This window comes from Vibrio sp. 397 (genome assembly GCF_033339395.1).
Lineage (GTDB): Bacteria > Pseudomonadota > Gammaproteobacteria > Enterobacterales > Vibrionaceae > Vibrio > Vibrio alginolyticus.
The window spans coordinates 1-49,536 of sequence record NZ_JAWOUN010000024.1; the positions used below are offsets into that span (position 1 = coordinate 1).

The 49,536-nt window shown below is 44.2% G+C and carries 46 protein-coding genes; 28 read left to right on the forward strand and 18 right to left on the reverse strand.

The window, feature by feature from the left end:
- Positions 1-66 (reverse strand): hypothetical protein (locus R7P36_RS24835; protein WP_411978668.1); only part of this gene is annotated, 66 nt, incomplete at its 3' end.
- Positions 67-555: 489 nt separating this feature from the next.
- Between R7P36_RS24835 and nagE the strand changes: the two genes are divergently transcribed.
- Positions 556-2,049: an N-acetylglucosamine-specific PTS transporter subunit IIBC gene (gene nagE / locus R7P36_RS22625; RefSeq protein WP_005384985.1), complete on the forward strand. Its 1,494-nt coding sequence runs from the start codon at positions 556-558 to the stop codon at positions 2,047-2,049.
- 276 nt (positions 2,050-2,325) lie between these two features.
- Entirely contained in the window at positions 2,326-3,996 is a 1,671-nt protein-coding gene (gene glnS, locus R7P36_RS22630) for a glutamine--tRNA ligase (RefSeq protein ID WP_005382124.1), read from the forward strand.
- Positions 3,997-4,218: 222 nt separating this feature from the next.
- Here the strand turns inward: glnS and fcrX are convergent, their stop codons facing one another.
- Positions 4,219-4,668: a ferric iron uptake transcriptional regulator FcrX gene (gene fcrX, locus R7P36_RS22635; protein ID WP_005382141.1), complete on the reverse strand. Its 450-nt coding sequence runs from the start codon at positions 4,666-4,668 to the stop codon at positions 4,219-4,221.
- Positions 4,669-4,868: 200 nt separating this feature from the next.
- Between fcrX and R7P36_RS22640 the strand changes: the two genes are divergently transcribed.
- Positions 4,869-5,372 carry a DUF4442 domain-containing protein gene (locus R7P36_RS22640; RefSeq protein WP_005382144.1) on the forward strand — a complete coding sequence of 168 codons (504 nt, stop codon included), beginning with the start codon at positions 4,869-4,871 and terminating at the stop codon, positions 5,370-5,372.
- Positions 5,373-5,424: 52 nt separating this feature from the next.
- Here R7P36_RS22640 and fldA read toward each other — a convergent pair whose 3' ends face one another.
- From fldA to R7P36_RS22655, 3 genes are all read right to left on the reverse strand, one after another.
- Entirely contained in the window at positions 5,425-5,958 is a 534-nt protein-coding gene (gene fldA / locus R7P36_RS22645; RefSeq protein ID WP_152812692.1) for a flavodoxin FldA, read from the reverse strand.
- A 48-nt stretch (positions 5,959-6,006) separates the two neighbouring features.
- Positions 6,007-6,228, reverse strand: a complete 222-nt coding sequence (locus tag R7P36_RS22650) for a DUF2788 domain-containing protein (protein ID WP_005393038.1) — start codon at positions 6,226-6,228, stop codon at positions 6,007-6,009.
- Between the two features lie 112 nt (positions 6,229-6,340).
- Positions 6,341-7,108 carry an alpha/beta fold hydrolase gene (locus R7P36_RS22655; RefSeq protein WP_213899492.1) on the reverse strand — a complete coding sequence of 256 codons (768 nt, stop codon included), beginning with the start codon at positions 7,106-7,108 and terminating at the stop codon, positions 6,341-6,343.
- A gap of 92 nt (positions 7,109-7,200) precedes the next feature.
- On the opposite strand from R7P36_RS22655, the gene seqA reads away from it, so the two are divergent.
- Both seqA and pgm read left to right on the forward strand, forming a co-directional pair.
- The gene (gene seqA / locus R7P36_RS22660) at positions 7,201-7,743 is read left to right on the forward strand and encodes a replication initiation negative regulator SeqA (protein WP_005382149.1); all 543 of its coding nucleotides are present in this window, start codon (positions 7,201-7,203) and stop codon (positions 7,741-7,743) included.
- Between the two features lie 92 nt (positions 7,744-7,835).
- On the forward strand, positions 7,836-9,482 hold the full coding sequence (gene pgm / locus R7P36_RS22665) for a phosphoglucomutase (alpha-D-glucose-1,6-bisphosphate-dependent) (protein WP_213899491.1): 1,647 nt from the start codon (positions 7,836-7,838) through the stop codon (positions 9,480-9,482).
- 61 nt (positions 9,483-9,543) lie between these two features.
- On the opposite strand, the gene R7P36_RS22670 is transcribed toward pgm, so the two are convergent.
- Positions 9,544-10,317 (reverse strand): DUF1853 family protein, encoded by a 774-nt coding sequence (locus tag R7P36_RS22670; RefSeq protein ID WP_213876690.1) that lies wholly within the window; start codon positions 10,315-10,317, stop codon positions 9,544-9,546.
- 232 nt (positions 10,318-10,549) lie between these two features.
- Between R7P36_RS22670 and R7P36_RS22675 the strand changes: the two genes are divergently transcribed.
- Positions 10,550-11,308: a Nif3-like dinuclear metal center hexameric protein gene (locus tag R7P36_RS22675; RefSeq protein ID WP_130546545.1), complete on the forward strand. Its 759-nt coding sequence runs from the start codon at positions 10,550-10,552 to the stop codon at positions 11,306-11,308.
- Positions 11,309-11,400: 92 nt separating this feature from the next.
- Here the strand turns inward: R7P36_RS22675 and R7P36_RS22680 are convergent, their stop codons facing one another.
- Positions 11,401-12,690 carry a citrate synthase gene (locus R7P36_RS22680; RefSeq protein ID WP_005382163.1) on the reverse strand — a complete coding sequence of 430 codons (1,290 nt, stop codon included), beginning with the start codon at positions 12,688-12,690 and terminating at the stop codon, positions 11,401-11,403.
- Between the two features lie 396 nt (positions 12,691-13,086).
- On the opposite strand from R7P36_RS22680, the gene sdhC reads away from it, so the two are divergent.
- The 8 genes from sdhC to sucD all read left to right on the forward strand — a co-directional run bounded on the left by sdhC (position 13,087) and on the right by sucD (position 22,796).
- Positions 13,087-13,479 carry a succinate dehydrogenase cytochrome b556 subunit gene (sdhC, locus tag R7P36_RS22685; protein WP_017634811.1) on the forward strand — a complete coding sequence of 131 codons (393 nt, stop codon included), beginning with the start codon at positions 13,087-13,089 and terminating at the stop codon, positions 13,477-13,479.
- Entirely contained in the window at positions 13,473-13,817 is a 345-nt protein-coding gene (gene sdhD / locus R7P36_RS22690; RefSeq protein WP_005382169.1) for a succinate dehydrogenase, hydrophobic membrane anchor protein, read from the forward strand. The genes sdhC and sdhD overlap by 7 nt, the downstream gene beginning before the upstream one ends.
- Positions 13,818-15,584 carry a succinate dehydrogenase flavoprotein subunit gene (gene sdhA, locus R7P36_RS22695; protein WP_005382172.1) on the forward strand — a complete coding sequence of 589 codons (1,767 nt, stop codon included), beginning with the start codon at positions 13,818-13,820 and terminating at the stop codon, positions 15,582-15,584.
- A 15-nt stretch (positions 15,585-15,599) separates the two neighbouring features.
- Entirely contained in the window at positions 15,600-16,310 is a 711-nt protein-coding gene (locus R7P36_RS22700; protein WP_005382174.1) for a succinate dehydrogenase iron-sulfur subunit, read from the forward strand.
- A gap of 171 nt (positions 16,311-16,481) precedes the next feature.
- Positions 16,482-19,307: a 2-oxoglutarate dehydrogenase E1 component gene (sucA, locus tag R7P36_RS22705; RefSeq protein ID WP_005382176.1), complete on the forward strand. Its 2,826-nt coding sequence runs from the start codon at positions 16,482-16,484 to the stop codon at positions 19,305-19,307.
- 28 nt (positions 19,308-19,335) lie between these two features.
- Positions 19,336-20,544 (forward strand): 2-oxoglutarate dehydrogenase complex dihydrolipoyllysine-residue succinyltransferase, encoded by a 1,209-nt coding sequence (gene odhB / locus R7P36_RS22710; RefSeq protein ID WP_005382177.1) that lies wholly within the window; start codon positions 19,336-19,338, stop codon positions 20,542-20,544.
- A gap of 213 nt (positions 20,545-20,757) precedes the next feature.
- Entirely contained in the window at positions 20,758-21,924 is a 1,167-nt protein-coding gene (gene sucC, locus R7P36_RS22715; protein ID WP_005382179.1) for an ADP-forming succinate--CoA ligase subunit beta, read from the forward strand.
- On the forward strand, positions 21,924-22,796 hold the full coding sequence (sucD, locus tag R7P36_RS22720) for a succinate--CoA ligase subunit alpha (RefSeq protein WP_005382181.1): 873 nt from the start codon (positions 21,924-21,926) through the stop codon (positions 22,794-22,796). Before sucC ends, sucD begins: the two co-directional genes overlap by 1 nt.
- A gap of 119 nt (positions 22,797-22,915) precedes the next feature.
- Here sucD and znuB read toward each other — a convergent pair whose 3' ends face one another.
- Entirely contained in the window at positions 22,916-23,701 is a 786-nt protein-coding gene (gene znuB, locus R7P36_RS22725; protein WP_005382183.1) for a zinc ABC transporter permease subunit ZnuB, read from the reverse strand.
- Positions 23,694-24,482, reverse strand: a complete 789-nt coding sequence (gene znuC / locus R7P36_RS22730; RefSeq protein ID WP_005382185.1) for a zinc ABC transporter ATP-binding protein ZnuC — start codon at positions 24,480-24,482, stop codon at positions 23,694-23,696. Before znuC ends, znuB begins: the two co-directional genes overlap by 8 nt.
- 78 nt (positions 24,483-24,560) lie before the next feature.
- Here znuC and znuA point away from each other — a divergent pair, with 78 nt between their 5' ends.
- The 5 genes from znuA (at position 24,561) to R7P36_RS22755 (ending at position 32,592) form a co-directional block, all read left to right on the forward strand.
- Positions 24,561-25,448, forward strand: coding sequence for a zinc ABC transporter substrate-binding protein ZnuA (gene znuA / locus R7P36_RS22735; protein WP_054576701.1), 888 nt, complete (start codon positions 24,561-24,563; stop codon positions 25,446-25,448).
- Positions 25,449-25,650: 202 nt separating this feature from the next.
- The gene (locus tag R7P36_RS22740) at positions 25,651-29,028 is read left to right on the forward strand and encodes an AraC family transcriptional regulator (RefSeq protein WP_169644127.1); all 3,378 of its coding nucleotides are present in this window, start codon (positions 25,651-25,653) and stop codon (positions 29,026-29,028) included.
- A gap of 833 nt (positions 29,029-29,861) precedes the next feature.
- Complete coding sequence (locus R7P36_RS22745; protein WP_005382190.1) at positions 29,862-30,089, forward strand: FeoA family protein; 228 nt, start codon at positions 29,862-29,864, stop codon at positions 30,087-30,089.
- Positions 30,089-32,365, forward strand: coding sequence for a Fe(2+) transporter permease subunit FeoB (feoB, locus tag R7P36_RS22750; RefSeq protein WP_318122307.1), 2,277 nt, complete (start codon positions 30,089-30,091; stop codon positions 32,363-32,365). Before R7P36_RS22745 ends, feoB begins: the two co-directional genes overlap by 1 nt.
- Positions 32,362-32,592, forward strand: a complete 231-nt coding sequence (locus tag R7P36_RS22755; RefSeq protein WP_005382192.1) for a FeoC-like transcriptional regulator — start codon at positions 32,362-32,364, stop codon at positions 32,590-32,592. The genes feoB and R7P36_RS22755 overlap by 4 nt, the downstream gene beginning before the upstream one ends.
- A 108-nt stretch (positions 32,593-32,700) precedes the next feature.
- Here the strand turns inward: R7P36_RS22755 and R7P36_RS22760 are convergent, their stop codons facing one another.
- From R7P36_RS22760 to argS, 3 genes are all read right to left on the reverse strand, one after another.
- Entirely contained in the window at positions 32,701-33,222 is a 522-nt protein-coding gene (locus R7P36_RS22760) for a YqhA family protein (RefSeq protein ID WP_213899490.1), read from the reverse strand.
- A 150-nt stretch (positions 33,223-33,372) separates the two neighbouring features.
- The gene (locus tag R7P36_RS22765) at positions 33,373-33,801 is read right to left on the reverse strand and encodes an HIT family protein (protein ID WP_005382194.1); all 429 of its coding nucleotides are present in this window, start codon (positions 33,799-33,801) and stop codon (positions 33,373-33,375) included.
- Between the two features lie 125 nt (positions 33,802-33,926).
- On the reverse strand, positions 33,927-35,660 hold the full coding sequence (gene argS / locus R7P36_RS22770; RefSeq protein ID WP_213899489.1) for an arginine--tRNA ligase: 1,734 nt from the start codon (positions 35,658-35,660) through the stop codon (positions 33,927-33,929).
- A 220-nt stretch (positions 35,661-35,880) separates the two neighbouring features.
- Here argS and R7P36_RS22775 point away from each other — a divergent pair, with 220 nt between their 5' ends.
- Positions 35,881-36,477 carry a VOC family protein gene (locus tag R7P36_RS22775; RefSeq protein WP_065274265.1) on the forward strand — a complete coding sequence of 199 codons (597 nt, stop codon included), beginning with the start codon at positions 35,881-35,883 and terminating at the stop codon, positions 36,475-36,477.
- A gap of 72 nt (positions 36,478-36,549) precedes the next feature.
- On the opposite strand, the gene R7P36_RS22780 is transcribed toward R7P36_RS22775, so the two are convergent.
- From R7P36_RS22780 to purU, 3 genes are all read right to left on the reverse strand, one after another.
- The gene (locus R7P36_RS22780) at positions 36,550-36,918 is read right to left on the reverse strand and encodes a hypothetical protein (RefSeq protein ID WP_149191957.1); all 369 of its coding nucleotides are present in this window, start codon (positions 36,916-36,918) and stop codon (positions 36,550-36,552) included.
- Positions 36,919-36,922: 4 nt separating this feature from the next.
- Complete coding sequence (locus R7P36_RS22785; protein ID WP_065274266.1) at positions 36,923-38,542, reverse strand: serine protease; 1,620 nt, start codon at positions 38,540-38,542, stop codon at positions 36,923-36,925.
- A gap of 206 nt (positions 38,543-38,748) precedes the next feature.
- Positions 38,749-39,582, reverse strand: a complete 834-nt coding sequence (purU, locus tag R7P36_RS22790) for a formyltetrahydrofolate deformylase (RefSeq protein ID WP_005382206.1) — start codon at positions 39,580-39,582, stop codon at positions 38,749-38,751.
- Positions 39,583-39,800: 218 nt separating this feature from the next.
- Between purU and R7P36_RS22795 the strand changes: the two genes are divergently transcribed.
- The 7 genes from R7P36_RS22795 (at position 39,801) to rnd (ending at position 47,294) form a co-directional block, all read left to right on the forward strand.
- Positions 39,801-41,741: an ATP-dependent DNA helicase gene (locus R7P36_RS22795; RefSeq protein ID WP_005382210.1), complete on the forward strand. Its 1,941-nt coding sequence runs from the start codon at positions 39,801-39,803 to the stop codon at positions 41,739-41,741.
- 29 nt (positions 41,742-41,770) lie between these two features.
- Positions 41,771-42,472, forward strand: a complete 702-nt coding sequence (tsaB, locus tag R7P36_RS22800; RefSeq protein WP_025766978.1) for a tRNA (adenosine(37)-N6)-threonylcarbamoyltransferase complex dimerization subunit type 1 TsaB — start codon at positions 41,771-41,773, stop codon at positions 42,470-42,472.
- Between the two features lie 60 nt (positions 42,473-42,532).
- Positions 42,533-42,838 carry a hypothetical protein gene (locus tag R7P36_RS22805; RefSeq protein WP_047102883.1) on the forward strand — a complete coding sequence of 102 codons (306 nt, stop codon included), beginning with the start codon at positions 42,533-42,535 and terminating at the stop codon, positions 42,836-42,838.
- 41 nt (positions 42,839-42,879) lie between these two features.
- On the forward strand, positions 42,880-43,437 hold the full coding sequence (locus tag R7P36_RS22810; RefSeq protein WP_005382214.1) for a Slp family lipoprotein: 558 nt from the start codon (positions 42,880-42,882) through the stop codon (positions 43,435-43,437).
- A 6-nt stretch (positions 43,438-43,443) separates the two neighbouring features.
- Positions 43,444-44,298, forward strand: a complete 855-nt coding sequence (locus R7P36_RS22815) for an alpha/beta fold hydrolase (RefSeq protein WP_047102882.1) — start codon at positions 43,444-43,446, stop codon at positions 44,296-44,298.
- 106 nt (positions 44,299-44,404) lie between these two features.
- A complete protein-coding gene (gene fadD, locus R7P36_RS22820; protein WP_318099373.1) occupies positions 44,405-46,096 on the forward strand; it encodes a long-chain-fatty-acid--CoA ligase FadD in 1,692 nt (563 codons plus the stop codon).
- Between the two features lie 79 nt (positions 46,097-46,175).
- Positions 46,176-47,294 (forward strand): ribonuclease D, encoded by a 1,119-nt coding sequence (rnd, locus tag R7P36_RS22825; protein WP_213899502.1) that lies wholly within the window; start codon positions 46,176-46,178, stop codon positions 47,292-47,294.
- Between the two features lie 77 nt (positions 47,295-47,371).
- Here the strand turns inward: rnd and minE are convergent, their stop codons facing one another.
- The 3 genes from minE to minC are packed head-to-tail and all read right to left on the reverse strand — an operon-like array spanning position 47,372 to position 49,130.
- The gene (gene minE, locus R7P36_RS22830; protein WP_005388332.1) at positions 47,372-47,635 is read right to left on the reverse strand and encodes a cell division topological specificity factor MinE; all 264 of its coding nucleotides are present in this window, start codon (positions 47,633-47,635) and stop codon (positions 47,372-47,374) included.
- A 2-nt stretch (positions 47,636-47,637) separates the two neighbouring features.
- On the reverse strand, positions 47,638-48,450 hold the full coding sequence (gene minD, locus R7P36_RS22835) for a septum site-determining protein MinD (protein ID WP_005388331.1): 813 nt from the start codon (positions 48,448-48,450) through the stop codon (positions 47,638-47,640).
- Positions 48,451-48,467: 17 nt separating this feature from the next.
- The gene (minC, locus tag R7P36_RS22840; RefSeq protein WP_182039184.1) at positions 48,468-49,130 is read right to left on the reverse strand and encodes a septum site-determining protein MinC; all 663 of its coding nucleotides are present in this window, start codon (positions 49,128-49,130) and stop codon (positions 48,468-48,470) included.
- A gap of 197 nt (positions 49,131-49,327) precedes the next feature.
- On the opposite strand from minC, the gene R7P36_RS22845 reads away from it, so the two are divergent.
- Positions 49,328-49,536, forward strand: a 209-nt coding sequence (locus R7P36_RS22845) for a YcgL domain-containing protein (protein ID WP_318122308.1), incomplete at its 3' end; no start/stop codon positions are given.

Here is a 49,536-nt window from a genome sequence, read left to right on the forward strand (position 1 = left end):
GATGACCGCATGATCGGTAAGAACATCACTACCGGTATAAATTTTACAGTTACTTAGCGCGTACATAGTCAGCTAGTCCTTATAGATGAGAATTCAATTTCTATATCGTTATCTAAGTAGAGACTGCTTCAGTCATATGGGTACTTAGTTTGTATCACTGAATTAGATAACGAGTCACATACAGCAAGTCGCGTTTTATCGATGTTATTGTCATAGTAACTAACTGAAAAGTAATAATTGTATGGTTTTTTATGATTCTTTTTCAGAGCAAAGTTACAGTGATTTACCCGCCTAGATACCAAAATAACACTGATTCTGCCTTGCATAAAGTGCGAGAATATTATCTTTAAAACGCCATTTTTTCGTATAATAAAATAAGTTTTATGATCTCGCTAGCAAAAACCTTCCGAAAGGGCAAATTGTGGTGATTATGATCACAAACGGTGAGCTTTTAATTTGCGGAGCAAAATTAATATCATAAACTTAGGATGACTAAATTGGACGGCTGAAATAAGTCATTCAACATAACATCTAATCCTATAGGGGGAACTTAAGGTGAACATTCTCGGATACTTCCAGAAGGTGGGTAAGGCGCTTATGGTGCCGGTTGCCACACTTCCTGCAGCAGCAATACTCATGGGTATTGGCTACTGGATCGACCCAAATGGCTGGGGCGCAAACAGTGCACTTGCTGCATTTCTTATTAAAGCTGGTGCAGCGATCATTGACAACATGTCAGTATTGTTCGCTGTTGGTGTTGCTTACGGAATGTCTAAAGACAAAGATGGCGCCGCTGCACTTTCAGGCTTCGTGGGCTTCTTAGTTGTCACAACGCTTTTGGCCCCTGGTGCAGTATCACAAATTCAAGGCATTGACCCAAGTGAAGTACCTGCTGCATTTGGTAAAATCAATAACCAGTTCGTCGGTATCTTGGTTGGTATTGTTTCTGCTGAGTTGTACAACCGTTTTTCTCACGTAGAGCTGCACAAAGCACTGGCGTTTTTCTCTGGTAAGCGTCTTGTACCTATCCTAACGTCTTTTGCTGGTATCGTTATTGCGTTCATCCTGATGTACGTTTGGCCATCAGTTTACGGCGGTCTGGTAAGTTTTGGTGAAAGCATTCAAGGTATGGGTGAAGCAGGTGCAGGTGTTTACGCATTCTTCAACCGTCTTCTAATTCCTGTTGGTCTGCACCATGCACTAAACTCAGTGTTCTGGTTTGATGTTGCTGGTATTAATGACATTCCAAACTTCCTTGGCGGTGCGAAATCATTAGCTGAAGGCACGGCAACGGTAGGTGTTACGGGGATGTACCAAGCGGGCTTCTTCCCAATCATGATGTTTGGTTTACCAGGCGCTGCTCTAGCGATGTACCATACTGCGAAATCAAAGAATAAAGAGAAAGTGGCATCTATCATGATTGCAGCTGCGTTTGCTTCATTCTTTACAGGTGTAACAGAACCACTTGAATTTGCATTCATGTTCCTTGCTCCAGGACTGTACGTTCTTCACGCAGCGCTGACTGGTCTATCAGTTTATATCGCGGCATCAATGCAGTGGATTGCAGGTTTCGGTTTCTCTGCTGGTTTAGTCGACTTAGTATTGTCGACTCGTAACCCGCTAGCGGTAAACTGGTACATGCTCATTGTACAAGGTCTTGGTTTCTTTGCGGTTTACTACTTCGTGTTCCGTACCGTGATTGTTAAGTTTGGCCTTAAAACACCGGGACGTGAAGATGATGAAGAAGCTTCATCTAACGTGGCTGGATCAAGCAATTCTTCAGAGCTTGCTCGTCAGTACTTGAAAGCACTTGGCGGTCATGACAACCTAAGTTCTATCGATGCCTGTATTACTCGTTTGCGCCTTTCTGTGAAAGATATGAGCGTTATCAATGAGAAAACTCTGAAAGATCTTGGAGCTATGGGAGTTGTGAAGCTAGGTACAAACAACCTACAAGTTATTCTTGGTCCACTAGCAGAGATTGTTGCTGGTGAGATGAAGAATGTATCTAAAGATGAAGACTTAAGTGGTGTTCAGCTACCAGCTTAACTGTTTAATAGTGGTGTGATTGTTTGTTATTGGTATTGCAAACAATTGATACTACAACATCGCAAAAGGCCTCCGCAGGAGGCCTTTTTTCGTTTAGGCCCTTTGAATCTGCTTTGCTTTCACGCTAACTCGATAAATATTGTCGTTTTAGAGCGAGTTCTTGTTGTCTAATTGCTTAGAATTGTGGATCATTAGGAACAATGTACTCTGTGAAACCATACTTGGATACAGGGTTCCGTTTTCTCTGACAATACTAATATTTTTGAGGTGCTATAGATGAGTGAAGCTGATGCTCGTCCATCAAACTTTATTCGCCAGATCATTGATAAAGATCTAGCGGATGGTAAACACACTAGCGTGCATACTCGATTCCCGCCGGAGCCAAATGGCTACCTGCATATCGGTCATGCTAAGTCTATCTGTTTGAACTTCGGTATTGCTCAGGACTACCAGGGTCAATGTAATCTGCGTTTCGACGATACAAACCCTGAAAAAGAAGACATCGAATACGTTGAGTCTATCAAGAAAGATGTAAACTGGTTGGGCTTTGAGTGGAGTGGTGAAGTATGTTACTCATCAAACTACTTCGATAAGCTTTACGAATATGCAATTGAATTGATTAACAAAGGCTTAGCGTACGTAGATGAGCTAAGTCCAGAGCAAATTCGTGAATACCGCGGCACACTAAAGGCGCCAGGTAAACCAAGTCCATACCGTGACCGTTCTGTTGAAGAGAACTTGGCGTTGTTTGAAAAAATGCGCGCTGGTGAATTTGAAGAAGGTAAAGCGTGTCTTCGTGCTAAAATCGACATGGGTTCTTCATTCATGGTCATGCGCGATCCAGTTTTATACCGTGTGCGTTTTGCTACGCACCACCAAACTGGTGATAAGTGGTGCATTTACCCAATGTACGACTTTACGCACTGTATTTCTGATGCATTAGAAGGCATTACGCACTCTATTTGTACGCTTGAATTCATGGATAACCGTCGTCTGTACGATTGGGTTCTAGACAACATCACGATCGAAAGCCGTCCACATCAATACGAGTTCAGTCGTTTAAACCTTGAATATACAGTGATGTCTAAGCGTAAGCTTAACCAGCTAGTTACTGAAAAACTGGTTAATGGTTGGGATGATCCACGTATGCCGACTGTCTCAGGTCTGCGTCGTCGTGGCTTCACACCTGCATCTATTCGTGAGTTTTGTAAGCGTATTGGTGTAACGAAGCAAGAAAATATGATCGAGTTTAGTTCATTAGAATCTTGTATTCGTGATGACCTAAACGAGAACGCTCCGCGTGCAATGGCTGTACTGGATCCTGTTAAAGTTGTTATCGAAAACTTTGAAGCAGGCGCAGTAGAAAACTTGACAGTTGCCAACCACCCAAATAAACCAGAGATGGGCGTGCGTGAAGTGCCATTCACGCGTGAATTGTGGATTGAGCGTGAAGACTTCCGTGAAGAAGCGAACAAGAAGTACAAGCGTTTAGTGCTAGGTAAAGAAGTTCGTTTACGTGGTGCTTACGTGATCAAAGCTGAGCGCGTTGAGAAAGATGCCGAAGGCAACATCACAACGATCTTCTGTTCTTACGATGCAGATACGCTAGGTAAAAACCCAGCAGATGGTCGTAAAGTGAAAGGCGTTATTCATTGGGTGTCAGCTGATAAAGCTCTTCCAGCGGAAATTCGCCTGTACGATCGTTTATTTACGGTGCCAAACCCAGGCGCAGCGGAAGATTTTGCTTCTACTATCAATCCTGAATCATTAGTTGTGATCAATGGCTTCGTCGAGCCTAGCCTAGCTTCTGCAGAAGCAGAAAAAGGTTACCAGTTTGAACGTATGGGTTACTTCTGTGCAGACTCGAAAGACTCTTCAGCAGATAATCTAGTATTCAACCGCACGGTTGGTCTACGTGATACCTGGGCAAAAATTGAGAATCAATAATCTCAATTAATGCTGAGAACGATGAAAAAATGCCAGCAAACGCTGGCATTTTTTATACCTAATCCCACAGAGTGCTATATAGATGTGCAAAACTGTGGAGAAAAAAGATGGGTGTTTAGTAGCTTTTGTTCTGTAACCAAAGTACTGACGTCTAAGGTACTGACTTCTAGAAACAAAAAACGCCAGCATGTGCTGACGTTTACTTTTTAAATTAACAAACCCTTATTTTTTCGGTTTGTGTGCATCTGGATTGTCTTTACAACCACCATCGCTACACTTGCCGTACAAGTATAAGCTGTGGTTTGTTAGTGTGACATTGTACTTAGCTGCAATCTCTTTTTGACGTTCTTCAATAAGATCGTCAGAAAATTCAATTACCTCACCACAGTCTAGGCACACTAGGTGGTCGTGGTGATGTTGAGTCGATAATTCGAAGACTGACTTTCCACCTTCAAAGTGGTGACGAGTTACAATACCAGCATCGTCGAACTGGTTTAGAACTCGGTAAACAGTTGCTAGGCCAATTTCTTCACCTAGATCAATCAACTTTTTGTACAAATCTTCAGCACTGATGTGCTGGCAGTCTGGCTGCTGAAGTACTTCTAGAATTTTTAGCCTCGGAAGGGTTACTTTTAAACCCGCATCCTTCAGCGCCTGATTATTATCTGACATATACTTTCCCGTTGGATCATCTGCAGCGATTTAACAGAATTCAATCTTCCTACCATTATAGGATAAGCGTTCGGAACATTAAACCACGAACTTCAAAGGGTTAATAGAATCTTTTTGTAAATTAGAAACAGGTCCATTATATTACAGCTCTGACCAGTTACAATTGTGTAACATTAAGCTTGGAGAGGGCAGGGATAGCGATGAATAGGCGACTAGCGAAGATATACAAACCAGGAATTGTAAAGTTCGCACTCAATATTTGGCCTCCTTTTTGGGGGGCGGGTATTAAAATCTTACATATTTCTCAAGACTTCCGTACTGTAAAGGTACGTTTAAAGCTTCGCTGGTGGAATAAAAATGCCAATCGCACCCAATATGGCGGCAGTATTTTCTCTTTAACTGATCCTATTTACTCGTTGATGCTGATGGGGATTCTACGAGAGGAATATTATGTGTGGGATAAAGAGGCAAGCATTAACTTTATTAAGCCGGGGCAAAGTGATTTGTTTGCAGAATTTGAGGTCACTGAAGGGATGCTGGAAAACATTTATCAAATGACACGGAATGGAGAAAAGTGTTTTCCTGAGTTTATTACTCATGTAAAAGATAAACAGGGGAATGTGGTTTCAGAGGTTCAACGCAAGCTTTATGTAAGAAAGAAACCTCAGTATCGCGAAGAGGAAGTACTTACCGATGCTGTGTGACAATACATACAAAAAGACCTCCAAGTGGAGGTCTTTGCATCATTCAATTTGATTAGCCTTCTAGCTCAGCTAAACACATCTCTTCATAGATCTGTTTAACCCAGCTTTCAACACGCTCGTCAGTCAATTCTGGTTGGCGGTCTTCATCAATACATAGACCTACGAATTGGCTATCGTCACCTTCAACAAGTGCTTTAGACGCTTCAAATTCGTAGCCTTCTGTCGAGGTATGGCCAAGAATTGTGCCGCCTTTAGATTCAACGATATCACGGACTGTGCCCATCGCGTCACAGAAGTATTCTGCGTAGTCTTCTTGGTCGCCACAGCCAAAGATAGCCACTAGCTTAGTAGAGAAGTCGATTTGCTCAAGCTCAGGGAAGAAGTCATCCCAATCACATTGTGCTTCGCCGTAGTACCAAGTTGGGATACCTAGAAGAAGAAGATCGAAGTTATCAATGTCTTCTTTGCTGCTTTTCGCGATGTCTTGAACGTGAACTAGATGTTTACCTAGTTGCTTTTGAATCATCTTTGCAACGGCTTCAGTATTACCTGTGTCGCTACCGAAGAAGATACCTACACTTGCCATAGAGTCTATACCTTTACATTGTTTGTTATTGGCGATGCTACTAAGGGTTTAACCTAACCCTGAGCCTTCCCAAGTTAGCTGAATTACACCTTTTGCAATAAAGCCAGCACAGCCTAGGAAAAGGACTAACCACACAATACGACGACCAAAAACAGGTACATTGCCTTGCTTTAGCACATCTTTTATCGCCATCCCGATGAAAAAAAAGATAGCAGCAAAAAGAAGATCGAGTCCAATAGACTCGAGCATATCCATATAGTCGTAAAGCATTTTAGCCCTTCATGCCGAAAAATCTTGGGCGCACTATACCACTGTTAAACGGTAAAGTTAATGCACTACAAGAAGGGTTATTTCAATAATCTAGTGTTGCTTTTCGAATTTGTTAACTCGAAATGTATTTTCGAATGATTCTCATTACTTCTGTCGGTTTCTCGGCGTGTAACCAGTGACCAGTGCCAGCGATAATGTGTGCTTTAGCATGGTTAAATTGTCGTTTCACTGCCGGCTGATGTTCTGGCATTAAGTAGTCAGAGTCGCCGCCTTTGATAAATAAAGTTGGGATATCTGTTGGTGTGATTTCTTGCCAGCCAATAATTTGGTCATAATTCTCAAAAAGGCTCGGTACGTTAAACCGCCAATCCATCTTATCGCCATTTTTGTACAGTGATTTAGAGAGAAATTGTCTTACACCATCGAGTTCAATATGTTGAGCTAGGATATCCATGGCTTGCTGTCGATTTGCTGGTTTTTCATTAATAACAGCATGTAAGCCGTTAAAAACATTATCGTGACGGTTCGTAGTGTAGGCAACAGGCGCCATGTCGAGAACGACTAACTGCTTGACTACATTTGGAGCAATGTCCACAAGAGCCATCGCGACTTTTCCGCCCATGGAGTGACCAATAACAATAGATGGTTCAACGTTTAAGTGCTGAAGGAGCTGAGCCACATCTTTTGCCATATCGGTATAGTTATGGACTTCGGAGTGGAAAGAGAGGCCGTGATTTCTCAGATCAATACTGATCACCGTGTGATCTTTAATAAGATCGCGGGCGAGTAGACCCAGATTACTTAAACTACCAAACAATCCGTGAATCAAAACAACTGTTTGGCCTTGGCCTTCCTGCTTATAGTTGAGTAATGCTGACATTTTATCTTATTCGTGATGGGTTTAACGTGGAGTATCCGCGTGGATCTCGTTATAATCCCCCAGAGTTTAAACATTGAGAATGTGAAAAGCGAATGAAAACAATTGAGGTTGATGAGGATCTATACCGTTATATAGCTAGTCAAACTAAGCATATCGGTGAAAGCGCCTCGGATATTTTGCGACGCCTTTTAAACCTTGATGGTCAGTTGCAGGAAGCTAAAGCCGCGCCTGTAGTAGAGAAGCCACAAGGGATTGTAGTAAGTAAAGATGCGGGTAAAACGGAATCTGTTGATGTAGTGAAAGAAATGCGCTCGCTGCTTATTTCTGATGAGTTTGCCGGTCTAAAAAAAGCGATTGATCGCTTTATGTTGGTATTATCGACCTTACATAAATTGAATCCAGAAGGTTTCGCCCAGGCTACGAATGTAAAAGGACGCAAACGCGTGTACTTTGCAGATAATGAAGAAACCTTGCTAGCAAACGGTAATACGACCAAGCCAAAAGCCATTCCTGGCACACCGTTTTGGGTTATCACGAATAACAATACAAGTCGTAAAAGACAGATGGTTGAACAAGTGATGGCACACATGGGGTTCCAACCTGACTTAATAGAAAAAGTAACAGGTTCAATCTAAGAAACCTGATAGAAGCCTCATAATGCGTCGCAGTGAGCGGATATTATGAGGCTTTTTTAATTTTATTTATATTGAAAGAAAGGATGTCAAACATGGCTATGCACCCTCGTGCTGGGCAAAAAGCGCAGCAGGAAGATCTTCACAATATCCCAGCACTCGTTGCTAACTACTTCTTACTTCAACCAGACGCGGCAAACGCAGAACACAAAGTTCAATTTGGTACTTCTGGCCACCGCGGTACTGCAGACAAGCACACTTTTAACGAAAACCACATTTTAGCGATCGCTCAAGCGGTAGCAGAAGTTCGTGCTGAGCAAGGCACAATTGGCCCGTTGTTTGTGGGTAAAGACACGCATGCGCTATCTGAGCCTGCTTTTTCAAGTGTGATTGAAGTATTGATTGCAAATGGTGTGAAAGTGATTGTCCAGCAAGACAACGGTTACACGCCAACACCGGGTATTTCACACGCGATTCTGACTTACAACATCAAACACGATGAAAAAGCAGACGGTATCGTTATTACCCCATCACATAACCCACCACAAGACGGCGGTATCAAATACAATCCGACACATGGTGGTCCTGCAGAAGCTGAGTTGACTCAAGCTATCGAAGATCGTGCGAACGAATTGATTGCTGAAGGTTTACAAGGTGTTAAACGCCTACCACTAGCAGAAGCAAAAGCATCGGATCTGTTTGTAGAGATGGACTTGGTGAAGCCATACATTGATGACCTGGTGAACGTTATCGATATGGAAGCAATCCAAAAAGCGAACCTGAAGATTGGTGTAGATCCATTGGGTGGCAGCGGTATCGATTACTGGCGTCAAATTGGTCAGGCATACAACCTAGACCTAACGCTAGTAAGTGAATCGATCGATCCTTCTTTCCAATTCATGTCGCTAGATAAAGACGGCGTTGTGCGTATGGACTGTTCTTCTCCTTACGCAATGGCGGGTCTATTGGCACTGAAAGACGAATACGATTTAGCATTTGGTAACGATCCTGACTACGACCGTCACGGTATCGTTACGCCAAAAGGTTTGATGAACCCGAACCACTTCTTAGCCGTTTGTATTGACTACTTGTACCGTCATCGTGACGCGTGGGGTAAAGATGTCGCTGTTGGTAAAACACTAGTTTCAAGTGCGCTGATTGACCGTGTTGTTGCGGATCTAGGTCGTGAGCTATGTGAAGTGCCTGTTGGTTTCAAATGGTTTGTAGACGGTCTGTACACTGGTAAGTTTGGTTTCGGCGGCGAAGAAAGTGCTGGTGCGTCTTTCCTTCGTAAAGATGGCACGCCTTGGTCAACAGACAAAGATGGCATCTTGCTATGCCTTCTAGCAGCAGAGATCACTGCGGTAACGGGTAAGAACCCACAAGATTACTATGAAGAGCTAGCGGCGAAGCACGGTGAGTCGAAGTACAACCGTATTCAAGCTGTAGCAAATGGCCCACAAAAAGACGTATTGAAGAAGTTGTCACCAGAAATGGTTGCGGCTGAAACTCTAGCAGGTGATGAGATCACTGCTCGTCTAACGCATGCACCAGGCAATGGTGCTGCGATTGGTGGCCTTAAAGTAACGACAGCTAACGGTTGGTTCGCTGCTCGTCCATCAGGTACAGAAGATATCTACAAGATTTACTGTGAAAGCTTCATAGGTGAAGAACATCTGAAACAAATCGAAGCTGAAGCACAAGAAATAGTTAATCAAGTATTTGCAGCCGCTGGTTTGTAAAACATCCAATGGTCAATGTATCTAGCAAAGGGTTGATGTGAAAACATCAACCCTTTCATGTTTAAGTGCCCCGAACCGCTTTATCTCCGGGCCATGAATCTGGTACCACAAACCAGAATTGACCGTCTTCCGTTTGTGCGTGTATGAATCGATCTAAAGGCTTTTCAATAGGTTGAGAGAAATCGTCTGTACCGATCGCCCAGCATGGTTTATGTAAATGATAAAGGGGTTTACCAATTAAATCCCATTGACTTTGATAGCACCAGTAACCACTAATCTGACTTGGATTTAATTCATAACCCAAGCACTCCTTAGGAGTTGGCTCTGGAGTAAACGGATTAATATAGAGTCGTCCTTGCATCATTAGGCGCTCTTCTGGAGAGTCGTTTAAAGGAATTATTTTTTGAAATTCCGGGCGATCGCTCATTTTCAGCTGATGCGTGAGCATTCTATGCAATTTTGCATGTAACTGGTCGTGAGCATTCGGGCCATACCAAATGCCGTTGTAAAGAAGATAAAACTTAATCGCCACTTCCCAATGTTCTATCTGATTTGATTCTGTATTCCTCAACACCAAATCGACAGCACCAATGGTCTTACCTTCCGCGTCGTTTAACTGAATTTCTTCGGCAATAATCTGATATCGTTCTGAATTAGAAAGAGCCGCAGTGCATAGGTGCTGATATAAAAAACCCAGTCTCGGATTACCATTGTATTGTTCTGAGCTATTCAAAGGTTTGACCGAGACATCTTCTAAGGTTGCAAACGGAGGGGTTAACTTGAAAAGCGGAGGTGAAGTGGCGATCCATTGGTAAAAGCGTTGTAGTTGGTTCATCCGTATCCCTAAATTTATGGTGAGGCGACAAGCTTTGTTATTGTAACTAAATTTGCTTTTGAGGGTAGGGTGGCTAGCATCGATATTAGGGTTCGAGATACACTTTAAAGACCTAAATGATATCAAGGTGCCAGATGTCAAAAACGTTGTTGTATCAACTAGGTTGCACTCTTTCGTCTGATTCCATCGAGAGGTTATTTAGGTTTACATGCGCTAGAAATTGGAAGTAATAATGAATAACTTAAAGCTAGAACAGATTCTTAATGACAAACTGTCACCGCAGTTAATTAAAGATTACGCACCAAATGGGTTACAGGTAGAAGGGAAATCGGCGGTAAAGCGTGTTATCACTGGCGTAACCGCCTCTCAAGCCTTAATCGATAAAGCGATTGAGCTTAATGCAGACGCATTGCTTGTTCATCATGGCTATTTTTGGAAAGGTGAGCCTGAGCCAATTCGTGGCATGAAAGGTAAACGAATTCGTAGCCTGATCAAAAATGATATCAACTTATATGGTTATCACCTTCCTCTAGATATTCATCCAGAGCTAGGCAACAACGCTGAATTAGCTCGCTTACTTGAAATCGAAGTAGAAGGTGGGCTTGAAGGGCACCCTCAGTCAGTTGCTATGTTTGGGCGCTTGAAAAAGCCGATGTCTGGTGTTGAATTTGCGAGTAAGATCAACCAAGTTCTTGATAGAGAGCCTCTGCATATCGCTCCAGAGAATACCGATAAGATGATTGAGACAGTCGGCTGGTGCACTGGTGGAGGGCAGGATTTCATTGAACTTGCTGTACAGCACGGGCTGGATGCATTTATCTCTGGAGAAATTTCAGAGCGCACCACTTATACCGCTCGTGAAATGGACATTCATTACTATGCTGCAGGTCATCATGCTACTGAGCGTTATGGTGTTCAGGCTTTAGGCAAATGGCTAGCGGATGAATATGGCCTACATGTGGAGTTTATCGATATTGATAATCCGGTTTAGCGTTCTCCATTAATAACGTTAAACGCAAAAAAGAAAAAAGGGTTGAGACGAAAATCTCAACCCTTTTGTTTTTCTATCTTCGTACTAAAAGATCATTCACGTTCGTGAAGTGGAGAAAACTCACGTTGTGTTTCGCCAGTGTATAGCTGACGAGGACGACCAATGCGGTTCAGTGGATCGCTATGCATTTCGTTCCAGTGAGCAATCCAGCCGATGGTACGAGAAATCGCGAAGATAACCGTAAACATAGAAACTGGAATACCAATCGCTTTAAGAATGATACCTGAGTAGAAGTCTACGTTCGGGTACAGCTTCTTAGACACGAAGTACTCATCAGAAAGCGCAATGCGCTCAAGTTCCATTGCAACGTCTAGCAGAGGGTCTTGAATGTTTAGCTCTTTGAGAACTTCATGACACGTTTCGCGCATTACTGTCGCACGTGGGTCATAGTTCTTGTAAACGCGGTGACCAAAGCCCATTAAGCGGAATGGGTCATCTTTGTCTTTCGCGCGGTCTACATATTCAGGGATGTTATCGACGCTGCCAATCTCTTCTAGCATTCTCAAGCAGGCTTCGTTTGCACCACCGTGAGCAGGTCCCCAAAGGGATGCAATACCAGCGGCAATACATGCAAATGGGTTCGCACCAGAAGAGCCAGCTAGACGAACAGTTGATGTCGACGCATTCTGTTCGTGATCCGCGTGTAGAGTGAAAATCTTATCCATCGCACGGGCAACCACAGGATTTACTTCATACTCTTCGCAAGGGTTTGCGAACATCATATGCAAGAAGTTCTCTGCGTAGCTAAGGTCGTTACGAGGGTAAATAAATGGCTGACCGATAGAGTATTTGTAACACATCGCCGCCAGTGTTGGCATTTTTGACAGCAGACGGTACGCTGCAATTTCGCGGTGTTCGTCGTTGTTAATGTCAAGAGAGTCGTGATAGAAGGCTGCAAGTGCTCCAACTACACCACACATTACCGCCATTGGGTGAGCATCGCGTCGGAAGCCATGGAAAAAGCTTGCGATTTGCTCGTGTACCATTGTGTGACGAGTAACGGTCGTTTTGAATTGCTCGTATTGTTCTCGGGTAGGGGCTTCACCATAAAGAAGGATGTAACATACTTCTAAGTAATCTGCGTTATTGGCTAATTGATCAATCGGGAAACCGCGGTGCAAAAGAATACCTTTGCCGCCATCGATGTACGTGATTGATGATTCACAAGATGCAGTGGCAAGAAAACCTGGGTCAAAAGTAAAGTAACCATTGGCTCCCAGCTTACGAACGTCAATTACAGGTGTACCTAGCGTACCGTCCATAATTGGCAGTTCGATTGGCGCTTGACCTTCAACATGAAGGGTCGCTTTCTTATCCGCCATAACAATCTCCTTTGTTTATTATTTAATCCGTCCAGGATGTTTATGTGCCATTTTTGTACTGTTGTTAAAGCTTAAAGTCAATTTTTCTCCATCTTTGTGTGCACTTGTTATGATTTTTCTCATGAAAATCGTTAAAAATCTGTTCTATGTAGCATAATTTGTTACACCAATTGTATTAGAATGTTGCTCGCCGTATATTGGCAAAGAAAATTTTAGTTAAATCCTTATAAATTCGGGGCTAGAAACAAAGAGTGAGGTTTGTTGCTGGATTCCGTTTGTTAACAAATTGTTTACAATTATCTGGGTGGTTACTCGCGATATTTGTTAAATAGATGTTAACTTTTGTACGTTTGGAAGCTGAAATTGGTTATAACAATAAATGCTCAATGGAGCTGAGTGAGCAAGCCCGTGAAAGAAAGAAAGTCAAGACCTGTTAATTTAGATTTACAGACCATCCACTTTCCTATCACAGCAATCGCATCCATCCTACACCGTGTGTCTGGGGTAATTACGTTTGTTGCGGTGGGTATATTACTGTGGTTACTATCCATTTCTCTGTCATCCCCAATGGGTTTTATGGAAGCCGCTGACATCGTCGATAGCTTCTTCGTAAAATTCATCCTGTGGGGAATTCTTACTGCACTTGCCTACCACATCGCAGGTGGTATCCGTCACTTATTGATGGATCTAGGTCACTTTGAAGAACTAGATTCAGGCACGATGAGCGCTAAAGTCGCGTTTGGTGCAACAGCAGTATTATCATTATTGGCGGGGATCTTGGTATGGTAAAACACGTATCTTCATTTGGTCGTAATGGTGTACACGATTTCCTACTAATTCGTGCAACTGCAATCATTATGACGCTATACACGATTTATCTGATTAGCTTCTGTGCATTTTCAGATATCTCTTACGCATCTTGGACCCAATTCTTTGGTGGTACCTTCACTAAAGTATTCACCATGTTGGCACTTGTCTCGATCCTGATTCACGCATGGGTTGGTTTGTGGCAGGTATTAACTGATTACATTAAGTGCGCGAAACTACGTGGCGCACTACAACTTGGTGTTATTGCCGTGCTATTCGGCTATGTCTTCTCTGGTCTATTTATTCTGTGGGGTGCGTAAGTGTCTATTCCAGTTCGTGAGTTTGATGCCGTAGTAATCGGCGCTGGTGGTGCAGGTATGCGCGCTGCACTACAAATTTCAGAACAAGGCCTATCATGTGCTTTGTTGTCAAAAGTATTTCCAACACGTTCTCATACTGTGTCTGCACAGGGTGGCATTACTGTTGCTCTGGGTAACTCGCACAAAGACGATTGGCAATGGCACATGTACGATACCGTTAAAGGTTCCGACTACATCGGTGACCAGAACGCGATTGAATACATGTGTAAAAATGGTCCTGAGTCAGTTATCGAGCTTGAAAAAATGGGTCTTCCATTCTCTCGTTTTGATAACGGTACCATCTACCAACGTCCATTCGGTGGTCAATCTAAAGAGTTTGGTGGTGAGCAAGCTGCTCGTACAGCCGCAGCTGCAGACCGTACTGGCCACGCACTTCTTCACACGCTTTACCAGCAAAACGTAAAACACAAAACAACCATTTTCTCGGAGTGGTACGCTTTGGATCTTGTGAAAAACCAAGACGGCGCAATCATGGGTTGTACTGCGATTTGTATGGAAACGGGTGAAATCTGTTACTTCAAATCGAAAGCAACCATTCTAGCTACAGGTGGTGCAGGTCGTATTTACGCATCGACCACTAACGCGCACATCAACACGGGTGATGGCGTTGGTATGGCACTTCGCGCAGGCGTTCCAATGCAAGACATGGAAATGTGGCAGTTCCACCCAACAGGTATTGCTGGCGCGGGTGTTCTAGTGACGGAAGGTTGTCGTGGTGAAGGTGGTTACCTTCTAAATAAAGATGGTGAACGCTTCATGGAGCGCTACGCACCAAACGCGAAAGACCTTGCTGGTCGTGACGTGGTTGCTCGTTCAATGATGATTGAAATCCGTGAAGGCCGCGGCTGTGATGGTCCTTGGGGTCCACATATCAAGTTGAAACTTGATCACCTTGGTAAAGAAGTACTTGAATCACGTCTACCAGGTATCTGTGAACTGTCTCGTACATTTGCACACGTTGACCCTGTGAAAGAGCCAATTCCAGTAATTCCAACTTGTCACTACATGATGGGTGGTGTACCTACTCAAGTCTCTGGCCAAGCAATTAAGCAGAAGGCCGACGGTAGCGAGATGGAAGTACAAGGCCTTTACGCATGTGGTGAGATTGCTTCTGTATCGGTACACGGTGCTAACCGTCTGGGCGGCAACTCATTACTAGACTTGGTCGTATTTGGTCGTGCTACTGGCTTGCACCTTGGCGAAACGCTAGCAGCGCAAGCAGAAGCTCGTCCTGCAACAGAATCTGATATTGAAGCGTCTCTAGCGCGTACTATGCGTTGGGAAAACAGCACTGGTGGTGAAGATCCAGTTCAGATTCGTAAAGACCTACAAGCATGCATGCAAAACAGCTTCTCGGTATTCCGTGAAGGCGATGCGATGGCAACCGGTCTAGAAGAGTTGAAAGTGATTCGCGAACGTTTGAAAGATGCGCATCTAGCGGACAAGTCTTCAGAGTTCAACACGCAGCGTATCGAGTGTCTAGAACTTGATAACCTGATGGAAACCGCGTTTTCAACTGCCGTTGCAGCGAACTACCGTACAGAGAGTCGTGGCGCACATGCTCGTTTCGATTTCCCTGAGCGTGATGATGAGAACTGGCTATGCCACTCTATCTACAATCCGGAAACAGAAGCGATGACTAAGCGTGATGTGAACATGACGCCAACGCATCGTGAAGCTTTCCCGCCGAAAGTACGTACATACTAAAGGGAGGATACGACTATGAAATTAAACTTCTCTTTATACCGTTACAATCCGGATGTGGATACCAAGCCTTACATGAAAGAGTATACCCTTGAGGTAGACGAAGGCTCAGACATGATGGTGCTTGATGCATTGATTCTGCTAAAAGAGCAAGATCCAAGCATCGCGTTCCGTCGCTCATGCCGTGAAGGGGTATGTGGTTCTGATGGTTTGAATATGAATGGTAAAAACGGCCTAGCGTGTATCACACCGTTATCTGCTCTACAAGGCGATAAGATAGTTATTCGTCCACTACCAGGGTTACCTGTCGTGCGCGATCTTATCGTTGACATGACGCAGTTCTATGATAACTATGCGAAAGTTAAACCATTCTTGATTGATGATGGTGCATTACCACCATCACGTGAGAACCTACAATCGCCTGATGATCGTGCGCATTTAGATGGATTGTACGAATGTATCATGTGTGCATGTTGTACAACGTCTTGCCCATCATTCTGGTGGAACCCTGATAAATTCATCGGCCCAGCTGGTCTTCTCGCAGCGTACCGTTGGCTAATTGATAGCCGCGATACGGCAACAGATGAACGTTTGTCTGATCTTGATGATGCATTTAGCGTTTTTCGTTGCCATGGCATCATGAATTGTGTAAGTGTTTGTCCTAAGGGATTAAATCCGACGAAAGCCATCGGTCACATTAAGTCGATGTTGGTTAATCGTTCGGTTTAATTTACTCGCTCTTAGGAATGTCGCAGTGTTGCGGATCACCCGATATGACCGCTTCACTGCTTCAGTAATATTCGAGTAAAGAATACAAAAATTGCCGACCGTATTTTTAGTCGGCTCTTATAGCTCGGCAAAGACCGAAGCAAACGTGAAAACTACTGGTTAAGGGAAAATATGCACAACGGCGTGATGAAGGCATGGCTCGAGTCTTCACACTTGGCTGGCGCCAATGCAACGTATGTAGAGGACCTCTACGAACTGTATCTAAGTGATCCCGATCTGGTAAGTGAGGAGTGGAAACGTGTTTTTGAAGGCTTGCCTAAGCCATCAGAAGAAGTGGCAGAACAACCACATTCACGTGTCCGTGACTACTTCCGACGACTCGCTAGAGAAACAAAGCATTACAATGTCCAAGTTAGTGACCCAGATGTCGATGCAAAACAAGTAAAAGTTCTACAGCTAATCAACGCATACCGTTTCCGCGGGCATGAAGCTGCAGAATTAGACCCACTAGGTCTATGGCAACGCCCAACAGTGGCGGAGTTAGACCCTGCTTTTCATAATCTTACCGAAGATGACTTCGAAGAAACTTTCAACGTAGGTTCTTTTGCTGTTGGGCAAGAAACCATGAAGTTGAAAGATATCTATGAAGCCCTCAACAAAACTTATTGCGGTTCCATCGGTGCTGAATACATGCACATGACTGACACAGAGCAAAAGCGTTGGATTCAGCAACGCCTTGAGTCTGTCGTAGGCCAGCCATCATTCAACAAAGATGAGAAGCGCACATTCCTAGAAGAGCTAACAGCCGCTGAAGGTTTGGAGCGTTACCTCGGGGCGAAATTCCCAGGTGCAAAACGTTTCTCTTTAGAAGGTGGTGATGCGCTGATTCCGATGACGAAAGAGTTGATCCGTCATGCGGGTACAAGTGGAATGCGTGAAGTGGTTATCGGTATGGCTCACCGCGGTCGTTTGAACATGCTGGTGAACGTACTTGGTAAGAAACCTCAAGACCTGTTTGATGAGTTCGCAGGTAAACACGACGAAACTTGGGGTACGGGTGATGTGAAATATCACCAAGGTTTCTCTGCTGATTTTGCGACTCCAGGCGGTGATGTTCACTTAGCACTTGCATTTAACCCATCGCACCTAGAAATCGTAAACCCGGTAGTCATGGGCTCAGTTCGAGCACGTCAAGACCGCTTGGGTGATAATCAAGGTAGCAAAGTGCTTCCTATCACCATCCACGGTGATTCAGCAATCGCTGGTCAGGGTGTGGTTGCCGAAACTTTCAACATGTCTCTTGCTCGTGGGTTCCAAGTTGGTGGTACGGTACGTATCGTCATCAACAACCAAGTAGGCTTTACGACGTCTAATCCTCGTGACACGCGTTCTACGATGTACTGTACCGACATCGCGAAGATGGTGCAGGCGCCAATTTTCCATGTAAATGCAGATGACCCTGAAGCAGTTGCTTTTGTTACTCGCATTGCATTGGATTACCGTAACGAGTTCAAGCGCGATGTCGTGATCGATCTTGTATGTTACCGTCGCCACGGTCACAATGAGGCGGATGAGCCAAATGCGACTCAGCCTTTGATGTACCAGAAAATCAAAAAGCATCCTACACCACGCAAATTGTATGCAGATGTTCTGATCGACAAAAATGAGTCAGATATCGAGACAGCGACTCAGTTAGTCAATGAGTATCGCGATGCATTAGATCGCGGTGAAGTGGTTGTTAAAGAATGGCGTCCAATGGCGTTGCACTCTGTAGACTGGTCCCCTTACTTAGGGCACGAATGGGATATGGAGTGGGATTCAAAATACGACAAGACACGCCTTATTGAGCTAGGCAATCGTCTGTGTCAGTACCCAGAAAGCCATAAACTGCAAAGCCGTGTTAATAAGCTATACAACGATCGTCTAGCAATGATGACCGGTGAAAAAGCTATTGACTGGGGTATGGCTGAAACATTGGCATATGCTACATTGGTTGACGATGGCAAGCGTATTCGTCTTTCTGGTCAGGACTCGGGTCGTGGTACTTTCTTCCACCGTCACTCGGTTCTTCATAACCAAACCGATGCAAGCACTTACATTCCATTAGCGAATATTCATGACAACCAAGGGCCATTCCAAGTCTTTGACTCAGTATTGTCAGAAGAAGCTGTGTTGGCGTTTGAATACGGTTACGCAACAGCCGAACCAGGTGGTTTAACTATCTGGGAAGCACAGTTTGGTGATTTTGCCAACGGTGCACAAGTTGTTATCGACCAGTTTATCTCGTCAGGCGAGCAAAAGTGGGCGCGTTTGTGCGGTCTTACTATGCTTCTACCTCATGGTTATGAAGGTCAAGGTCCTGAGCACTCATCTGCACGTTTAGAGCGTTACCTTCAGCTTTGTGCTGAGCAAAATATGCAGGTTGTGGTTCCTTCAACACCGGCTCAGGTGTACCACATGATTCGTCGTCAGGTTGTACGCCCAATGCGTCGACCTCTCATTGTTATGTCACCGAAATCTTTGCTGCGCCACCCTCTATGTACTTCAACGATTGAAGACTTGGCGGATGGTACATTCCAATCTGCAATTCCAGAAGTAGATGATTTAGAACCAAGCAAAGTGAAACGTGTCGTGTTCTGTGCTGGTAAGGTTTACTTTGACCTACTAGAGCAGCGCCGTAACAACGAGCAAGACGATGTTGCTATCGTGCGTATTGAACAGCTTTACCCATTCCCAATGGAAGAAGTACAAGCAGCAATTGCTCAATACACTAACGTTGAAGACTTCGTGTGGTGTCAGGAAGAACCTCAGAACCAAGGTGCTTGGTACTGTAGCCAACATAACTTCCGTGCCGCTATTCCTGCAGGTGCAAATCTTAAATACGCAGGTCGCCCAGCTTCTGCTTCGCCAGCAGTTGGCTACATGTCGGTGCACTTGAAACAACAAAAAGCGTTGGTTGAAGACGCTCTGAACGTGAACTCAAAAACTTCGAATTAAGAACTAGAAGTTAAAGGAAGAAACAGATATGACAATTGAAATTCTGGTTCCAGATTTACCTGAATCAGTTGCTGATGCAACCGTAGCGACATGGCACAAACAACCGGGCGACGCAGTAGAGCGTGACGAGGTTTTGGTTGACATCGAAACAGACAAAGTTGTGCTAGAAGTTCCAGCTCCGGAAGCTGGCGTTTTAGAAGCTATTGTTGAAGCAGAAGGTGCGACAGTACTTTCTAAACAAATCATTGCTAAATTGAAGCCAGGCGCAGTTGCAGGTGAACCAACTGCAGACAAAACAGAAGGTACTGAAGCATCTCCTGATAAGCGTCACAAAGCTGCGCTTAGCGAAGAAAGTAATGACGCACTAAGCCCAGCAGTGCGCCGTTTATTGGCTGAACATGGCTTAGAAGCAAGCCAAGTGAAAGGCACTGGTGTTGGTGGTCGTATTACGCGCGAAGATATTGAAGCGCATCTTGCGAACGCTAAATCTGCGTCAAAAGAAGACTCGCCAGCAGTGGTTGACGTGCCGGCAGCGGCTCGCAGTCAGAAACGTGTTCCAATGACTCGCCTTCGTAAGACAGTTGCTAACCGTTTGCTAGAAGCGAAGAACAACACGGCAATGCTAACGACGTTTAACGAAGTGAACATGAAACCAATCATGGACCTTCGTAAGCAGTACAAAGATCAGTTCGAAGAGCGTCACGGTATTCGTTTGGGCTTCATGTCTTTCTACGTGAAAGCAGTAACAGAAGCGCTTAAGCGTTACCCAGAAGTAAATGCTTCGATTGATGGCGATGACATTGTTTACCACAACTACTTCGACATTAGCATGGCGGTATCAACGCCACGTGGTCTAGTTACACCTGTCCTAAAAGACTGTGACAAGCTTGGTTTCGCTGATGTTGAAAAAGGCATCAAAGAGCTGGCTATCAAAGGTCGTGATGGCAAGCTAACGGTAGACGAGCTAATGGGCGGTAACTTCACTATCACAAACGGTGGTGTGTTTGGTTCACTTATGTCTACACCAATCATCAACCCACCTCAATCAGCGATTCTTGGTATGCATAAGATCCAAGAGCGTCCGATGGCAGTGGATGGCAAAGTTGAAATCTTGCCGATGATGTACCTAGCGTTATCTTACGATCACCGCCTAATTGACGGTCGTGAATCAGTTGGTTTCCTAGTAACGATTAAAGAGTTACTAGAGGACCCAGCACGTCTCCTATTAGACGTTTAATATCGCTAAAACGTCTAGTTATCGTAGGTAGCTAGACGTTAAAAATTTCAATGGCTAGACTAGCTCAACGTTTGGCCTTCATTTGAATCCTTCAGTATGAGAACTCATGATAAAGGATTGATTTGAGAAGACCCTACAGACGTACAAGCAGCCAAGACTGCAGCGTTATGGAAATAATAAATCCCTTAAGGGAAAAACAAACGGAATATCGAAATGAATTTGCATGAATACCAAGCCAAACAGCTGTTTGCAGAATTCGGTTTGCCTGTGCCAGAAGGCTACGCGTGTGATACACCACAAGAAGCTTTTGAAGCCGCAGGCCGTATTAGTACAGCCAAGAAAGTAGTTAAATGTCAGGTTCACGCTGGTGGCCGTGGTAAAGCGGGTGGCGTAGAGCTACACGATACAAAAGAAGGCGTTAAAGAGTTTGCACAGAAGTGGTTAGGTAAAAACCTAGTAACTTACCAAACAGACGCAAATGGTCAGCCAGTAACAAAAATCCTTGTTGAAGAAGCTTCAAATATTGCGAACGAACTATACCTAGGTGCGGTAGTTGACCGTGCTAGCCGTAAGATCGTTTTCATGGCTTCTACCGAAGGTGGTGTGGAAATTGAAAAAGTTGCGGAAGAAACGCCGGAACTCATCCACAAAGCAGCAATTGACCCACTAGTAGGTCCACAAGCTTACCAAGGTCGTGAGCTAGCGTTCAAACTTGGTCTTGAAGGCGACCAAATCAAACAATTCGTTAAGATCTTTATGGGTCTTGGCACTATGTTTTCTCAGTACGATCTTGCTCTGCTAGAGATCAACCCACTTGTGATTACTGGTGAAGGCAACTTGCTATGTCTTGACGGTAAGATCAACATCGACTCAAACGCACTGTACCGTCAGCCTAAGCTTCGTGAAATGCACGATCCTTCACAAGAAGATGAGCGTGAAGCACACGCAGCTCAGTGGGAGCTGAACTACGTAGCACTAGACGGTAACGTTGGCTGTATGGTTAACGGTGCAGGCCTAGCAATGGGTACGATGGATATCGTAAACCTACACGGCGGCAAACCAGCTAACTTCTTAGATGTAGGTGGCGGCGCGACGAAAGAGCGTGTTGCTGAAGCATTCAAGATCATCCTATCTGATGACAATGTGAAAGCGGTACTTGTTAACATCTTCGGTGGTATTGTACGTTGTGACATGATCGCAGAAGGTATTATCGGTGCGGTTAAAGAGGTAGGCGTAAGCGTACCTGTTGTTGTTCGTCTTGAAGGTACTAACGCTGACCTAGGTCGCGAAGTTCTTGCTAATTCTGATGTTGATATCATTGCTGCTGAGTCGCTAACTGATGCTGCTCAGAAAGTTGTTGCTGCTGCGGAGGCTAAATAATGTCTGTATTAATTAACAAAGACACTAAAGTAATCTGTCAGGGGTTCACTGGTGGTCAAGGTACTTTCCACTCAGAGCAAGCTATCGCATACGGTACGCAAATGGTTGGCGGTGTGTCTCCAGGTAAAGGTGGCCAAACTCACCTAGGTCTTCCTGTATTCAACACAGTTCGTGAAGCAGTAGAAGCGACTGGCGCAACAGCGACAGTCATCTACGTACCAGCACCTTTCTGTAAAGATGCAATCCTAGAAGCGATTGACGCGGGTATCGAGCTAATCGTAACGATTACTGAAGGTATCCCTACTACAGATATGATCGACGTAAAAGTGAAGCTAGAAGAAACTGGCGTTCGCATGATTGGTCCTAACTGTCCGGGCGTTATCACTCCTGATGAGTGTAAGATCGGTATCATGCCTGGTCACATCCACAAGAAAGGCAAAGTAGGTATTGTATCTCGTAGCGGTACTCTAACTTACGAAGCAGTTAAACAAACCACTGACGAAGGTTTCGGCCAGTCTACTTGTGTTGGTATCGGTGGTGACCCAATCCCGGGTTCAAACTTCATTGATATCCTAAAACTGTTCCAAGAAGACCCTGAGACAGAAGCGATCGTTATGATCGGTGAGATCGGTGGTACTGCAGAAGAAGAAGCTGCAGCATACATTAAAGAAAATGTAACGAAGCCAGTGGTTTCTTACATTGCTGGTGTAACTGCACCTCCTGGTAAGCGTATGGGCCATGCTGGTGCGATTATCTCTGGTGGTAAAGGTACTGCTGAAGACAAATTTGCTGCACTAGAAGCGGCTGGCGTTAAAACTGTGAAATCTCTAGCAGAGATTGGCCAAGGTCTACGTGAAGTGACGGGTTGGTAATCGACCACACTACTTAATAAGTATTAAAAAGCCTGCGATTTCGCAGGCTTTTCTTTTTCCGTTTCCGTGGATTTATGTTTGTTGTTAGCAAGGTCTTTCGCGTTTAATACTCAATGCGATTATGCTTTGCTTTTAATCAGCTGGCTCAGCATAAATAAGGATGTTGCGCTGATCACTACGGAAGGGCCGGCCGGTGTATCGAAGTGCCATGATAGGCTAAGCCCCATCAGTACTGCCACAGAGCCAATAATGGATGCGAACAATGCCATTTGCTCTGGTGATGAAGAGACTTTACGTGCTGTTGCTGCTGGGATAATTAGGAGCGAAGTCATGATCAACGCGCCAACGAACTTCATACCTACTGCGATTACTACACCCACCATTAGCATTAACACCAATCGAACTAAGTCTGTATTCACGCCCTCAACAGCGGCAAGTTCTTCACTAACAGTGCTAGAAAGCAGTGGGCGCCAGAAGACGTACAAACACGCACTCACCGCAACAACACCTGCGTAAATAAACATCAGATCTTGTGGAGAGACGGCAAGTAAGTCCCCAAATAGGTAGCTCATTAAATCGACGCGCACGTTTTCCAAAAAGCTAACCGATACTAAACCGATAGAGAGTGCACTGTGTGCCAAGATACCTAACAACGTGTCTGTAGCCACAAGTTGTTGCTTTTGCAGAGTGACAAGCAAAACGGCCAGAGCTAAACAGCAGACGAGTAGCGCAAGGTAGAGATTTACGTTGAGCAAGAAGCCCAGCGCTAGGCCCATTAACGATGCATGAGCTAGGGTATCTCCGAAGTAAGCCATTTTACGCCAAACGACAAATGACCCAAGTGGACCGGCAATGATCGCAATACCAATACCAGCAAGAATAGAAGGTAGGAGAAACTCAATCATGATGGTGATGTCCGTGTTTATGGTGGGAGCATGATGTCGCATCACCGCTTACTGGCGTTCCGGATAAATCGTGATGATGGTGCTCATGGTCGTGATGATAAAACGCGAGAGATTCTCTCGCTGCATTGCCAAATAGCGCGATGTAAGAAGGGTGCTGAGTAATAGTGGCAGGTGAACCTGAGCAGCAAACATGGTGATGCAGACAAATAACATCGTCCGTTTTCGCCATCACTAAATGTAAGTCATGCGATACCATAAATACGCCACAATCAAAGCGGTGACGAATGCTCTCAATTAAGTCATAGAGATCGATTTGACCTTGGATATCCACCCCCTGAGCTGGTTCGTCTAATACTAATAGCTGAGGACGCTGAAGCAGAGCGCGCGCCAGTAACACTCGTTGGTTTTCACCACCGGATAAGCGATGCATATTACTATTAAGTAAATGTTCAGCGCCAACAAGCCTTAATGCATCAATGCACTCCTGCTTACTGTATTTTCCTGCTAAATTTAGGAAGCGGGTTACATTCAATGGAAGGGAGTCATTGAGCTTCAACTTTTGAGGAACGTAACCAATTTTCAGTTTTCTTTGTCGGTTCAACTTGCCGCTAGTCGGCTTTTGAAGACCTAAGATAACTTTGACTAACGTTGATTTTCCCGCTCCATTGGGACCAATTAGGGTAGTTATTTTGCCCTTTTCTAATTCCATACTAATGTTATCGAGAACTCTGCGGCCATCGAACTCGACGCATAACTGCTCAAGATGGACTAAGGAAGACATGAATGAAACTCATTTGCAAATCAATAATGTTATAATGTAACATTATCTCACTTTCCACGCCATATCCCAAGTAAAACTATGAAAAGAGCATTAATTCTTGCTGCCTCAGCAATGTTAACACTGCCAGCACAGGCGGTAACGGTACTGACGAGTATCAAACCTATTCAGTTGTTAGTAACAGAGCTTACTCAAGGAGTAACTTCACCAGACGTGCTATTGCAGTCTAACACATCACCCCATGACTATGCTTTGCGTCCATCGGATGTTAAAAAGGTCGCTTCGGCTGATTTGGTTATCTGGTACGGACATGATCTTGAACCGTTTCTAGAGAAAGTTGTTTCGGATAGATCGAATACTTTGACTATTAGTCAAATTCCAAATCTAGAATTGCGTGAATTTGATAGTGAGCACAACCATGACCATGATGGGCACGATCATGGCTCACATGATCCGCACTTTTGGCTAGGTGTAAGCCAAGCACAACAAGTGGCCAAGGCTGTTGTGAATCAACTTGTATCACTTGATCCGGAAAATGCAGCTCAATATCAAGCGAACCTCAAAAAGTTTGAACTCGAGCTAAAAGACACTGACCAACAGATAAAGCAGAAGCTGGCACCAGTAAAAAACAAAGGTTACTTTGTATTCCATGATGCTTACGGTTATTTCGAAGATCGTTATGAACTAAATCAAATGGGGTATTTTACTGTGAGCCCAGAACGCAAGCCAGGAGCGAAGACCTTAATTCAAATTCGTCAAAAGCTAAGTGGTGAAGATGTGGCTTGTGTATTTTCTGAACCTCAGTTTACCCCGGCTGTCGTTCAGAGCGTAATGAGAGGCAGTGATGTCGCTAAAGGCGAGCTTGACCCGTTAGGGAGTACAATTGAAGCAAAACCTGGCAGTTACTTTACTTTTCTCAACAATATGGCGAATAGTTTTGAGCAATGCTTGAACAAAAAGTCAGATTAAGTGCTGTCGTAATGTAGGAGTAGTCTTTTTAACGTGATCCAGTAGTAAGAATTACAACCTTTGGTAAGGCGAGCCTTTTCTCAGAAAGTAATTGAGATATCATTACCAATAATTATCAGCTCAAAATAACCGTATCAATCCATGTTTTACAAACGATGAACGGTCACTTTCAGAGCACAAATTGATACAAAAGGTTTTCGTCTTGCTACGCCAATTAGCCCTTGCTCTGTTGGGCTTTGTCTTATCCTACCAAGCATTTGCGCTTCATAATGCAAATGCAATCTTTTACCCTTTGCCAACTCAGGCAAAGGGTACTTTTATCGCGGCTAAAAAGTTGTTCTTGGGTGAAAAGGGCGGTTTGTGGATTCATGACGTACACGGACGAGTCCTGTTTTACGATGGTCAAACTATATTGCCTAAATCAGGTAGCTTCCTACAAACGTCGGCTAAGCAGTTGGCTTATCATAAAGGTGCTTTTTGGACCTTTATTGAAAATGAGGTCTATCGAACCTATCCAAATCAGGAACGACGTTTAGTCTTTAGTTTAAATCCAGGCTCACAAATAAGAAAAATAGGGTCTTCAAAGAACTATATTTGGGTGAGTGATGGCGCGCATTTCTATACCTACAATATCGACACTAGCGAGTTAAACTCTTTCTCTCTATTGCAGCTCTATCAACATAGTAATAATAGCTACGTTTACATTAATGATGCGGTGCTAGTTGAAACCAAGTGGGCACTAGCAACGACTTCCGGCTTCTATCTTTCTGAAGGTGATAAGTTTGACCATGTCGCTGCCTCAGGTCAAAACTACATTGAGAAAGTCTATTATTCACACACGCGAAGAGAAATTTTGATAGGTACATTGCGTGGCGCTTTAATTTTCAACATTTACCAGCCTGATAAAGAAGTGATTAGAATTGGCGGCTCACATGTTTTGACATTCGCAGAGACAAATCAAGAGTATTGGGTGGGGACCGAGCATGGTCTTTATTTGTACTCATTTTTTTCAGGTGAGGTCACCGAAGTCGCGCCTGCAAGTTTTCTTGAGTTAGAGTTAGATAACACGAAGATTTATTCGTTGTTGAGCGACAATATGGGAGGGATGTGGATTGCGACTAACCAAGGTATTCGTTATTACTCGCTATTTAGTAAAAAATTTGAACGAGTGACCTTTAGTAGTTATGACTCACACACCCTATCAGGACGAATTCGGCAAACTATTGAAGGTCCTGATGGTGCGCTTTGGTTTGCTGATGACCGAAAGATTTATCGTTCAGGAAAGAGTGGGATTAACCAAGTCTTAGAGTTGGAGTCGCAGATCAATGAATTTGCGTTTCAAAACGGTATGCTTTGGCTTGCGACCTCAAAAGGGCTGGAAATATTTGAGCTAAATGGTCTCAACAAGATTACATATCCTTATTTACAGGTTATGGCCGGACATGCCGTAGAGCATGTGACCGTTGATGGTGATGACCGTCTTTGGGTATCAAGCGGATACCATCTTTACAATGTTGATACTGCTGCACGAAGCGTACGAAACTTTGGAAGTGAGTGGCTAGTAAGTCAGTATTTGCCTGCTAAGGTTACGCGCCTATATGATACTGAAGATGCCCTATTAATAGGCACCGATCATGGCGTATACCAATACAGTAATGACAACATCCAGTTTATCCGTTTTTCAGAAAAGTTTGGTGAATCATTAGACATGACCACGGCGGTTGATGGCAGCCAGTGGTTTGCTTCATCTTATGGTGTGTTTAAAACTGATACACGAAGCGATGAAAAACGTGTTGTTGAAATGAGTGAGCCCAACGCCAGACCTGCTTGCTTGATCAGAGACAGGCAAGGTGTATGGTTAGCTTCCTCTGTCGGTTTAAGCTATTACCACCTTTCGGGTGAGTTAGTGAAACATTACTCATCGTCATCAGGCTTAATGAACAATGAGTTCCTCCCTGGTATTTGTAGCGTTATACAGCAGACAGAAATTGGTGAGCGAGAGCTTGTTCTGGGGTCGAAGTACGGACTCGTAAAAGCAGAAGCATCCAAGCTGCTTGTATCTAATCCCCCAGAGTCTAAGTTTATTGTTAGCCAAGTTGTGCTTGAAAATGAAGTTCTGCAAGTTGGTAGTGCCGATCTGAATGGGCTCACACTGCCATATGGATCTTCGCTGAGTTTTTTATTCGGTGTGATGCCAAAACCAGACAGTCAAAACTTGTACTATCGATTGAACAACGATGACCCATGGCAAACGTTAGAGGGGGGCCAACTGACACTCGAGCACCTTAGTTCCGGTGAATATCACTTGCAGGTCAGTAATGAGTCTCAAGTTGCCGCTGGAGTCGTTGGTTTAGAATCTCACTTTATCGTCCTTCATCCTTGGTATCTATCGCGATTTGCTATTTTAGGCTTTGTCGTAGCTAGTATTGCGGTCGTTGCAGTACTCGTATTCTGGCGCTCGCGCTACGTTGTACAGGCTAACCGTGATCTAGCAGCTCAAGTGACCCTCAAAACGAATCAGTTAAGACATCAAAGTAGAGTGTTGCTTACGAGCAACCAGCAATTACGTAAACAGATTCAAGTTAGAAACCTACTCGTAGACCATGTAGCTCTATCCATAAAATCAAGCGTCGACTTTATTGTGGCGAAACTACCTATGCCTCTGGATACTGCGACAGAGGATCATTTGGCTAAAACGAATTGGCAGTTAAATGAACTCAAAAGTGTTCCAAGTGATGTAAGTGGTGGGAGCCAGAACTACAACTTGAGTCAGATAACTCAGTCAGTGGTTGATGTATGGCAAGATGACTTTGCAAAAGCGGGTATTTTGGTAGAGCTAGAAGATGAGAGCAAGCAGAGCCGGGTTGCTCTGGAAAGCTTTAATCTTGATGTTATTTTCAATAGCATTTTTGCCAATATCATCAAGCGCTCTTTCCGAGGTCAAACGGTTAGAATTATGCTAGAAGAGGGGCATGATATTGTGTCATTGAGCTTTCTTGATTACGGGACGCAATTACCTAATAAAGTCGCGACTGGGTTTCCATCTAACTTAAATCACTCTGAGTTGAGTATTGACCACCTTGCCCAATTAGTGACAACGAGTGGTGGTTATTTGGCTGTCTTCTCTTCTGATGCTCAAAACAAAGTCGAGATTACATGGCCATCTGCGAAGGAAAGTAGTTATCTGGATGAACCGCAGCAAGAACTCAATCCTGTAACTATTGCAGAAGATCAAGTCACACCAGAGAAAGAGTGGTTGCAAAAAGTCTATCAATTAGTGGCAGAGCATTACCATGATCCTGAATTTGGCACTGCGTCAGCCGCTAAAATGCTGTATATGTCTGAACGCTCTTTGCAGAGACGTTTTAAATCTGCCTCGTCAAGAACGTTAAAAGACTATGTCACAGAGGTTCGTTTAGAAACGGCGTGTGAACAGTTATTGGCGGGTGAGAAAATCAGTGAAGTCGCCTTTAACTCTGGCTTTAATGATCCATCTTACTTTAGCCAAAAGTTTAAGCTGCATTTTGGTTTGCCCCCATCCAAGTTTGCTTTGACTCAAGAAAGCCAAGAAATTAACTAGAAAACCTTCATTATACGCTCCCTAGTTAATAGTTAAGATGCTGGGGAGCTGCATACAGTGCTCTATTATTGCTGTAGTTGCTAACGCAGTGAGTTTCATTGTTTCTTCATCACATCTAGCCTACAAATCCATTCTCAACACGTAAGCACGATCACGTTCTATCTGTTAGTCGCGATGTTCATAGCAATAAGCATAAATGGCTTCAAGAGAATGATTTATTGATAGTTGCAACAAATAAATGACAGTTGTATTGCTGAATCAAAAGAGCGTTGTTCATTTGGGTGAATGATGGTGTGCGACATTCGTGAAAACGAAAACTGTGTTGAAAAGATGAATAAGGTAAAGAAGTTTTGAAAGAGGTGAAAAAAAATATCGTGGTATAGCCGGGGGGACTATACCACGGGTGTCAAGGACACCTTCGCTTGCTGCCGGAGTGACATGTTGCCATGCCACCTCTGGAATTTATTAGAGAGGTTGCCCTCTCGATGGAGTAACTATACGAGAGGTTACTTATTTTTCTTATAAAAATAACGCCATGTTTATATGAGAAAAGCGACAACGTTTGGTTTTTTACTTAACTAATTGTTTTAATTTGAATTTTTTGTTTTCTATCTTGGTTTGTGACATTTTTGTTTCGTTAGGTGTCATTTTTAATTGTTAATTTTGACGTAAATAACGAGAGGAAATTTACGAAGTTAACGTTTGAAAGCGTGAAAACATTTACGGAATCTTTGATTTCACACAAGGATTGAAGGGGTATAGGGGAGTAATATTGGCAACCTAAACTTATTAAATAATAATATTTCTCATTAGCAATACTCTTAAGGGCCACTATGAAGTTATCAGAGATTAATCCTGGCGATACGGTGACGATTCGGTTGTTAGATGGTCTTTCATCAGATATCAGAAAGAAACTCATGGTAATGGGGCTGCTTCCCAATACAGAAGTCAAAGTGATTCGACGTGCGCCAATGGGCGATCCTTTACAAGTCGAAGTCCGTGGTGTGTCTGTCGCATTGCGAGAAACAATTGCTCAGAAAATTGAAGTGGAGCGAGTGTAATGCAATATCAAGTGCTAACCGTAGGTAACCCTAATAGTGGTAAAACGACGCTATTTAATGGTTTAACTGGCGCAAAACAGCAAGTTGGTAACTGGGCAGGCGTCACGGTTGAAAAGAAAACAGGACAATTCAAGCATGCTGGGGATGAGTTTTTGCTCACTGACCTTCCGGGTATTTACTCATTAGACAGTGGTAATGATAGTAATAGTATTGATGAATCCATCGCATCGCGTGCGGTTCTAACTCATCCTGCTGATCTCATTATTAACGTGGTGGATGCTACAAGTTTAGAGCGCAGCTTATATATGACGCTGCAACTTCGCGAACTTGGTCGCCCTATGATTGTTGTCCTCAACAAGATGGATGCGCTAAAGCGTGAACGTCAGATGATTAACGTTGCAGAGCTTGAGAAAACGTTAGGTTGTCCGGTTGTCAGTTTATCTGCAACCAATAAAACTCAAGTGGCAGAGTTTAGAGAAAAGCTCCATAAATCCATCGTTCAAGGAGTGCCACTTAAAGAATTGTCTTTGCATTACGGTGAGAAGATGGAGTCGGCAATTCAAACGGTTTCCGCACTTTTTAACGACCAAAACGTCGCTCATCGTGCACTAGCGATTCGTGCGCTTGAAAAAGACACAATGGTGCTCAATAGTCTTTCTGATATTGATAGAAGCAAAGTCTTGGAAGTCATTACGACGTTAGATTTGGATATCGATTTGCATGTCGCGGATACTAAGTACACGCATCTGCATGAACAGTGTAAAAAAGTTCGCCGAAGCGAAGGCAAGTTAAGTCGTAGTGTGACTGAAAGACTCGACCAGTTTATTTTGAACAAGTGGATTGGAATTCCTTTCTTCTTTGTTGTTATGTACCTGATGTTTATGTTCTCGATTAACATCGGTAGTGCATTTATCGACTTTTTTGACATTGGTGTGGGCGCATTGTTGGTTGATGGTGGGCATCACTTGTTAGACGGTCATTTGCCTGTGTGGTTAGTGACGGTTCTTGCTAATGGTATCGGTGGTGGTATCCAGACGGTTGCAACCTTCATTCCGGTTATCGCGTGTTTGTACCTGTTCCTAGCGGTACTTGAGAGCTCAGGTTACATGGCTCGTGCAGCATTCGTACTAGATAAAGTGATGCAGAAGATCGGCCTACCGGGCAAAGCATTTGTACCGTTGGTTCTTGGTTTTGGCTGTAACGTACCGTCAATCATGGCAACTCGTACTCTAGACCAAGAACGTGAGCGTAAACTGGCTGCATCTATGGCGCCATTTATGTCATGCGGTGCTCGTCTGCCTGTATACGCGCTATTTGCTGCGGCATTCTTCCCAGGTTCTGGCCAGAACATTGTATTCGCACTTTACCTACTTGGTATTGTGGCAGCGATCTTCACAGGTCTTTTCCTTAAGCACACGCTTTACCCAGGTAGCAGTGATAGCCTAGTAATGGAAATGCCAGACTATGAGCTTCCGACGCTACAAAACGTGGTGATCAAAACTTGGCAAAAGCTAAAGCGCTTTGTACTTGGTGCAGGTAAAACCATCGTTATCGTTGTTGCTATTCTGAGTTTCTTCAACTCATTGGGTACTGATGGCAGTTTTGGTAATGAAGACAGCGAAAACTCGGTGCTTTCTAAAGCTGCGCAAGTTGTAACTCCAGTATTCGCGCCAATCGGTGTTCAAGAAGATAACTGGCCAGCGACGGTTGGTATCATTACCGGTATCTTCGCAAAAGAGGCGGTAGTTGGTACGCTTAACAGTCTATACACCACGCCAAGTGACGGTGAAGACGCAGAATTTGATCTAATGGGCAGCCTAGAAGAGGCAGTAATGAGTATCCCTGAAAACTTAGCCGGTTTGAGCTACTCAGATCCACTAGGCATTGAAGTGGGTGACTTAACTGACTCAAATGCCGTTGCCGAAGAACAAGAAGTCGATGCTTCTATCTTCGGTAACATTAAATCGCAGTTTGCTTCTGGCAATGCCGCATTTGCTTACCTAATCTTTATCCTACTGTACACTCCTTGTGTGGCGGCGATGGGTGCTTACGTACGTGAGTTTGGTCATAAGTTCGCACGCTTTATCGCGGTTTGGACAATGGGCTTGGCTTACCTATGTGCGACGTTCTACAACCAATTGACGCATTTCGCAGATAGCCCAGTAACAAGTGGTATTTGGATGGCTGTGATCGTAGCTATCTTCTTTGGCACATACCGTGTGTTCAAACAAGTTGGTAAGAAACAAAACGGTGCATTAGAGGCGCAAGTAGCATGATTTTAAAAGAGCTTTATCAATACATTGCAGACAAAGGAACCGTCTCCCAGTCAGATCTGGCTAAACAGTTTGGGATGAGTGAAGATGGCGCCGACGCGATGTTAAACGTGTGGATTAAGAAGGGCAAAATTAGCCGCCTAGTCGACACTAATAAAGCTCATGACGTGACTCGTGTTCGCTACTCAGTGACTAAACAAGATGGTTTGTCTCTGACAGTCACCATGTAGCGACTATCAAAATTAGTCACCTAAAAATTATCACGTAAAAACGACAAAGCCGCATCAGCAATGATGCGGCTTTTATTTTGCTGGTTATTGTTTGTGAATACAGCGAAATTAATGTTCTTCAGAGTGTTTAGTCGCGCCTAACCCTAGGAACTTTAAACCAAGACTTAAAACTAAAATCGAAATAGGTAATGTTAAGATCGTCCAATCTAAGCTGTCGAAGTTAATCAGCACGAGCTCTAAGAACTTCACAAACAAGATCACGATGATGACTTCAGCCAAAATGTTTTTTAGATGGCCGATGTTTGGGGTTCTGATCCAATGCAAAACCGACTGCTCTTGTGTTTTCGCTTTAGCTTTGTTGGAAATAAATAGTGTGTAGATGCCGTGAGCAAAGATGAACAAAACTAGTGCGACAAGAAACGTATCCAGTGACTTGATCAAATAAGCGATCGCGATGTCTGCTTTATCTAAATGTGCGAGTGCTTCTGGAGGTGTTTGATTGAGAATGAAGACCACAAATGCCGAATAGGTTTTTGCTGCACCCATAAGAAAAAGCAAGAATGAAGCAGCCATAGAACAGATAATGGCGATCCAGCTGACGTATCGGAATGTGTTGAAGACTTGTTTCATGATGACCCTCTCTAACTGAGCTGGTAGTCTAAACAAGTTTTATTTTAGTGATAATCCCAGAAAAATGAGAAAGATTGTTACAAATACGTATTAATCTTTCTCTGTCTATTTCAGCCGTATTCAAAGGCGAATTATTTTCGCTAGCAGTGCTTATGCTTTTTGGAAAATAGAGCTCAGTGACAGCACATTTTTAATGCGACCAAGCAATTCGTTTTGCTCTTCTTCTGTACGGAATTCACCTTTGGTGTTCCCCCAAACCGGTCCCGGCCATGCTACGTCATCTTTGAAGCGAGCAATATGGTGAATGTGCAGCTGTGGCACCATATTACCTAGCGCACCAAGGTTTAGCTTGTCTGGACGGAATGTTGCTTCCAGTGCTTGGCTTACCGCTTGAGACTCTAGCAAAAACTGTTGCTGTTCTTGCATTGGCAAGTGGTGAAGCTCTTTTAGGTTTGCACGTTTAGGGACCAAGATAACCCATGGCACGGCGTTATCTTTATGCAGAAGCGCCACACACAGTGGGAAGTGACCGATAACGGTAGTGTCTTTTGCCAATTGAGGGTGCAGTTCAAAACTCATTATATTATCCGATTTGAATTGAATGACATCAGTATACGCCAGATAAAACAAAAGGTTGACGCTTTCACGCCAACCTTTCTAAATCGTCTCGATTCTCGATTCTCGATTCTCGATTCTCGAATCGCTTACATGCGCTCTAGAGTATCAATACCTAGTAGAGACAGACCTTGCTTGATGGTCTTCGCTGTTAGCGCTGCTAGTTTCAGACGGCTTTGTTTCACAGCTTCGTCTTCAGCAACTAGGATAGGGCACGCTTCGTAGAAACTAGAGAACTGACCTGCTAGTTCGAATAGGTAGTTACACATGATGTGCGGTTGGCCTTCGCGAGCGACAGATTGAACCGCTTCTTCGAACTGCATAAGTTTAGCAATAAGTGCTTTCTCTTTCTCATCAGTGATTTTGATGTCACCTTGGAGAGCGTCCATAGCAACACCAGCTTTAGCGAAAATAGAAGCTACGCGAGTGTATGCATATTGCATGTATGGTGCTGTGTTACCTTCAAACGCTAACATGTTGTCCCAATCGAACACGTAGTCAGTCGTACGGTGTTTAGATAAGTCAGAGTATTTAACCGCTGCCATTGCAACTGTTTTAGAGATCTTCTCTTTTTCTTCCGCATCTAGCTCAGGGTTTTTAGATTCGATCAGTTGTGCTGCACGAACTTCTGCTTCATCTAGAAGGTCGGCAAGGCGAACGGTACCACCCGCACGAGTCTTGAATGGCTTACCATCTTTACCAAGCATCATGCCGAACGCGTGGTGCTCAAGAGATACTGACTCTGGCACGTAGCCTGCTTTACGAACAATTGTCCAAGCTTGCATTAGGTGCTGGTGTTGACGTGAGTCGATGAAGTAAAGCACACGGTCTGCGCTTAGCTCTTCATAACGATATTTTGCACATGCGATGTCTGTTGTTGTGTATAGGAAACCGCCATCGCGTTTTTGAACGATAACGCCCATTGGTTCGCCATCTTTGTTCTTGTATTCATCTAGGAATACAACTTGCGCGCCATCATCTTCAACGGCAAGACCTTGTTCTTTTAGGTCTGCAACGATCTTAGGAAGCATGTCGTTGTACATGCTCTCGCCCATCACGTCGTCACGAGTCAGTGACACGTTTAGACGGTCGTAGTTGCGCTGGTTTTGGATCATGGTTACATCAACGAGTTTTTTCCACATTTCTGCACAGTACTCGTCACCGCTTTGCAGTTTCACAACGTAGTTTCGCGCCTTTACTGCGAAGTCTTCATCTTCGTCGTACAGCTTTTTCGATTCGCGGTAGAAGCCTTCAAGGTCCGCAAGTTCCATAGAAACTTCGCCAGACTCTTGTTGTACACGCTCAAGGTTTGCGATAAGCATACCGAACTGAGTACCCCAGTCGCCGATGTGGTTCGCACGGATCACTTTGTGACCTAGGAACTCAAGAGTACGTACTACCGCATCACCGATGATGGTTGAACGTAGGTGACCAACGTGCATTTCTTTAGCAACGTTTGGTGCAGAGTAGTCAGCAACGATAGTTTGAGCTTCGTCTTCTGCAACGCCAAGACGTGAGTCAGCCAGTGCTGCTTCCGCTTGTTTTGCTAGGAACTCTTCGCTTAGGAAAATGTTGATGAAACCAGGGCCAGCGATTTCTGTCTTGCTCGCAATACCATCTAGGTCTAGAACATCCAGTACTTTCTGTGCAAATTCTCGTGGGTTAGTACCCAGTTTTTTAGCAACGCCCATTACGCCGTTTGCTTGGTAGTCACCAAATTGTGGCTTTGCTGATTGGCGTACTGCCGCAGGACTGCCTGCAGGTGCGCCAGCGGCTTCTAGAGCCTGAGATACTTTGTCATTAATAAGTGCTTGGATATTCACACGCGTTTCCTTCAATTCAAGGACGAAGAACTCGGCGAAGTAAGTGCCGAGTTCTGTTGGAGTTCACAAAAATGGGGCTAATGATAACAACTTTATTGCTTTTCATACAGAGAGGAATTGGGGAAATTTATACTTTTTCGATTGAATGGAAATGTGGTTTGGTTTGCGTTTACTATTGCGCTCAGAGTAATGAGATAAATCGCCCCAAAAGAGAACCACAATGACGACTCAACTAGTTGAAAAACGCCTAGCGCCTAAATTGATGATCCAAGATCTGGATGCATTTATGGCGAAGATTGAAGAGCTTGCATCCCTGTTAAAACTGGATCTGAGCTTTGCTCAAGCTGACCATATTGCGCTGCGAATTAATGATACTGAAACAGCAAAAGCCGCGCATGAAGCATGGAATCAATACGGTAAGGTGATTTCACAAGCGAAAATCAACGGTCGCCCGATTATTGTTATTGAATTCGACAAAGCGTTAGAAAGCCGTGGCTGGAAGATAGAGTGTCTGGAACTGCCATACCCTGCGGAAGGCAAAATCTACCCAACTGAAAGCTGGGAACATGTGGAGTTTGTGATTCCGTCTCATGCCGAAACCGCAGATGAGTTTCTTGCTGATTTGAGACACACTTATCCAGCGTTTGGCGCACGCTTTAATGAGTTAGAAGAGCTGGGTGTGAAGATCAAACTGTCGAGCCCGAAAGGGGATGGCGAACGCTTGAATAACCCAACAGTGGCGTTTAAGTACCAAGGCATTTGTATCAAACTGCACCCGCATTCACTTAAGCGTATTGTGGAGTCTGAGCAGGCGTAAAACGCTAGGGTGAGAATTGCTGAGTTGCGATAGGCAAAAAGGGAGCCGAGGCTCCCTTTCGTAAGCGAATCACTATTTAGCCAGTGACTTGCTTTTTGGGTTGGTAATGGAAAGTTTTTTGCCTTTCAACTCTTCATCTAAAGGCAGTGTAAAAGTTTTGGCAAACGGCATTCGTTTACAATGATCCGCCTTGTCTCTAACGATACTAATAAGAGCTTCTGTCTGTGAGCTTTGCTCTATTTTTAGGCTAAAGTCCTCGTTTTCACTGCAGCCGTTAGACTCTGTGATAAATGAAATTTGACTCTCACTTGTCCTATAAGTCTCTACCATCATTGCTTGGTGCTCAGACGTCTGGTTTGTTTGCAGTCCTGCGTTTGCTGAACATGCAGTTAAACTGATAGTGCCCAAACCAAGTAGGAATATCTTGAGTCTATGTTTCATCTCGTTACCTTTTTTTGCGTCGTACGAATGAACCTGCAGCCATTAACACCAGTAGGCCAATAGATAAACTGCCGCCTGAACTAGACTTTTTATTAACGTCGTTACCAGCATCGCCCGTATTATCTGTGCTGACTGACATATTTATGTTGCGAACAAATGCTTGCGCGCTGTAAATGCCACTTGAAAACGGGTGTTGGACGTATTCAAACGTTATCGTATTAGATGCTTTGTAAAGATCGATCTGGATCTCTTTATAATCGAGGAGTTGGTTGGTGCTATCGTAAATTTCACCATTAACTAAGATGAACAAGTAATCAAAACCATCGGACATTACTTTGAGATCCATGGTAAGTTTGCCCTTCGGAAGATCGGTCAAAACCAGCTCAGATACACCAGGATAAGCTCCCATATCCGCTGATTGCAGTTCACCATTTTCAGCCGTCCAAGCGTTTTGACCGGTATAAACATTTGCGTCTGCTAGCGGAATGGCATTACGCACTGATCTGCTTGCTTTATCTACACCTGAATACTCGAAAGTTGTTGTGAGTCTGGACAGTTTCGGATGATCGGTAAAGAGCTCTATCGTTGTTTCTGATCCCGAATAGCTAGGTTGGTAGCCGACGGTAATTTGACAGCTTTGCGAAGGCTTTAAGGTACCAGTACAAGTGCTTTTCTCGATGGTACTTCCGTATGATATTGTGCTTTCGTAGATGTTTAATGGGATAGTATCGTCATTACGAATAGTAAAGGTCTCTTGCTGCGCTTTTCGCTCAACGAAACGAAGATCTCGGTACTTAGTGAAGCTGATAGTATTGCGATGGCTATCTATCCATCCATTGTGTTGAAAATGAGCGACGTTGGCGTAAACACCATAAGCGTTTGGTTGAGCACATCCATCCCCCCAGCTGACCACGCCTAGCAATTTGTTGATACCGTTATCATCAACGATGAGTGGACCGCCGCTATCTCCTTGGCAGCTATCTTTACCTCCCCAATAGTATCCGGCGCAAATACCGTCATCTGATACATTAGAGTAGTTTCCTGGTAGGTTTTGGCAGGTAGCTCGATCTACGTATTCCAAATCTACTTGTTGTAAAACGGTTGGGTATATTCGGTCTGTCGTGGACGTATTTCCCCATCCAGCCACGTGCAACTTGTCTCCTACGCGTACGCTATCTAAAAGTTCTGGCGTTGCCAGGTCAATAGTTGCGCTATCGATATTGCGTTCTAATTCAATAAGAGCGATGTCATTGTTCGTTGTTATGTTGTTATATTCATCATGTGAATAGATATTTTTAATGGCGATGCGCTGTGCTTGAGACTCTCTGTTTTTGTCATAAAGACCAAGAACGATATCCAGATCGTCCGCATTAAGACCTTCCACACAGTGCGCAGCAGTTAATACGTATTTTCCACCTAGGAAACTGCCACCACAAAAGTGACCAATAGATGTAGGTTGTCCTTTACGTACCAGTGAAGCAATAAATTTCCAGTCGGAAGTGTTGGCAGGTTCGCCGCCGATAATGCGAGTGGATACATCATTCTGAACAGGCTCAAGAGTATCTGCGATTGTGGTTGCTGGTAAAGTCAGCCCAATCAGAAAAGCCACTAACGTTTTTTTCATTTTAATTCCGTAATATTAACGTGGTTTATTATAAGGAGGGCAAATGATAAACGGAATCATTCTCTCAGTAAATAGTTGTGGAGAAATGAAAAATTATAACGTATCGGTTTAACTTTGATGGTTAGAATTGGAGGGGGGATCTTCTGAAAAGATGAAACCCGCCAAGTTGGACGGGTTTCACTATCGTTGTAACTAGTACGGAGGGATTACAGGATCACTGTCTTATTCCCATAAACAAAGACGTGGTCATTGATCACTTTATTCAAAGCCTTACTCAATACGTTCTTCTCTACATCGCGTCCCGCTTGCGCCATATCTTGGGCATTGAATGTATGGTCGACAGGAATTACGTCTTGCTTGATGATCGGCCCTTCATCTAAATCATTAGTCACGAAGTGTGCTGTTGCACCGATGATTTTCACACCGCGATCGTAAGCTTGTTGATATGGCTTCGCGCCAATAAAAGCAGGTAAGAAGCTGTGATGAATATTAATGATTTTGTGGTGATATTTCTCAACAAACGTCGGCGTTAATACGCGCATGTATTTAGCTAGCACCAAAAAGTCAGCATCGTATTGATCGATCACTTCTAGCATCTTCTGCTCGTGTTCTTCACGGCTAAGGTTTTCATGGGTCACATGGTGGTAAGGAATGTCGAAGCGTTCAGTGAGAGTTTGCAGTTTGTCGTAATTCCCCACCACAGCGGCGATCTCAACATCTAGGCTTCCATCGTAGGTTTTCATCAGAATATCGCCTAAACAATGCGCTTCTTTTGTGACGAGAATGACGATGCGCTTACGGCGAGAGCCAACCAATTTACGCTTAGCACCTTGCGGGAGAGCTTGGTCCAAGTCGGCAAGAAACGTTTGATCGTTGAAGTACCCCTCCAACTCCGTTCTCATGAAAAAGTGGCCACTGGTATTATCAACAAATTCGTTATTGTGAACGATGTTGAGTTGGTGCTTGTAACAGATATTAGTAATTTTCGAGATGAGACCCGGGGCGTCAGAACAGTGGGTCAACAGTGTTTTCTTTTCCATAAATCAGGTACTTCCATGCATTAATATTTTAGCGTACGAATTTGTTATTATTCCCTGGCGGGTGTAACTGTACTGCCATGTTTCACCATAAATAATCTATTCTTACGTTGGTTTCAACAAAATATCCGCGTGTCGCCGCAAGCTGGTCAGATTGTGGGCTGATGTCACTCCTATTCCTCTGATATACTCTCGATAATTTTTCAAACTCAATACCAAGCATGATCGCAAAAACTTTTTCCTCTGATGGCGCGTTAGGTAAGGCCATTCCTGGCTTTCAAGCTCGTCAGCCACAAATCGATATGGCGGAAGCCGTCAGCAGTGCGATCAAAGATCAAACCCAGTTGGTGGTGGAGGCAGGAACCGGAACCGGTAAGACCTTCGCATACCTAGTCCCTGCGCTGTTGAGCGGTAAAAAAGTGATCATCAGTACAGGCTCGAAAAACTTGCAAGAGCAGTTGTACCATCGTGACTTACCGCTCATGGTCAATGCGCTTGGTTTTTATGGCCAAGTGGCGTTATTAAAAGGGCGTTCTAATTATCTGTGTTTGGATCGTTTGAGCCGCCAAATGGTCGAAAGCCACACTAATGAATCTGACCCGACGTTATTAACTCAACTGGTTAAAGTGCGTGCTTGGTCATCAGAAACCAAAACAGGTGACCTTGGGGATTGTGATGATCTACCAGAAGACAGCATGATCATTCCGACCATCACCTCAACCAATGATAACTGTTTAGGTAAAGAATGTCCGAGCTACACTGATTGCTTTGTATTGAAAGCGCGTAAGCGAGCCATGGATTCCGACATTGTTGTAGTGAACCATCACTTGTTTCTTGCTGATTTAGCGATCAAAGAAACAGGATTCGGTGAACTGATTCCAGAAGCCGATGTGTTTATTTTTGATGAAGCTCATCAGTTGCCAGATATTGCGAGCGAATATTTCGGCCAGTCAGTTTCAAGCCGCCAAATTCACGATCTTGCCAAAGACATTGAAATAGCCTATCGCACCGAAGCCAAAGATATGCGTCAATTGCAAAAAGTGGGCGACAAACTCATGCAAAGCGCAATGGACATGCGGATTGTATTGGGTGAGCCAGGCTTTCGTGGCAACTGGCGTGAGGCGTTGCAATCAGGTTCTATTAAGCGAGAATTATTGCGCTTAACTGACAGCCTCGAATTGGCGATTGATGTACTCAAAATAGCCTTAGGGCGCAGTCAATTACTGGATACGGCCTTTGAACGAGCCAATTTGATCAAAGGCCGTATCGACCGGGTCTGTGATGTCGATATTACCGGTTACTCATACTGGTACGATACCTCACCTCGTCATTTCGCTCTGCACATTACGCCTCTTTCTGTCGCGGACAAGTTCCATGAGCAAATAGAGATTAAACAAGGCGCGTGGATTTTCACGTCAGCAACCCTAGCTGTATCGGGCGACTTCAAGCACTTTACTGAGCGCCTTGGCCTCAAGCCTACAAAGCAATTTTCTCTGCCGTCCCCCTTTGATTATCAAAAACAAGCGCGCCTTTGTGTGCCAAGGTATTTGCCAGAGCCAAACAGTAACGGCTTAGCGGATAAGTTAGTCCGAATGCTTGCTCCGGTGATTGAAGAAAATGATGGTCGCTGCTTCTTTTTATGTACCTCGCACAGCATGATGCGTGAACTAGGTGAGAAGTTCCGAGAAGTACTTGAGCTGCCTGTGTTAATGCAAGGGGAGATGAGTAAGCAGAAAACCTTGGCGGAGTTTATGGAACTGGGTAACGCTTTACTCGTGGCGACGGGCGCTTTCTGGGAAGGGATTGATGTTAGAGGTGATGCGCTGAGCTGTGTTATTATCGACAAATTACCGTTTACCGCCCCTGACGATCCGTTACTCAAAGCCCGTATCGAGGATTGTCGATTACGTGGCGGTGAACCATTTGCTGAAGTACAAATCCCGGATGCAGTGATTACGTTAAAGCAGGGAGTCGGGCGATTAATTCGAGATCAGAAGGATCACGGTGCGTTGATCATTTGTGATAATCGCCTTGTCACGCGAGACTATGGTGGTATTTTCCTCGGAAGTCTACCACCTATCCCAAGGACGCGAGACTTAGATGGAATCAAAGCATTCCTGAAAGCAGAACAATCTGTCACAGACGCAAGTGCTGAGGCATAACCCAATAAATGAGAGTTGTAGAGAGTTAAATGAGCGCAAAAATTCTTGCTATCGATACAGCGACTGAAAACTGTTCAGTTGCGTTGTTGGCTAATGATCAAGTGATTTCACGTAGCGCGGTTGCACCACGCGATCACACCAAAAAAGTACTGCCAATGGTTGATGAAGTACTCAAAGAAGCTGGCCTGACTCTACAAGAGCTGGATGCGTTAGCGTTTGGACGTGGTCCAGGTAGCTTTACTGGCGTTCGTATCGGTATTGGTATCGCACAAGGTTTGGCGTTCGGTGCTGACTTACCTATGATCGGCGTTTCAACGCTGGCTGCAATGGCTCAAGGTAGCTATCGCTTACATGGTGTGACCGATGTCTCTGTGGCCATTGATGCACGTATGGGTGAAGTTTACTGGGCACGTTACACTCGCCAAGCAAACGGTGAGTGGGCAGAGATGGATGCAGAGTGCGTAATTCCACCAGCACGTCTCGTTGAAGAGGCACAAGCAGACGACAAAACGTGGACGACAGCAGGTACTGGTTGGGATGCTTACCAAGAAGTATTAGCAGACCTACCGTTTAATTTGACGCATGGTGACGTTCTGTACCCTGATTCACAAGACATTGTGATTCTTGCTGAACAAGAATTTAAAAAGGGTAATACCGTGCCGGTCGAGGATTCGAGCCCTGTTTATTTACGTGATAATGTGACATGGAAAAAACTTCCTGGTCGCGAATAGTCCGTTTTTCATTAACCTGACAAAAAGCAGGGCGTTTGCCCTGTATTTTTATGGAGTGCTATGGCGTCGATTAATGGCTTGCCTCCTTCTTTGATTCCCGGTGCAAATCGCACTAATAAAGCCAGTCAAAAGAAGCAGGTAAATAAATCACAAACAAAGCAGCCTGTAGGTCAGCCTTCAAAGGTTGCTAACGCCGTGGCGCACTCCATAAAACACGTGGATGAGTCCCAAATTCACCGAGCTCAAGTGCAATATGACCTTCCTGAAGGGGGCGCACGTAAAGCAATGGAGCAGTACATGGATGTCATGAATCGAGCTAAAAAAGAGGAACTGGCTCAATTACTTGGTGTCGATATTTACGTGTGAGATCTCCCCAGCTTGGGGTTACTAATATTGAAAGGTGGTTTATGAAGGTTTTTGGACGGTTTTTTCTCGCATTATTTGCTACGGTTGGTTTGTCTGCGTGTAGCTCGTTGCCAGAGGAGCTAAATGCAAGCACAGAATTGGTCGTTACAGACTATAAAGCTTTTGCTGAGTCTCAGGGGCAAGTGAGTGAAGATGTTCGCCTTGGTGGAATCATCGCTAAAGTGGATAACTTTAAAGATAAAACGCGTCTAGAGATTGTAAACCTTCCTATCAGTAAGTCTGGTAAACCTGATATTGATGAAGAGCCTACGGGGCGTTTTGTCGCCTATTTTGATGGCTATTTAGAGCCTGTCGCCTTTAGTGAAGGCCGTTTGGTGACGGTTGTAGGCAAAGGAGCAGGGGAAGAAGAAGGAAAGATCGGTGAGCACGGTTACATCTTCCCGGTAATTAAGGGGGAAGGGTACCGTTTATGGAAAATTGAAGAACGTGTACGCATGTATGACTCGCCAACCTACTTTTACCCATGTTACTCGATTAACTGCCGCATGTGGCGTAATGATTTCCCACAAGACGGTAAAGTGATAAAACAGGTCAAATAATCTGCGATGCATGAGCGTCAATTCGAGCTTCCTGCCGGCAAAATGGCAGCCCTTGAGATAGGGAACGAGAAAACGGCTGACTTGTCAGTCGTTTTTCTTCATGGGTGGTTAGATAATGCGGGCAGCTTTAAAGCGCTCATGGAGCAGTTGAACCAACTTAATCCTCACTTACACCTCCTCGCCATCGATCATTTTGGTCACGGTTTATCGAGTCATAAATCTCACGATAATTATTACCCCTTTCACGACTATATTGCCGATTTGTATCAGTTTTTGGACGAATTATCACCAAACAGACTGATATTAGTAGGGCATTCACTTGGTGCTTTAATCGCAAGTTGCTATAGTGCTGCGTTTCCAGAGCAGGTCGAAGGTCTTGTGCAAATTGAGGGAGCAGGACCTCTTACTGAAGAGCCTATTAACAGTTTGCCTCGTCTTCGCGATGGCGTTTTAAGTCGAATAAGACAGCAAAACAAGCCAGAGCGAGCCATTGCCTCCTTCGATCTGGCGTTAAAATTACGCATGCAAGCCAACCAATTAACCGCTGAGCAGCTTCTACCGATAGTCGAGCGTGGAACAGAGCAGCGAGGAGATAAATGGTATTGGCGGCATGACGCCAAGTTAAAATGTGCGTCGCTTTACCGAATGGCGCAAGCGCATGCTAACTCGATTACCAGCCAAATACGTTGTCCTCATTTGATTGTATTAGGCGATCAAGGATTTCAGAATTTACCATCTAACCAAGCTGATTGGGGAGAGAACCCACCGCAAGTGGTTTCTGTCAAGGGTGGTCATCACTGTCATTTAGAGCAAATACTCGAGGTCGCAACGCGAATTCTTGGTGTAGTTAACAAAATTTAAACAAGTGTTTGAGAGTTGCGTGCTCAAGCACGTTCGCTGTGCTGTAATAGCTTTCAAAATAAAAAGGACGCTATTTTTTAGCCAGTTATAAACGAGGAGTAACATCGTGGATAAACCATGGCTTTCACGTTATCCAAGTGACGTACCTGAAACCATTAATCCAGAGCAATATGAGTCTTTGGTAGAAATGTTTGAACAGTCTGTACAAAAATATGCAGACCAACCAGCATTCATGAACATGGGCTCGGTTATGACCTTCCGTAAATTGGAAGAGCGTAGTCGCGCATTCGCAGCGTATCTGCAAAACGAGTTAAAACTGCAAAAGGGTGACCGCGTTGCTCTGATGATGCCAAACTTACTGCAATACCCAGTAGCATTATTTGGTATTTTGCGTGCAGGTTGTATCGCCGTAAACGTTAACCCACTTTACACTCCTCGTGAACTTGAACACCAATTGAATGACTCAGGTGCGACGACGATTGTGATTGTGTCTAACTTTGCGAATACGCTAGAACAAATCGTCGATAAAACACCAGTCAAACACGTAGTGTTAACCAGTCTTGGTCAAATGCTGCCACGAGCGAAAGGTACGATTGTCGATTTTGTCGTGAAGTACGTTAAGGGCATGGTGCCTAAGTACGATTTACCTGGTGCTATCTCAATGCGTCAGGCTCTACGTAAAGGTCGTCGTCTACAATACGTTAAACCGTTTATGTCTGGGGATGACATTGCATTCCTGCAATATACGGGGGGGACGACAGGTGTCGCGAAAGGCGCGATTCTGACTCACCGCAACATGATTGCGAACGTTTTACAGGCAAAAGGCGCGTACGGACCGGTCTTATCTCCAGGGCGTGAATTAGTCGTGACAGCGTTACCGCTGTATCACGTATTTGCTCTTACCGTAAACTGTCTGCTGTTTGTTGAAATGGGTGGTCGTAACTTACTTATTACCAACCCTAGAGATATTCCAGGGTTCGTGAAAGAGCTACAAAAGCATCCGTTTACTGCGATTACGGGCGTGAATACCTTATTTAATGCATTGGTCAATAATGAAGATTTCCATGAGTTGGATTTCAGTAATCTACGTTTAGCTGTTGGCGGCGGCATGGCAGTGCAGCGCTCAGTGGCGGAAAGATGGCAAAAGACCACGGGTTGCTACTTGCTCGAAGGTTACGGTCTAACAGAGTGTTCTCCGTTGGTGGCGGCATATCCGCATGATCTTGTTGAATACAATGGCTCTATTGGTCTGCCGGTACCATCAACAGAAGTTCGTATCGTGGATGAAGAAGGCAACGCTCTTGCGAATACTGAAACTGGTGAACTTCAAGTTCGTGGTCCTCAGGTTATGCAAGGTTACTGGCAACGACCTGAAGCAACGAAAGATACGATTAACGAAGACGGCTGGCTATCAACTGGCGACATCGTTAAGTTCGATGACGAAGGCTTCCTGCATATCGTTGACCGTAAGAAAGACATGATCTTAGTATCAGGCTTTAATGTTTACCCGAACGAAATCGAAGACGTTGTAGCACTACACGGCAAAGTACTTGAAGTTGCTGCTATTGGTCAGCCGCATGAAGTGTCTGGTGAATTAGTGAAGGTTTATGTCGTGAAACGCGATCCGAGCTTGACCAAAGACGAAGTGATCGCGCATTGTCGAGAACACCTAACTGGCTACAAAGTTCCGAAGTTGGTTGAATTCCGCGAAGACTTACCTAAAACCAATGTCGGTAAGATCTTGCGTCGTGTTTTACGCGAAGAGAATGACGCTGAACTTGCGAAGAAAAGCGCATAAGCCGATTTCGTCGAGTCGAGAGATTTAAAAAATGATAGAATGCCAGCGTTTTGCTGGCATTTTTTATAGCGAGAAGTATGTGAACTATCAAATTATTACTAAAAACAAAGACCTAGAAGAGGTTTGCACTCATGCCCGAGAGGCAGACGTAGTGATGCTGGATACCGAATTCGTTCGTATTCGCACTTTCTACCCGCAGTTAGGTCTGATTCAGCTTTTCGATGGTAATCGCCTCTCGCTGATTGATCCGACTGAATTAACGGATATGACGCCGTTTGTAGCGCTATTAAAAGATACTTCTGTGCTAAAAGTGCTGCACGCATGTGGTGAAGATTTAGAAGTTTTCCAAAACGCTTTTGGTTGTACACCATTCCCTATGGTGGATACGCAGCTGATGGCCGCTTTTCTTGGTCACGGCCTATCGACAGGCTTCGCATCGCTGGTGGAAGAATATTTATGCGTAGAGCTCGACAAAAGTGAATCACGTACCGACTGGATGGCTCGTCCACTGACACAAAAGCAATTAGATTATGCTGCCGCAGATGTTCATTACTTGTTACCGTTATACGAAAAGCTGTTCGATAAGGTGACGCAAGCAGGTTGGTGGGAAGCTGTACAGCAAGAAAGTGATTTACTCGTTTCGAAACGTATTCGCGTAACCAATGAAGAGAATGCCTACCTTGATATTAAGGGCGCTTGGCAATTAAAACCTTCTGAGCTGGCTATTTTAAAGCCATTGGCGACGTGGCGTTATCGTGAAGCAATCAAACGAGATTTAGCGCTGAACTTTATCTTCAAAGAAGGTGATCTATTAACGGTCGCTCGTCTTGGTTTAACGAACTTTAAGAAGATGGAAGCAGAAGATATTGATATCCGAGCGATTAACCGCCATGGCGCGAAGATTGCCGCGATTGTTAAGCAAGCGAAGCAAACACCTTCTGAAGAGTATCCTGCGAAAATTGAGCGTTTAATGGACTATCCGGGTTACAAGCAGGTCTTCAAAAATATGAAAGACTTGGTGAAATCGGCTTCGCAGAAGTCAGGTTTAGCCACGGAGTTCCTTGCCTCTAAAAAGCAGATCAATCAGTTGATCAGTTGGGTTTGGAAAAAAGATCGTGACCCAGAAGTATTGCCTGATTTGATGCAAGGGTGGCGTTTGGATTTACTCGGCGACAAGATGAATAAAGCATTAAAGTAATGAAAGATGAAAAAGGTTGGCCTCGATGCCAACCTTTTTCGTTCTAATTAGAGCATTCGTCTGGCGAGAGAAACTGATTACTTTTCTTCGTCTGGTAGCTTCACATTCAGCTCAAGAACTGAGATATCGTCGTCTTTGTGCTCAAATGTTAAGTCAACCATATTTGGATCAATTGCCACGTACTTGCTGATCACCTTCAAGATGTCTTCTTTTAATTGAGGCAAGTAAGACGGCGCAGGATCATTTTGGCTGCGGCGCTCTGCGACAATGATTTGCAAACGCTCTTTAGCTAGATTCGCAGAAGTTTTCTTCTGTGGACGGAAAAATTCTAATAATGACATGTCTAGCCTCCAAAGAGTCGTTTAAAGAGTCCTTTCTTCTCCTCAGTAAGGAAACGAAATTCAACCTGATTGCCTAATAAGCGATCAACGGTGTCAGAATAAGCCATACCCGCATCGGTGTTATCGTCAAAAGTGACTGGCACACCTTTGTTTGACGCGTTAAGTACGGCTTGGCTTTCTGGAATCACGCCCAGTAGTGGAATATGTAAGATCTCCTCTACGTCTTCAACGCTTAGCATTTCGCCTTGAGTGACGCGAGATGGGTTGTAGCGAGTCAGTAGCAGGTGCTGTTTTACTGGCTCTAGCCCTTGTTCTGCACGCAGTGACTTAGAATCTAAAATACCGAGAATGCGGTCAGAGTCACGTACAGAAGAGACTTCTGGGTTCGTTGTGACAATGGCTTCATCGGCATAGTACAAGGCCATTAACGCGCCTTGCTCGATACCTGCTGGTGAATCACAAATAATGAAATCAAAGCCCATTTCATCAAGTTCGCCGAATACGCGCTGAACACCATCTTTTGTCAGTGCGTCTTTATCACGAGTTTGAGAAGCAGGAAGAATAAATAGGTTGTCCGTGCGCTTATCTTTGATCAGCGCTTGGTTTAATGTCGCTTCGCCGTTAATGACGTTTACAAAGTCATACACGACGCGGCGCTCACAGCCCATGATTAGATCGAGGTTACGCAAACCGATGTCAAAATCGATCACCGCGGTCTTTTTTCCCTTAAGAGCTAGACCAGAGGCGATGGCTGCGCTTGAAGTGGTTTTACCAACGCCACCTTTACCAGACGTTACTACAATAATGCGTGCCATTTTTTTTCCTTTTTAGATTAAATCGCGAGAACTTCTAAATGTAATGATTCTTCGGCTTTACTGATCATTACTTTCTTTTGCCAGTACTCGCTTTCAATTTGATCGCTTAACCAGTAGTCACCCGCAATGGATACCAGTTCTGCTTGTAAATCGTGGCAAATAATACGCGCTTCCTGCTGACCACTTGCTCCTGCAATCGCACGACCTCGAAGTGTGCCATGGATATGAATAGAGCCGTCAGCAATGACTTCAGCACCTGCACTTACGTGCGCTAGCACCACCAAATCACCATCTTTTGCGTAGATCTGTTGTCCTGAGCGGACAGGCGTACGAACTACTTTCGTTGGTGCCATTTTGGCAGGTGCTTGGCTTGGCGATTTGCTCGCCGACATAATGGCGAAGCCAGCTTCGGAAGCAAGGTTTTGTACACGCTTGTCTTTACAGCCCGTTACACCGACCGGAATAAAACCGGCATCTGAGATGCCTTGTTTAAGCTTAGGGAAATCAATGTCGCCTTGTACTTTTGCTATATTGATTACCAAAGGCGCGGATGCAAAAAAAGAAGGTGCTTGAGAAACTTTTTCTTGCAAAAATTCGACAGTCTTTGCGATCTCATTGTCAGAAAGGTGTAAAACTGACAATGTAAAACTGCTACCTTTAAGGTCTGGTGAATGGGTCATCGTGGACTTCTTGCCTTTATTGAAAGAGCGTTGCCTTAAACTAGGTATGTCATGTTATATTTCATCCTTTGACGCAGCAAGTTCTCTCGTGGGCAAATAGGTGAATTAATCTCAAATTTGCTATTAAGTTTGCGAGAATTTGACGTTTACAACCTAATCCGCACTCAACGCGGCTAAATCAGCATAAAAGGCGTGTCATGCTTTGTTCTATTTATAAAAGCTCGAAAAAAGAAGGTACTTATCTCTATATTCCGAAAAAGGATGATTTTTCACAGGTTCCTGACACCTTAATGCAGATGTTCGGTAAGCCTATCGCTGTCATGACGATTAAACTTGATGGCCGTAAATTGGCACAAGTTGATATCGAAAAAGTGAAGGCTTCATTACAAAATGATGGCTTCTTTCT

Excerpts from the sequence above, each read along its gene's own strand:
- R7P36_RS22700 (WP_005382174.1), top strand. The coding sequence starts at position 15,600 with ATGAAATTAAACTTCTCTTTATACCGTTACAATCCGGATGTGGATACC.
- glnS (WP_005382124.1), top strand. The coding sequence starts at position 2,326 with ATGAGTGAAGCTGATGCTCGTCCATCAAACTTTATTCGCCAGATCATT.
- R7P36_RS22805 (WP_047102883.1), top strand. The coding sequence starts at position 42,533 with ATGGCGTCGATTAATGGCTTGCCTCCTTCTTTGATTCCCGGTGCAAAT.
- pgm (WP_213899491.1), top strand. The coding sequence starts at position 7,836 with ATGGCTATGCACCCTCGTGCTGGGCAAAAAGCGCAGCAGGAAGATCTT.
- sdhD (WP_005382169.1), top strand. The coding sequence starts at position 13,473 with ATGGTAAAACACGTATCTTCATTTGGTCGTAATGGTGTACACGATTTC.
- purU (WP_005382206.1), bottom strand. The coding sequence starts at position 39,582 with ATGGAAAAGAAAACACTGTTGACCCACTGTTCTGACGCCCCGGGTCTC.
- R7P36_RS22675 (WP_130546545.1), top strand. The coding sequence starts at position 10,550 with ATGAATAACTTAAAGCTAGAACAGATTCTTAATGACAAACTGTCACCG.
- R7P36_RS22815 (WP_047102882.1), top strand. The coding sequence starts at position 43,444 with ATGCATGAGCGTCAATTCGAGCTTCCTGCCGGCAAAATGGCAGCCCTT.
- R7P36_RS22650 (WP_005393038.1), bottom strand. The coding sequence starts at position 6,228 with ATGCTTTACGACTATATGGATATGCTCGAGTCTATTGGACTCGATCTT.
- minE (WP_005388332.1), bottom strand. The coding sequence starts at position 47,635 with ATGTCATTATTAGAATTTTTCCGTCCACAGAAGAAAACTTCTGCGAAT.
- sucD (WP_005382181.1), top strand. The coding sequence starts at position 21,924 with ATGTCTGTATTAATTAACAAAGACACTAAAGTAATCTGTCAGGGGTTC.
- R7P36_RS22765 (WP_005382194.1), bottom strand. The coding sequence starts at position 33,801 with ATGAGTTTTGAACTGCACCCTCAATTGGCAAAAGACACTACCGTTATC.
- minC (WP_182039184.1), bottom strand. The coding sequence starts at position 49,130 with ATGACCCATTCACCAGACCTTAAAGGTAGCAGTTTTACATTGTCAGTT.
- R7P36_RS22810 (WP_005382214.1), top strand. The coding sequence starts at position 42,880 with ATGAAGGTTTTTGGACGGTTTTTTCTCGCATTATTTGCTACGGTTGGT.
- sucA (WP_005382176.1), top strand. The coding sequence starts at position 16,482 with ATGCACAACGGCGTGATGAAGGCATGGCTCGAGTCTTCACACTTGGCT.
- znuA (WP_054576701.1), top strand. The coding sequence starts at position 24,561 with ATGAAAAGAGCATTAATTCTTGCTGCCTCAGCAATGTTAACACTGCCA.
- sucC (WP_005382179.1), top strand. The coding sequence starts at position 20,758 with ATGAATTTGCATGAATACCAAGCCAAACAGCTGTTTGCAGAATTCGGT.
- znuB (WP_005382183.1), bottom strand. The coding sequence starts at position 23,701 with ATGATTGAGTTTCTCCTACCTTCTATTCTTGCTGGTATTGGTATTGCG.
- fldA (WP_152812692.1), bottom strand. The coding sequence starts at position 5,958 with ATGGCAAGTGTAGGTATCTTCTTCGGTAGCGACACAGGTAATACTGAA.
- fcrX (WP_005382141.1), bottom strand. The coding sequence starts at position 4,668 with ATGTCAGATAATAATCAGGCGCTGAAGGATGCGGGTTTAAAAGTAACC.
- R7P36_RS22760 (WP_213899490.1), bottom strand. The coding sequence starts at position 33,222 with ATGAAACAAGTCTTCAACACATTCCGATACGTCAGCTGGATCGCCATT.
- R7P36_RS22755 (WP_005382192.1), top strand. The coding sequence starts at position 32,362 with ATGATTTTAAAAGAGCTTTATCAATACATTGCAGACAAAGGAACCGTC.
- R7P36_RS22640 (WP_005382144.1), top strand. The coding sequence starts at position 4,869 with ATGAATAGGCGACTAGCGAAGATATACAAACCAGGAATTGTAAAGTTC.
- R7P36_RS22785 (WP_065274266.1), bottom strand. The coding sequence starts at position 38,542 with ATGAAAAAAACGTTAGTGGCTTTTCTGATTGGGCTGACTTTACCAGCA.
- R7P36_RS22795 (WP_005382210.1), top strand. The coding sequence starts at position 39,801 with ATGATCGCAAAAACTTTTTCCTCTGATGGCGCGTTAGGTAAGGCCATT.
- R7P36_RS22670 (WP_213876690.1), bottom strand. The coding sequence starts at position 10,317 with ATGAACCAACTACAACGCTTTTACCAATGGATCGCCACTTCACCTCCG.
- R7P36_RS22655 (WP_213899492.1), bottom strand. The coding sequence starts at position 7,108 with ATGTCAGCATTACTCAACTATAAGCAGGAAGGCCAAGGCCAAACAGTT.
- R7P36_RS22780 (WP_149191957.1), bottom strand. The coding sequence starts at position 36,918 with ATGAAACATAGACTCAAGATATTCCTACTTGGTTTGGGCACTATCAGT.
- R7P36_RS22775 (WP_065274265.1), top strand. The coding sequence starts at position 35,881 with ATGACGACTCAACTAGTTGAAAAACGCCTAGCGCCTAAATTGATGATC.
- odhB (WP_005382177.1), top strand. The coding sequence starts at position 19,336 with ATGACAATTGAAATTCTGGTTCCAGATTTACCTGAATCAGTTGCTGAT.
- R7P36_RS22680 (WP_005382163.1), bottom strand. The coding sequence starts at position 12,690 with ATGGCGGATAAGAAAGCGACCCTTCATGTTGAAGGTCAAGCGCCAATC.
- feoB (WP_318122307.1), top strand. The coding sequence starts at position 30,089 with ATGCAATATCAAGTGCTAACCGTAGGTAACCCTAATAGTGGTAAAACG.
- seqA (WP_005382149.1), top strand. The coding sequence starts at position 7,201 with ATGAAAACAATTGAGGTTGATGAGGATCTATACCGTTATATAGCTAGT.
- znuC (WP_005382185.1), bottom strand. The coding sequence starts at position 24,482 with ATGTCTTCCTTAGTCCATCTTGAGCAGTTATGCGTCGAGTTCGATGGC.
- minD (WP_005388331.1), bottom strand. The coding sequence starts at position 48,450 with ATGGCACGCATTATTGTAGTAACGTCTGGTAAAGGTGGCGTTGGTAAA.
- R7P36_RS22745 (WP_005382190.1), top strand. The coding sequence starts at position 29,862 with ATGAAGTTATCAGAGATTAATCCTGGCGATACGGTGACGATTCGGTTG.
- tsaB (WP_025766978.1), top strand. The coding sequence starts at position 41,771 with ATGAGCGCAAAAATTCTTGCTATCGATACAGCGACTGAAAACTGTTCA.